General features: G+C 57.6%; 53 protein-coding genes (2 of these 53 running past the window's edge). 21 read left to right on the top strand and 32 right to left on the bottom strand.

All coding sequences use genetic code 11. The annotated features are described in order from the left end of the window. The 6 genes from ACR0J2_RS12835 to acnA all read right to left on the bottom strand — a co-directional run. Positions 1–260, bottom strand: the 5' end (the start) of a protein-coding gene (locus tag ACR0J2_RS12835; protein WP_170679147.1) for a tripartite tricarboxylate transporter permease. It extends 1,261 nt beyond the left edge of the window; the window shows 260 of its 1,521 coding nt (coding positions 1–260); it begins with the start codon at positions 258–260; the stop codon falls past the left edge of the window. Between the two features lies 1 nt (position 261). Then, entirely contained in the window at positions 262–765 is a 504-nt protein-coding gene (locus ACR0J2_RS12830; protein WP_170611623.1) for a tripartite tricarboxylate transporter TctB family protein, read from the bottom strand. A 79-nt stretch (positions 766–844) separates the two neighbouring features. After that, positions 845–1,831: a tripartite tricarboxylate transporter substrate binding protein gene (locus ACR0J2_RS12825; protein ID WP_480812799.1), complete on the bottom strand. Its 987-nt coding sequence runs from the start codon at positions 1,829–1,831 to the stop codon at positions 845–847. Between the two features lie 36 nt (positions 1,832–1,867). Next, entirely contained in the window at positions 1,868–2,362 is a 495-nt protein-coding gene (rraA, locus tag ACR0J2_RS12820; RefSeq protein ID WP_480812798.1) for a ribonuclease E activity regulator RraA, read from the bottom strand. After that, a complete protein-coding gene (locus ACR0J2_RS12815; RefSeq protein ID WP_480812797.1) occupies positions 2,359–3,513 on the bottom strand; it encodes a PrpF domain-containing protein in 1,155 nt (384 codons plus the stop codon). The genes rraA and ACR0J2_RS12815 overlap by 4 nt, the downstream gene beginning before the upstream one ends. Next, positions 3,513–6,101 carry an aconitate hydratase AcnA gene (gene acnA, locus ACR0J2_RS12810; RefSeq protein WP_480812796.1) on the bottom strand — a complete coding sequence of 863 codons (2,589 nt, stop codon included), beginning with the start codon at positions 6,099–6,101 and terminating at the stop codon, positions 3,513–3,515. The genes ACR0J2_RS12815 and acnA overlap by 1 nt, the downstream gene beginning before the upstream one ends. An 87-nt stretch (positions 6,102–6,188) precedes the next feature. Between acnA and ACR0J2_RS12805 the strand changes: the two genes are divergently transcribed. Next, positions 6,189–6,860, top strand: coding sequence for an IclR family transcriptional regulator (locus ACR0J2_RS12805; protein ID WP_480812795.1), 672 nt, complete (start codon positions 6,189–6,191; stop codon positions 6,858–6,860). 101 nt (positions 6,861–6,961) lie between these two features. Further along, the gene (locus ACR0J2_RS12800; RefSeq protein ID WP_480812794.1) at positions 6,962–7,834 is read left to right on the top strand and encodes an isocitrate lyase/PEP mutase family protein; all 873 of its coding nucleotides are present in this window, start codon (positions 6,962–6,964) and stop codon (positions 7,832–7,834) included. Between the two features lie 113 nt (positions 7,835–7,947). Here ACR0J2_RS12800 and ACR0J2_RS12795 read toward each other — a convergent pair whose 3' ends face one another. Together ACR0J2_RS12795 and ACR0J2_RS12790 are read right to left on the bottom strand one after the other, a co-directional pair. Beyond that, positions 7,948–9,111, bottom strand: a complete 1,164-nt coding sequence (locus ACR0J2_RS12795; protein WP_480812793.1) for an aminotransferase — start codon at positions 9,109–9,111, stop codon at positions 7,948–7,950. An 11-nt stretch (positions 9,112–9,122) separates the two neighbouring features. Continuing rightward, positions 9,123–10,070, bottom strand: a complete 948-nt coding sequence (locus ACR0J2_RS12790) for an ornithine cyclodeaminase family protein (RefSeq protein WP_480812792.1) — start codon at positions 10,068–10,070, stop codon at positions 9,123–9,125. A gap of 91 nt (positions 10,071–10,161) precedes the next feature. Between ACR0J2_RS12790 and ACR0J2_RS12785 the strand changes: the two genes are divergently transcribed. Then, complete coding sequence (locus tag ACR0J2_RS12785; RefSeq protein ID WP_480812791.1) at positions 10,162–10,950, top strand: helix-turn-helix transcriptional regulator; 789 nt, start codon at positions 10,162–10,164, stop codon at positions 10,948–10,950. A gap of 610 nt (positions 10,951–11,560) precedes the next feature. Here ACR0J2_RS12785 and ACR0J2_RS12780 read toward each other — a convergent pair. Then, positions 11,561–11,905 carry a RidA family protein gene (locus ACR0J2_RS12780; RefSeq protein ID WP_480812790.1) on the bottom strand — a complete coding sequence of 115 codons (345 nt, stop codon included), beginning with the start codon at positions 11,903–11,905 and terminating at the stop codon, positions 11,561–11,563. Positions 11,906–12,257: 352 nt separating this feature from the next. Next, positions 12,258–13,088, bottom strand: a complete 831-nt coding sequence (locus ACR0J2_RS12775; protein ID WP_480812789.1) for a DeoR/GlpR family DNA-binding transcription regulator — start codon at positions 13,086–13,088, stop codon at positions 12,258–12,260. A gap of 148 nt (positions 13,089–13,236) precedes the next feature. Here ACR0J2_RS12775 and ACR0J2_RS12770 point away from each other — a divergent pair, with 148 nt between their 5' ends. Continuing rightward, positions 13,237–13,488, top strand: coding sequence for a hypothetical protein (locus tag ACR0J2_RS12770; protein ID WP_480525783.1), 252 nt, complete (start codon positions 13,237–13,239; stop codon positions 13,486–13,488). A 32-nt stretch (positions 13,489–13,520) separates the two neighbouring features. On the opposite strand, the gene ACR0J2_RS12765 is transcribed toward ACR0J2_RS12770, so the two are convergent. The 7 genes from ACR0J2_RS12765 to ACR0J2_RS12735 form a co-directional block, all read right to left on the bottom strand. Further along, complete coding sequence (locus ACR0J2_RS12765; RefSeq protein WP_170806787.1) at positions 13,521–15,221, bottom strand: Na/Pi cotransporter family protein; 1,701 nt, start codon at positions 15,219–15,221, stop codon at positions 13,521–13,523. Between the two features lie 4 nt (positions 15,222–15,225). After that, positions 15,226–16,023 (bottom strand): inositol monophosphatase family protein, encoded by a 798-nt coding sequence (locus ACR0J2_RS12760; RefSeq protein WP_480812788.1) that lies wholly within the window; start codon positions 16,021–16,023, stop codon positions 15,226–15,228. Between the two features lie 760 nt (positions 16,024–16,783). After that, entirely contained in the window at positions 16,784–18,295 is a 1,512-nt protein-coding gene (locus tag ACR0J2_RS12755) for a class I adenylate-forming enzyme family protein (RefSeq protein WP_480713720.1), read from the bottom strand. Continuing rightward, on the bottom strand, positions 18,292–19,713 hold the full coding sequence (sauS, locus tag ACR0J2_RS12750; RefSeq protein WP_480812787.1) for an acylating sulfoacetaldehyde dehydrogenase: 1,422 nt from the start codon (positions 19,711–19,713) through the stop codon (positions 18,292–18,294). The genes ACR0J2_RS12755 and sauS overlap by 4 nt, the downstream gene beginning before the upstream one ends. 60 nt (positions 19,714–19,773) lie before the next feature. Continuing rightward, positions 19,774–20,733 carry a Bug family tripartite tricarboxylate transporter substrate binding protein gene (locus ACR0J2_RS12745; RefSeq protein ID WP_480812786.1) on the bottom strand — a complete coding sequence of 320 codons (960 nt, stop codon included), beginning with the start codon at positions 20,731–20,733 and terminating at the stop codon, positions 19,774–19,776. A gap of 43 nt (positions 20,734–20,776) precedes the next feature. Then, entirely contained in the window at positions 20,777–21,232 is a 456-nt protein-coding gene (locus tag ACR0J2_RS12740) for a tripartite tricarboxylate transporter TctB family protein (protein ID WP_170679178.1), read from the bottom strand. Continuing rightward, positions 21,229–22,740, bottom strand: coding sequence for a tripartite tricarboxylate transporter permease (locus tag ACR0J2_RS12735; RefSeq protein ID WP_152459976.1), 1,512 nt, complete (start codon positions 22,738–22,740; stop codon positions 21,229–21,231). The genes ACR0J2_RS12740 and ACR0J2_RS12735 overlap by 4 nt, the downstream gene beginning before the upstream one ends. A 113-nt stretch (positions 22,741–22,853) precedes the next feature. Between ACR0J2_RS12735 and ACR0J2_RS12730 the strand changes: the two genes are divergently transcribed. After that, positions 22,854–23,894: a LacI family DNA-binding transcriptional regulator gene (locus ACR0J2_RS12730; RefSeq protein WP_480812785.1), complete on the top strand. Its 1,041-nt coding sequence runs from the start codon at positions 22,854–22,856 to the stop codon at positions 23,892–23,894. A gap of 53 nt (positions 23,895–23,947) precedes the next feature. On the opposite strand, the gene ACR0J2_RS12725 is transcribed toward ACR0J2_RS12730, so the two are convergent. The 6 genes from ACR0J2_RS12725 to ACR0J2_RS12700 all read right to left on the bottom strand — a co-directional run bounded on the left by ACR0J2_RS12725 (position 23,948) and on the right by ACR0J2_RS12700 (position 30,142). Then, complete coding sequence (locus ACR0J2_RS12725) at positions 23,948–24,241, bottom strand: hypothetical protein (RefSeq protein ID WP_480812784.1); 294 nt, start codon at positions 24,239–24,241, stop codon at positions 23,948–23,950. Then, positions 24,231–25,283 carry a hypothetical protein gene (locus ACR0J2_RS12720; RefSeq protein ID WP_480812783.1) on the bottom strand — a complete coding sequence of 351 codons (1,053 nt, stop codon included), beginning with the start codon at positions 25,281–25,283 and terminating at the stop codon, positions 24,231–24,233. Before ACR0J2_RS12720 ends, ACR0J2_RS12725 begins: the two co-directional genes overlap by 11 nt. Continuing rightward, positions 25,280–25,690: a DUF4383 domain-containing protein gene (locus ACR0J2_RS12715; RefSeq protein WP_480812782.1), complete on the bottom strand. Its 411-nt coding sequence runs from the start codon at positions 25,688–25,690 to the stop codon at positions 25,280–25,282. The genes ACR0J2_RS12720 and ACR0J2_RS12715 overlap by 4 nt, the downstream gene beginning before the upstream one ends. Then, on the bottom strand, positions 25,687–27,171 hold the full coding sequence (locus ACR0J2_RS12710) for an FAD-binding oxidoreductase (protein ID WP_480812781.1): 1,485 nt from the start codon (positions 27,169–27,171) through the stop codon (positions 25,687–25,689). Before ACR0J2_RS12710 ends, ACR0J2_RS12715 begins: the two co-directional genes overlap by 4 nt. Before the next feature lie 343 nt (positions 27,172–27,514). Further along, positions 27,515–27,877 carry a nuclear transport factor 2 family protein gene (locus tag ACR0J2_RS12705; protein WP_170679190.1) on the bottom strand — a complete coding sequence of 121 codons (363 nt, stop codon included), beginning with the start codon at positions 27,875–27,877 and terminating at the stop codon, positions 27,515–27,517. A gap of 195 nt (positions 27,878–28,072) precedes the next feature. Continuing rightward, a complete protein-coding gene (locus tag ACR0J2_RS12700) occupies positions 28,073–30,142 on the bottom strand; it encodes an oxidoreductase (protein ID WP_480812780.1) in 2,070 nt (689 codons plus the stop codon). A 167-nt stretch (positions 30,143–30,309) separates the two neighbouring features. Between ACR0J2_RS12700 and ACR0J2_RS12695 the strand changes: the two genes are divergently transcribed. Next, entirely contained in the window at positions 30,310–31,113 is an 804-nt protein-coding gene (locus ACR0J2_RS12695; protein WP_480812779.1) for a helix-turn-helix transcriptional regulator, read from the top strand. 79 nt (positions 31,114–31,192) lie between these two features. Here ACR0J2_RS12695 and ACR0J2_RS12690 read toward each other — a convergent pair whose 3' ends face one another. Beyond that, positions 31,193–31,360, bottom strand: coding sequence for a hypothetical protein (locus ACR0J2_RS12690; protein WP_480441473.1), 168 nt, complete (start codon positions 31,358–31,360; stop codon positions 31,193–31,195). 54 nt (positions 31,361–31,414) lie between these two features. Here ACR0J2_RS12690 and ACR0J2_RS12685 point away from each other — a divergent pair, with 54 nt between their 5' ends. From ACR0J2_RS12685 to ACR0J2_RS12655, 7 genes are all read left to right on the top strand, one after another. After that, positions 31,415–32,692 carry a flavin-containing monooxygenase gene (locus tag ACR0J2_RS12685; protein WP_480812778.1) on the top strand — a complete coding sequence of 426 codons (1,278 nt, stop codon included), beginning with the start codon at positions 31,415–31,417 and terminating at the stop codon, positions 32,690–32,692. Positions 32,693–32,709: 17 nt separating this feature from the next. Then, positions 32,710–33,126, top strand: coding sequence for a RidA family protein (locus tag ACR0J2_RS12680; protein ID WP_170611570.1), 417 nt, complete (start codon positions 32,710–32,712; stop codon positions 33,124–33,126). Positions 33,127–33,210: 84 nt separating this feature from the next. Continuing rightward, on the top strand, positions 33,211–33,885 hold the full coding sequence (locus tag ACR0J2_RS12675; protein WP_480812777.1) for a DUF1028 domain-containing protein: 675 nt from the start codon (positions 33,211–33,213) through the stop codon (positions 33,883–33,885). Between the two features lie 15 nt (positions 33,886–33,900). Beyond that, positions 33,901–35,397 (top strand): aldehyde dehydrogenase, encoded by a 1,497-nt coding sequence (locus ACR0J2_RS12670; RefSeq protein ID WP_480812776.1) that lies wholly within the window; start codon positions 33,901–33,903, stop codon positions 35,395–35,397. A 25-nt stretch (positions 35,398–35,422) separates the two neighbouring features. After that, a complete protein-coding gene (locus tag ACR0J2_RS12665; protein WP_170611565.1) occupies positions 35,423–36,361 on the top strand; it encodes a LysR substrate-binding domain-containing protein in 939 nt (312 codons plus the stop codon). A gap of 117 nt (positions 36,362–36,478) precedes the next feature. Beyond that, entirely contained in the window at positions 36,479–37,627 is a 1,149-nt protein-coding gene (gene argE, locus ACR0J2_RS12660) for an acetylornithine deacetylase (RefSeq protein WP_480812775.1), read from the top strand. 8 nt (positions 37,628–37,635) lie between these two features. Beyond that, positions 37,636–37,896 (top strand): CBU_0592 family membrane protein, encoded by a 261-nt coding sequence (locus ACR0J2_RS12655; RefSeq protein WP_480812774.1) that lies wholly within the window; start codon positions 37,636–37,638, stop codon positions 37,894–37,896. 17 nt (positions 37,897–37,913) lie between these two features. On the opposite strand, the gene ACR0J2_RS12650 is transcribed toward ACR0J2_RS12655, so the two are convergent. The 6 genes from ACR0J2_RS12650 to ACR0J2_RS12625 form a co-directional block, all read right to left on the bottom strand. Continuing rightward, a complete protein-coding gene (locus tag ACR0J2_RS12650) occupies positions 37,914–38,276 on the bottom strand; it encodes a cupin domain-containing protein (RefSeq protein ID WP_170817115.1) in 363 nt (120 codons plus the stop codon). 437 nt (positions 38,277–38,713) lie between these two features. Beyond that, positions 38,714–39,751, bottom strand: a complete 1,038-nt coding sequence (locus ACR0J2_RS12645) for an extracellular solute-binding protein (protein ID WP_170806806.1) — start codon at positions 39,749–39,751, stop codon at positions 38,714–38,716. Between the two features lie 19 nt (positions 39,752–39,770). Beyond that, on the bottom strand, positions 39,771–40,580 hold the full coding sequence (locus ACR0J2_RS12640; RefSeq protein WP_170611552.1) for an ABC transporter permease: 810 nt from the start codon (positions 40,578–40,580) through the stop codon (positions 39,771–39,773). Positions 40,581–40,583: 3 nt separating this feature from the next. Beyond that, positions 40,584–41,513 (bottom strand): ABC transporter permease, encoded by a 930-nt coding sequence (locus ACR0J2_RS12635; RefSeq protein WP_170611550.1) that lies wholly within the window; start codon positions 41,511–41,513, stop codon positions 40,584–40,586. Then, positions 41,513–42,604, bottom strand: coding sequence for an ABC transporter ATP-binding protein (locus ACR0J2_RS12630; protein WP_170611548.1), 1,092 nt, complete (start codon positions 42,602–42,604; stop codon positions 41,513–41,515). Before ACR0J2_RS12630 ends, ACR0J2_RS12635 begins: the two co-directional genes overlap by 1 nt. 714 nt (positions 42,605–43,318) lie before the next feature. Then, complete coding sequence (locus ACR0J2_RS12625; protein ID WP_480812773.1) at positions 43,319–44,002, bottom strand: DnaA N-terminal domain-containing protein; 684 nt, start codon at positions 44,000–44,002, stop codon at positions 43,319–43,321. A 462-nt stretch (positions 44,003–44,464) separates the two neighbouring features. Between ACR0J2_RS12625 and ACR0J2_RS12620 the strand changes: the two genes are divergently transcribed. Together ACR0J2_RS12620 and ACR0J2_RS12615 are read left to right on the top strand one after the other, a co-directional pair. Further along, positions 44,465–45,772, top strand: coding sequence for an AAA family ATPase (locus ACR0J2_RS12620; RefSeq protein ID WP_170611545.1), 1,308 nt, complete (start codon positions 44,465–44,467; stop codon positions 45,770–45,772). After that, entirely contained in the window at positions 45,769–46,875 is a 1,107-nt protein-coding gene (locus ACR0J2_RS12615) for a ParB/RepB/Spo0J family partition protein (RefSeq protein ID WP_480812772.1), read from the top strand. Before ACR0J2_RS12620 ends, ACR0J2_RS12615 begins: the two co-directional genes overlap by 4 nt. A 66-nt stretch (positions 46,876–46,941) precedes the next feature. On the opposite strand, the gene ACR0J2_RS12610 is transcribed toward ACR0J2_RS12615, so the two are convergent. Then, on the bottom strand, positions 46,942–47,997 hold the full coding sequence (locus tag ACR0J2_RS12610) for a tyrosine-type recombinase/integrase (protein ID WP_480812771.1): 1,056 nt from the start codon (positions 47,995–47,997) through the stop codon (positions 46,942–46,944). A 479-nt stretch (positions 47,998–48,476) separates the two neighbouring features. On the opposite strand from ACR0J2_RS12610, the gene ACR0J2_RS12605 reads away from it, so the two are divergent. From ACR0J2_RS12605 to ACR0J2_RS12590, 4 genes are read left to right on the top strand one after another with little or no spacing between them, the layout of a single operon-like run. Next, a complete protein-coding gene (locus tag ACR0J2_RS12605) occupies positions 48,477–49,445 on the top strand; it encodes a carbon-nitrogen hydrolase family protein (RefSeq protein ID WP_170682689.1) in 969 nt (322 codons plus the stop codon). 50 nt (positions 49,446–49,495) lie between these two features. Then, complete coding sequence (locus ACR0J2_RS12600; protein WP_480812770.1) at positions 49,496–52,240, top strand: aminotransferase class I/II-fold pyridoxal phosphate-dependent enzyme; 2,745 nt, start codon at positions 49,496–49,498, stop codon at positions 52,238–52,240. Between the two features lie 18 nt (positions 52,241–52,258). Then, positions 52,259–53,710 carry a biotin carboxylase gene (locus tag ACR0J2_RS12595; protein ID WP_170611537.1) on the top strand — a complete coding sequence of 484 codons (1,452 nt, stop codon included), beginning with the start codon at positions 52,259–52,261 and terminating at the stop codon, positions 53,708–53,710. Positions 53,711–53,715: 5 nt separating this feature from the next. Then, on the top strand, positions 53,716–54,696 hold the full coding sequence (locus tag ACR0J2_RS12590) for a C45 family autoproteolytic acyltransferase/hydolase (protein ID WP_480812769.1): 981 nt from the start codon (positions 53,716–53,718) through the stop codon (positions 54,694–54,696). 57 nt (positions 54,697–54,753) lie between these two features. Here ACR0J2_RS12590 and ACR0J2_RS12585 read toward each other — a convergent pair whose 3' ends face one another. Beyond that, the gene (locus ACR0J2_RS12585) at positions 54,754–56,505 is read right to left on the bottom strand and encodes an adenylate/guanylate cyclase domain-containing protein (protein ID WP_480812768.1); all 1,752 of its coding nucleotides are present in this window, start codon (positions 56,503–56,505) and stop codon (positions 54,754–54,756) included. Between the two features lie 238 nt (positions 56,506–56,743). Here ACR0J2_RS12585 and ACR0J2_RS12580 point away from each other — a divergent pair, with 238 nt between their 5' ends. Further along, positions 56,744–57,652, top strand: coding sequence for a sterol desaturase family protein (locus ACR0J2_RS12580; protein ID WP_480812767.1), 909 nt, complete (start codon positions 56,744–56,746; stop codon positions 57,650–57,652). Between the two features lie 4 nt (positions 57,653–57,656). Next, positions 57,657–57,671: the 5' end (the start) of a DUF2141 domain-containing protein gene (locus ACR0J2_RS12575; RefSeq protein WP_480812766.1), read on the top strand. 507 nt of this gene lie beyond the right edge of the window; 15 of the gene's 522 nt are visible here — the first part of the coding sequence; it begins with the start codon at positions 57,657–57,659; the stop codon falls past the right edge of the window.

Raw genomic sequence — 57,671 nt, 5'->3', positions numbered from 1 at the left:
GCCACCCCTGGCGCGTTGATCAGGATCGATGATGTCGATCCTCCGAAGACAGCACCGTAGTAGACGCCAGCCAGCAGGATCAATGCGGCCGACGGGTCGCCGATGGTAATCGCGATCGGGATCATGATCGCAATGATCGACATCGGTCCTAGACCCGGCAACATGCCAATGAACGTACCGATCAGGCAGCCGCCGATCACCATCAGAATGTTTGTGAACGTAAAGGCCGTCGCGAGGCCCATCATGAGTCCTTCAAGCATGTCAGCCTCCGTTTGCCATCGCGTTCAGAAATCCGGGAAACGGGCTGAGGAAAATGCCAAGTATCACTTCCACCAGATACCAGACCACCCCGGCGGCAATGGCACTGACAATGACCATCAGCACGTACCGGCGCTCGCCGAGAATGAAGCTTCCCACCGTGAGAAAGAGGAAGGTCGAGACCAGAAATCCAAGCGGACGCAGCAGCAGCGCATAACCGACCATCAAGGCCACCAGCAGCAACGCCTGACCCAACTTGTATTCATGCAGCTTCGCCAGATTGATGTCCGCCGCATCTTGTTTCTCAGGTGTTTTTTCCAACCCCAGAATAATGGACACCGACATCAGAATAGCACCTATGGCCAACACCTTGGGAAAGCTCGACGGCCAGATCGGGCTGCGCCGCATGATTGGCGGCAACAGGTCGTCCATGGTGAAATAGGCGGTATAGCCATAGGCCAGACAGATCAGAAGAATGACAAGTGCAATCCAGCGATCCAGTGCCATTTCCATCCCCTCCCCTTTTTTTGTTTGAGGTGTCCGGCACACAGCCGGGCACCCGTTTTTCAGGATATCGCAGACCGCGTCAGAGGAAGCCCAGCTTCTTCATCAGGTCGCCGATTTCCTGTTCCTGCTGCTCCAGGAACGTACGGAAATCATCACCGTTGTTGTGGATATCGACCCAACCGTTGCGATCGCGGACTTCCACCCATTCCGGCGTGTCGTACATTTTGGTCAACGCATCCTGATACATCGCCAGCTTGTCTTCCGGCAGTCCGGGTGCGGCAAAGAACCCGCGCCAGTTGACGAACGTGGTGTCATTGCCCTGCTCTTTCATGGTCGGAGCATCGGGATAAGCGTCCACACGCTCGTCCGAGGTCACGCCGATTATGCGCACCTCACCGGCCTTGGCCAACTCCACCGCTTCCGAGAAGCCCGTCGATACGGCCTGTACCTCACCCGACAGCAAACCGGCCATGGTCGCACCGCCGCCGTCATAGGGGACGTATTTCATGGCCACAGGGTCAGCACCAGCTGCCTGAAAAACCATGGCGGCGACCAGATGATCCATACCGCCAGGTACCGAACCACCACCCACGGCAACGCCGTTCGGGTCGGCGTTGAAGGCTTCGATCAACCCGTTCAGGTCCTGAATCGGGCCATCGGCCGCGACCACAAGCGCCGCGTAATCCCCGATGGTCCCGGCCACGAGGGTCAGATCGCGGAAGTTCTGCGGGAAGATGCCCGTCAACGACCGAATCACGATTGGGGTCGAGTTGACCATAAGCGTGCCGTGGTTGCTGTCGGCGTTTTCGATCAGATAACCGATGGCCTTGCCACCGCCGCCGCCAGACATGTTCTCGTAGCTGGCCGATCCGACCAGCCCCGATTCCGTCAGTGCCTCGCCAGTACCACGCGCGGTACCATCCCAGCCGCCGCCGGCACCGCCGGGGATCAGAAAGTGGATACTTTCAACGACTTGTTCCGCGTGCGTCAGTGTCGGCGCGCCAAGTGAAACCGCCGCCACGGCGGCAGCCGCAAATGTCCTGCGGGTTAGATTGATTTTTGCCATGATTTCCTCCCATTGGCTGGCATTTCCTTGTTTTGTTTAAAGTGGCTCCTCCGCAATCAGGATACCGTCTTCATCGCAGTAGATGTAACTTCCGGGCTCGAAGAGCACGCTGCCAAAGGCAACCGGAACGTCTATTGCGCCGATCCCTGTCTTGGCGGACCGAACCGGAGTTGCGCCCAGCGCTTTGATGCCAAGGTCGAGCTGCGCCAGACGCTTGCTGTCGCGGACAGCACCATTGATGACGATCCCGGCCCACCCGTTGGCGATCAACCTCTCCGCCATCATGTCCCCCAACATAGCTGTTCGGAGTGACCCACCGCCATCAACTACGATGACACCGCCATTTCCCTGTAAAGTAAAGAGTTTCTCTTGAATCAGACGGGTATCTTCCGCTGTCACAGCAGTATGAATACGCCCCGAAAAGCTGCGTTTTGCACCGTAATCGTTGAACCGTTGCAGTACAGGGCGCACCTTGTCCGGATGGGCATCACTCAGATCCGTCGTAGGTCGGCTGGTTTGGAAACTGGTCAATGCGCTTCCTCCATCAATTCGGATGGGTAAAGGACGGCCCCTTCCATAATTCGCCTCTGTGTGCGGAAAGTACCGGCCGATATTGCCTCGGGTCCCGACGGACCTGGCCGGACATCCGCGATGGTTGGCAAGTCACCCGATGGGTTTCCAATGCGTAATTCCTGACCCTCAGGTTGCGCGATCCTTTGCACCAGACTGCCCCGTATCTGGGCTGCAACGGCGGTGCACATGGCCCCCGTCAGAGTAATCGCGCGATGAAAGTTGCCCATCGACACGAGCCGCACATTGATGTCATGGCTGTCCTTTTTGTGAAGGCTGCCATCCAGCGCCGTGAACTCAGCGGGCGCACCGAGCATCGCCACTTTCGGGCTGGAGCGTTTTACGTCCTTGCGCGACGGAGCCATTCCCATTGCAACAGCACCAGCAACGCGAATTTCTTCGACCAGAGCCATAAAGTCCGGATCACCATCCAGATCCTGGGGGCGTTCGGTGGCGGTTTTGTGCAGATCAGCAGCGCGGAAAAACACCACCGGATTGGCCGCGTCGATCAGTGAGACCTCCAGCGCTCCGAACCCTTCGATCTGAAGCGTATCCAGCGCATTGCCCGTCGGCAGCAGCTTGCCGGTTCCGGCCCCACCGGGTGCAAGGAAATCTATCGTCACTTTCGCCCCGGTTCCCGCCACACCGGGAATTTCAAGCGTGCCCTGTTCGACGGGCTGACCGTCCCGCACCGGAAAGCGCGCGTGATAAACGCCATTGGTATTGGTGCTGAATATGCGGACCAGCGCCTCACTTTGATCCGCTGCAACCTGCACCATGCCTTCCTCAACCGCGAAAGGGCCGACGCAGGAGGACATGTTTCCGCAGGCCGAGCCGTAATCGGCGACCGGTTCGTCCACGGCGATCTGCACGAAGGTATAATCCACGTCCGCATCGTCACGATCCGAAGGCTCGACGATGACCACCTTGGACAAGGACGACAACCCGCCGCCCATCCCGTTCAGCTGGCGCCCGTTGGGGTCGGGGCTTCCCAGGACATGCAGGAAAATGCGATCGCGCGCGGCCCGGTCCCTGGGCAGATCTGCACCGTTGAACACTACAGCCTTGGATGTACCGCCGCGATAAAACGCGGCCCGTAAACGTTCCGCCATCACGCCGCCCCCGCCAGAAATCCGCGGAACGCACGCGGCAGCAGACCGCCCTCGGCAAAGGTCGCACGCTCACCGTCATTGTACAGACGCAAATCCAGCGGCGTGGTATCCGTGCGACCATCCTTTCTGTGGATGGTCAGCTTGGCCTCGGTCAGATCATCGCTGAAGTCGATGTCAAAAGTCTCGGACCCGTCAAGTTGCAGCGTCCTGCGGTTCACGCCCTCCGGGAAACACAGCGGCGCAATCCCCATGTTTACAAGATTCGAGCGGTGGATCCGCTCAAAGCTCTCACAGATCACGGCGCGTATTCCGGCAAGCCAGGGGGCCTTTGCCGCCGTGTCCCGGGAAGAACCGCAGCCATATTCTTTGCCGCCGATCACCACCAGTTTCTGATCCCGGTCCAGATAGGTCTCAATCGCCTTGAAGACCGATGTAACCTCACCTTCAGGCTCGATCCGGGTCCACGAGCCTTCTTTGTCCGGGGTCATCTCGTTGCGCAGACGGTAATTTGCAAAGGTCGAACGAATAACCACATCCGAACATCCCCGGCGGGTCCCGAACGAGTTGAAGTCGCGTTGGGTGACACCCTTTGCCTGAAGGAACTGCCCGGCCTCGGAGTCGGTGGTGATGATACCAGACGGCGATATATGGTCGGTCGTGACACTGTCGCCCAGAATGGCCAGCGGACGCAGGCCGCGCAGCGGTTCGATCCCGGCGTTCTCGGGGCGAATGCCTTTCACAAAGGGTGGAAATGAGACATAGGTCGAAGGCACCCATTCATATGTTCCGGTGCCAACCTCCATCGCGTTCCACTGGTAATTCACATCTCCGATTGCAGCGTAGTTGTCGCGAAACTCGTCAGGTGTGACATAAGTCTCGACAATCCGCGCCACCTCATCCGCCGAGGGCCACAGATCATTCAGCATCACCGGCTTGCCGTTCCGATCCAAGCCCAAAGGCTCGGTCGTAATGTCTTTATGGATCGTACCCATCAGCGCATAGGCCACGACCAGCGGTGGCGAGGCAATCATGTTGCGCGAAGCCAGCGGGTGAATGCGCCCGGCAAAGTTCCGGTTCCCGGAAAGGACCGCGATCCCTTTGACATCATTGTCCTTGATCGCCTTTTCGTGATCTGGATGCAGCGGTCCCGACATGCCGTTGCAGGTCGAACAGGAAAATGCCGCAACTTCGAACCCGAGGGCGTCCAAGGGCGCCTGCAGGCCGCTTTCCGCCAGGTATTTAGCCACGACCCGCGAACCCGGAGCCAGCGAAGTTTTGACATGTGGCTTGACAGTCAGGCCGCGCGCCACGGCGTTTCGGGCCACCAGCCCGGCTAGAACCATGTTGCGCGGGTTGGCGGTGTTGGTGCAGCTGGTGATCGCAGCGATGATCACATCGCCGTCACCGATGTCGTGATCGGCATTCGGGACCGGAACCCGACGGTCCGTTTCGCCCTCAAAAGTCAGACGCTCAGCAGCGGCGGACAGGTCAATCCGCTGTTCCGGCCGGGACGGGCCCGAAACGGACCGGCCAACCTTATCGAGGTTCAATTCAATCACCTGCTCGTATTCAATGGCCGCATCCGTACCATCGACCCACAGGTTTTGCGCCTTGCAGTAGCTCTCGGCCAGTGTGGCACTATCACTGCGGCCGGTCTGGCGCAGATACCCGATGGTGCGCTCGTCAACCGGGCAGAACACCATAGTGGAACCATATTCCGGCGCCATGTTTGCAATGGTGGCGCGGTCGGCGACGCTCAGCGCGGAATAACCGGTGCCAAACAGCTCAACAAAGGTGTCGACCACGCCGATGGCGCGCAGTTTCTCGGCGATGACCAGCGCAATGTCAGTGGCGGTGACATCGTCGGACGGGTTGCCCGTTACCTCAAGCCCGATGACGCGGGGCACATTGACCGGGGTGGTCTCACCGAACAGCAGCGCTTCGGCCTCAAGCCCACCAATCCCCCAGCCCATGATCCCCAACGCGTTGATCATCGGCGTGTGGCTGTCAGTGCCAAGGCTGGAGTCCGGGATCAGAACATCGGGGGTCTCATTGGATGGCAAAACAGTCTGACCGAGATATTCCAGATTGACCTGATGGCAAATCCCACCCCCCGGCGGAATGACCCGCAGCCGTGGGAACCGTGCTTCACAGGCTTTAAGAAAAGCGAAACGCTCGCGGTTGACCTCAAACTCTCGGTCCATGTTCTTGGCCAGCGCAAACTTGTCCGCCCAATGGTTGATCGACATGGAATGGTCGATCACCAGGTCGACCGGCAGGCTCATATCAACTACGTCCGGATTTCCGCCCACCTCCTCCAGCCGGTTGCGCATGGCCATGATGTCGATCAGCGCCGGAATTCCCAGCATGTCGTGCAACAACAGCCGTGCAGGACGGAACGGTACAGCCTCGCCAGAGCGTCGGAGCACATCCAGCGCCGCCGCGCCTCCTTCGGAATGACGCGCAGCATTTTCCGCCAGAACCCTTAGAGAGTATGGAAGCTTTCGAAATTCGGGGCCCAATAGGGCGCAATAGTCCACGGCCCGCAAAGATGTGTTGGCGATCGGTTTGTAGGTTGCGATTGTCACGGTTGCCTCCTGATTTGCTGACAAGCTAGACACCGGCGCCGGATATCAGCAAGATCGAACCGACTCCATTTCACCTGACAGAATGCTATGCCCGCGAACAGAACCGAATCCGTCGAACGTGCCATGTCCATCCTCAGCGCCTTTTCGACACAGCGCCCAATCATGTCTCTGGCAGAGTTGGCCGAAGAGACCGGCCTGCACAAAAGCACGATCCTGCGGCTGACTAACTCGATGATGATCTATGGCTTCATCCAGCGCGATAGTGACGGCATGTTCAGTGTCGGCCCCAGCGTCTGGCGGCTGGGGTTGATATTCCGGCGCGATTTCACCAAGCGCGAACACGTCGCGCCATCTCTAAAAATCCTGGCTGACGCAACTGGGGAAACCGCCTCGTTCTATGTCCGCTCAGGCAATGAACGTATCTGTTTATACAGGGAAAATTCCCCCAACCTGCTGCGATTTCATGTTGAGGAAGGTATGCGCCTGCAATTGTCCACCGGGGCTTCCGGGCTGGTCTTGAGGCATTTCTCGGGCGAGGATGTCGGTGACCTGGCCAAGTTCAACAAGAACGGCACGGTCAGTTCAGTCGGTCAGACAAATCCCAACATCTCCTCTGTCGCGACCCCTGTTTTTGATGCAAACGGCGATCTCATCGGCGCCCTGACAGTGTCCGGTCTGGCCAACAGGTTCGATGCCGAGGCACGGGCAAATACGGTCCCGCTGCTGGAAAGTCTTGCGCGCAGTCTGACCACACGCTGACGGCACTGTTTCATCTGACAGAACGCAATTCACAGCAACTTGCCTCGTACCGCAGGCTTCGCTAGGCAGGCAGGCAGACCATTGAACCGGAGAGCGCGCCGATGATGAACCATGAGATCAACAAAGCATTCCGTGAACGCCTGAACACGGGTAAAGCCGTTCTGATACCCGGCGCAGCCAATGCTCTTGCGGCACGCGTGATCGACCAGTTGGGGTTTGAGGCCGTCTATATCTCGGGCGCGGGGCTGACCAACACCTATCTGGGCATGCCCGATCTGGGCTTCATCTCGCTGCCCGAGATCGCCCAGCACACATCGGCCATCCGCAACAGCACCGAACTGCCCATTGTGGTTGATGCGGACACCGGCTTCGGCAATGCCCTGAACGTCCACCATACCGTGCGCACGCTGGAACGCGCCGGCGCCAGCGCCATTCAACTTGAGGATCAGGTCAATCCCAAACGCTGCGGTCACTTCTCCGGCAAGGATGTGGTCGATCTGACAGAGGCGCGCAGCCGTATCAAGGCCGCAACAGACGCCCGCCGCGACCCAAACTTCCTTATTGTCGCGCGCACCGATGCCTGTGCGACCCAAGGGTTCGACGCCGCCATTGAACGCGCGGAAGCCTTTATCGAAGACGGGGCGGACATCACCTTTATCGAGGCACCGCGCAGCCTTGACGATATTCGCAGCATTCCCAAGCGGCTTGCAGGCACGCCACAGCTGATCAATCTGGTTGTTGGCGGCAAAACTCCAATCATCGAATTCTCTGATCTGGACGAAATGGGTTTTGGCCTGGTCCTATATGCCAATGTCGCGCTGCAGGGCGCACTGAAGGGCATGAACGACGCGCTGTCGATGCTTCAGGCCAACGGCCGCATGGACGAAAGCGGACCCGTCGCCAGTTTCGAAATCCGTCAGAACGCAGTTCAGAAAGCACATTACGACGAGATGGAGAGGCGCTACTCGGAATAAACCGCAAAAGCGGCGTGCCGTTTCTGATCGGCGTTTTGCCCCGGTGCGTTGCCAATCGTGCGAAAGGCTGCATCCGGACAAAAATAGTCAAACCAGCACCACCAAGCCCGGCCTTATTCTTCCGAAACGTCTGCGACGAAACCACCATCGGCGCGACCAAAGCGGGCTATCAGAAACCCTGACAGTTTTTCCAAACCCTCCCGCAGCACATCGGGGTCATTGGCAAAACCGATACGGACATAACCTTCCATGTCAAAGGCGTCGCCCGGGGTCAGCATCACTCCGGTTGTTTGCACCAAGTCGACACAGAATTCGCGTGAGCTGATCGGTATGTCGAGTTTCAACATCGCGGTTGTCCCGGCGCGGGGTTTGATCCAGTCAACGCGCGGCTGCGTGGCAATCCATGCGTCCAGCACAGCAAGATTCCCCCGCGTGATCCGATGACTGCGCGCCAGAACCTTATGCTGGCTCTCCAATGCGATGGCAGCAAAGTGATCGTTGATCATACCGACCGAGATTGTATCGAAATCACGGTGGATCAGGATCTGCTCGGTCACCTCTTTCGGGGCCACCACCCAACCGACGCGCAACCCGGCCAGCGAAAACGCTTTCGATGTACTCGCCGTACTGATCCCCTTTTCGTAGATGTCCACAATTGAAGGCGACATGCCGTCGCCCTCCTGCCCGGTGCCGCGATAGACTTCGTCACACAGGACATATGCGCCGACAGAACGTGCAATCTCGGCAATGTCCAGCAACATTGGCCGTTCGATCAGCGCACCCGTCGGATTGTTGGGGTTTGTCAGGGCAATCAGTCTGGTTTCCGGTGTCACCAGTTCACGTAACCGGTCCAGATCAGGCAGGAATGCGTCTTCCGCGCGCAGTGGCAGAATCTGAACATCGGCTCCGATACTGGCGGGGATCGAATAGTGTTGCTGATAGGTCGGCACAATCGAAACCACCCGGTCCCCGCGCGAAACCACTGCCTTATGCACCAGCATATTGGCCGCAATCGTGCCGTGGGTAATGGTGATATCTTCGACGTTCCGATCGTCATAGAGATTTGAAATGGCCTGACGCAGGCGGATTGACCCTTCGATCGCACCGTAGGTCATTTTCATTGGCAGCAGTTCGGACAAGTCGTTTTGATTAAGTCCGGACAGTTGCAACAGCTGATCGATCGTGATGCTGGCCACGCAGGTTTCGGCAAGATTGTGGGTACAGCGGGTTTCCCACTCATTCATCCAGATTTCGACTTTGAACGGTTCGATGAACATGTGCGCTCTCCTCAGGCTGAAGTCTGGTCAAAAACGGCTTTTGCCACGGCGATGTCCTCCAGCCCCAACCCGACAGAGCGGAAGAAGACCGCAGCCCCTGCTTTTGGCCGCGGGCACCTGCCCGTACAGAGTTCCGCAAGATCGCCAAGGATCGCGGTCTTGCTCCAGTTGTGTCGTTCCACCGCAATCAGCATCTCGCCGGCCGTATCAGGGGTTGTTTCCCGGTAGTCGCAATAGACCTGCGCGGATGCCAGAAAGGTCGGATCAACTTCATGCGCACGGGCAACATTGGTGCTGATCGATGTCACCAGCGCATCGACCGCTATATCTTCCGTGGAAATGACCGGACTACCCGATGACGTGCACAGCATGACAACATCGGCCTGTGCAATAGCCTGCCTGGAACTCGTGGCCAGCTTGGCGTCAGGGCACAGCATTTTCCATGTCGCCTGAATATCCGCGTTTTCACCCAAACCCGGCGAGTATATGCGCACCTCTGCCCAGTCGCGCAGACCGGCCAAATGGCGCATATGCGCCTGTGCGACCTGACCTGTTCCGATGATGGCCAGCGTCAGCGGGCGGCCGGTCGGAGCCAGCTCATCCACCGCCAATGCGGTCGTGGCGGCCGTGCGCTCGGTGGTCAGCACGCCTGCGTCGATCAACGCCAATGGCCGACCATCTTCGATGGACATCAGAACAGTCCAGGCGGTGATGATGGGTCCATTGGCGCGCGGCAGGTAAGGCGACAACTTCGCCCCGAACACACCGGCCCCCTCAAGCGCACCGAGATAGGTTATGAAATCGCCGCCCCCCGGAAACTCGGTCACGGTCTGCGGTGGTTGTACCGCACGGGCTTCACCAAGATCGGTGAACAGCGTGCGCATCGCCTGGACCACATCCAGCTTGCCCAGGTGTTCTGAAACCGTTGTATTATCAAGGACAATCGGCGGGTTCGGCATATTGATACTCCTTTGCGGAGTTCGGTATCAGCAACATTATGGTAAAACCATCGTCCCAAGGGATGAGACAACGGTAGGAAGAAGGCCGGATTTGCAGTTAAAGGAGTTCAGCCAATCCATTTCTGAAGTGATCGACGGGCAGGCAAAAAGCGATGCCCTGATCCGGGCCGTCGAATACCTATTTCCGTGCGAGGCGGCATTTGCGGTGCTCAACCGACCCTCAGGGCCTCCGGTTTACCTAGCGGATAGCTACCCAAATCCAGCGTCCAAGGCCGCGGTTCAGCTGTATGTCTCCAGAACCTACCTGCTCAACCCGGTGCACAATGCGATCCGGGCAGGTATCGCCGCAGGGGTATACCGGATGGCCGATCTCGCACCGGATAACTGGGTCGCAACAACGCCGGATGTCATCGCGGATGAGAGCGAAGAGATCAAATTCAGGACGCCCGGCTGGCCCTTCGGTCTGCAGGAAGTTTCAGTCCTAGTCGACATGCCCCAGGGGATCATGGGTGAGGTAAGCCTGGCCCGCAAAGCCACGCCTGACGGTATCCCTCAGCAGGATTTGGAAGTTTTGCGATCCGTCCTGCCATTGATCCGGCTGGCGTTTCTACGGCTGTCCAGAGAGCAGACGCAAGCGTCGGGTCGTCCATCACCTTCACCGGAGTCTTTTGGCCGTGACGTTCTGACCGCGCGAGAGGCTGAAGTTGTCCAGATGATCCTGAAAGGCCATTCAAGTCTTTCGATCAGCAAGACACTGAACATAGCGATGCCGACCGTGAAATCACATCGTCGAAATGCGTATGCAAAGCTTGGGATCAGCACTCAATCTCAGCTATTTCACGCCTTCGTCGATGGCTTGAACCTCGGGTTCAACGAATGAAGGCCATTGGCATTCAAGTGCCATCACAGCGTCAGTTATTGCACCGAAAGTTCCGGGTTTGACGCGGACCGTGGTACTGCATTTTTTTCGAGACTGATCAAAGGATGATCGACGACTTGAGACACGGTGCAGCCGCTTCCCTTGGCATTCTAAACTTGAACGTGAGGTTCGAATGCTTGCCTTTTGTCACTCAGATTTTGGAACCAGGCCATTTGTGAATAAATTCTCAAAACGAACTTCGACCTGAATGATCTCAGGGTACCCTATTCGGATGGCGCGTCGCGTTTCAGTCACGCCGGACTGGTCAATCAGAGTAATTTAGCCGACACACAAGAAAATACACTGCAGAGTGGTTCAGTTTTCCAACATTCTTTGAAAGGTTGGCTGCATAAGACCACGATCTGTTTTTGCCCGCATTTGGCGAAATACAGGCTTCAGAGAACCGAGTCGAATTGATCTTTAATTAAACAGCCACTCACCCACCGGCACCTATTCCGTTGACGGCCAACGCATTTCACCAGAACCAAGGCGGTGAACTTTTTCGAAGAACGACAAACGCAACCGACCGCTTCATGCCTTATGGTCTGGGCAAGGCGGTTTGATTGATAAATCAGTCGCAGGCAGCGGTGACGATCATCTCGACCTTCAGAACATCGCGTGCCAGTTTGGCTTCACCGCACGCGCGGGCCGGAGCGTGGCCCGCCGGCACCCAGGCATCCCAGACTTCGTTCATCTCTGCAAAATCTGCCATGTCCGCGAGCCAGATCGTGCATTGAAGCATTTGTGTCTTGTCACTGCCCGCTTTGGCCAACAGATCCTCGACCTTGGCCAGGATATCGCGGGTCTGATCCGCCACAGTGGCCGCATCCGAAGTCTGCCCACACAGATAGGCAACTCCATTGTGCTTGACGATCTTGCTCATGCGTTGGCCGGTTTCGATACGGGTGATTGTCATGTCGGATCTCTCCATCAAGGGACCTTGCGGTCATATCGATCAATGCGGAAGGGCATTAGATTGAAACGACTTGATCCGCCAGTCACCAAATCCGCCAGAACCTGCCCTACGACAGGAGCCATCTGAAATCTGTGCACTAAAAATCCGAAAGCGTGGAGAATGCGCGGCGTATCCGCGGCCGATCCGATGACCGGCAGGTTGTCAGGCATGCAGGTCTCCAACCCGGCTCACCTTCGTTGCCTGCCAAATCTCTGTCGACGCTTTCGTCAACGGCCACACCTGACATCAGAAGTATCTGTTATTGTCTCCCATGGGCAAGCGCGCTTTTGTTTTCCTTTGATCGCGAAACAGGTCAGGTGATCACGCCACCGCTACCCTTCTTTTTCTTCTTGCCACCCCGGCGAGATGTGATGTGAACTTTGACCCCTGCATCCTTCAAAGCCGCGGCAAAAGGTTCGGGCGGTGCAGCATCGGTCACCAGATCGGTGACCTGGTCAAACCGACAGGCCACATTGGCCGCTCTCTCTCCGAACTTCGTGTGATCCACCGCAACGATCATGCGCCGGGTGTTGTTATGCAACGCGCGCGTCAATTCAGCCTCCAGCGGGTTTAGCGCAAGAACCCCTCCGGAAAGCGACAGGGCATCCGCGCCACATATTACCGCGTCATAGCTGTACTGGCAGGCAAGCTGCTCGGCGGCACGGCCAAAACTGCCGCGTTCGGATCGAATGACCTCTCCCCCTGCCAGAATCGCACGCGTTCCGTTGTGATCAGCCAGCGATGCGACAACCGACAGCGAATTGCTGACCACGGTCAAATTTTTCCGGTCGCGCAATTGCTCGGCGACATGCGTCATGGTTGACCCCACCGTAAGGAACAGCACCATGCCGTCCTCGACAATCTGACTTACTTTTTTTGCGATAAGCGTCTTTTCTTCCGCGTTGAGTTCCAGCGCCCCGGAAAACATCGGTGTATCCTGCGCACGCGAAAGAAATGTTCCGCCATGCACCCTTTCAACCATGTTCTTCTTTGCCAGGCCCTTGACCAGTCGACGAACAGTTTCTTCCGATACGTCCATGACCTGCGCAATCTGTGTATTGCGCGCCGAACCTCCCAGTCGCGCTAGCACATCAAGCAACTCTCGGCCGCGATGGGGGATGTTTTCGCTGTCGTCAGCCATCATCAAATTTCACCATAGTTTCGCCTAAAGTTCCACGTCGCAGGCAATTGTTCTGTGACAGTTTCCGCCTTTTGGGTCGGGCACCCTCATTTACCAACAAATTTGTTCACTGGGCCGGGCTTTGTTCTTTAGCTACAAGTCGAGTGTCAGCATGACCGACCTTTGGTTCGGCTCTGTTTCGCTGTTACGCGCCTATGAATCCGAAACAAAGTGCGGGGTCCGTTTCAGATCACAACGCGGTGTTGAAGAGGTTTGCGAGGTTCTCTTACGTGTGTTCGATGGCGTTTCCGCTGCAGTGGGGGTCGATGAGGGCGCCCTGGCCGAGGTCGGGGATTGCTACTTCGGTGATACCCAGCTCGGAGAGCTTGCGCCGGATGCCGAGGCTGCTGTTGAGATCCTGTAAAAAGGCGCGGAAGCCGCCATCGACCGGTGCCGTCATCCATCGGCCTCTGTGTCCGCATCCTTTTCCATCCGCGGCATTTCTTCGATCAGGCGCGTTTCAAGCAATTGCCCGTTCCGATACAGGATCGGATAAGCCACGGCCGCGATGTGACTGTTGAACTCCCGGAACGCGCGCAATGTCTCCAGATGGATGTCGCTGGTCTCAAAGCTTTCCGTGCTGCCATGCTGCAAACGTCTGAGGTGGCGTTTGCGGCTGTCACGCTCAGCCCGCTTGATCTCGGTTTTTTCAAGGCTCAACAGGCGGGCGCTTTCCAGGTCGTCCGAGATCAACACATTTGAGGCCAATTTCAGATTGGCCAGGATGCCTTCGTGCATTTCGACCAGTTCCGACCATCCCTCTTTCGAGAATGAGGCCCCCTTTTTGCGCATGTCGGCGGCCAGAACAGTCAACCGCTTGGCAACCACATCGCCGGCGGTTTCCAGACGGATTGCGTATTCCATCAGATCCCGGGCCACCTTGGCGTTTTGCCTGCCGAACTCTTCGGCTGAAATGGCGGCCACGTATTTCCGGATACCCGACAGGCAGTCGTTCACGTCTTCATCCACCAGCCGAACAGCACGTATCTGCTCCTTGTCACCGCTGCGGTACAACTCCAGCGACGGCCTGAACATCGACTCGACCAGATCGCTCATCCGCAACAGCTCGCGCTTGAGACTGGAAAGCGCCTGACTGGGGCTGCCGCTATTGCGCATATCCAGCGCGCTGGTCGGACGGCCCGGCTGGACCATTGCCTCGGCTGATTTCGGTTCCGGAAAAAGCCGCTCGAACGGAGCACGCAAACGTCCGCAGAACGGCAAAGCCAACACCAGCAACGAGGCGTTGAACGCCAGATGCGCATTGACCAGCATCTGCCCGCCTTGCAGATCCCCCAAAACACCCGCACGCAAAGCCGCAGTAGCTGCAAACAGGGTGACCACGGCCCAACTGCCACGCAACGCGAGATTGGCGAACGGAATGCGCCTAGCTGGCAATTCCATCCCTCGCGTCAGCCAAACCGGTATGAAGGCCGAGCCGAAATTGGCCCCCAACACCAGCGACAGTCCGGCGGCAAACGGAATTGCGCCAATCTGAACCAGTGTCACACACATCAGGATCGCCGCGACCGATGAATGCATGACAAAGGCCAGCGCTCCGCCGACCAAGAATGCGGTTATGTAATCTCGGGCCAGATATTCTGCGACGGCGGGCAGAAAAGCACTGTCCCGGATCGGATCCATCGCCTCGCGCAGAAAGCGCAATGAGATCAGAATGAACGCAACACCCATCAGGATGCGACCCAGTTGCCGGGGCTTTTTGGACTCGGTCTTGACGAAGAGATACCCGCCAATCGCCAGCAGCAGCGGCACCAGCCAGTCCAACTTGAAGGACAGGACCTGGATAATGAGCGCAGACCCAAGATCGGCCCCCAGAACAATCGCGAGACCGGTTGGAAAAACCAGAAAACCACCAGCGGCAAAACCGGATGTCAGCAATGCGACCGCGGCCGAACTTTGCAGGACCACCGCCATTGCGAGACCGACCATTGATGCCTGCACATAGCTGCGCTGGCCTGTCATGACCCGCTGGAAAGAGGCTCCGTAGCTGCGCTCGATCCCGGTGCGCACCATTCGCACCGCGTAAAGCAGCAACATCGTGGCTCCGGCCAGACTGATGAGGAAGCTTACAATCGCCATGATCCTATCCGTTCACCATTTCCAGCATTTCAGCATGCAGCTCGGGCGTCGCCGCCGAAATCACACAACCATCCGAATTCAGGTCGAGTGGTTTACCATCCCAGTCCGTCATCACCCCACCTGCGGCCTCGATCACGGCCAGCACCGGCAGAAAATCATAAGGTTGCAGATCATAGTCTATCACTGCATCCACATGCCCCGCCGCAAGAAGCGCGTGCGGATAGCAGTCATAGGCAAACCGTCTGGTCTGACCGGACTGCATCAGCTTGGCGAATAACGCCGGATGATCACGATAGATCTTATCCCCTTCATTCACAAACAGGATGGACTGATCCAACCGCGTCTGGTTCGAAGTCACGATCTCCTTGCCGTTCATTGTCGCGCCCTGACCGGATACACCAATGAAAACTTCATCTATCGCAGGCATGCCGATCACTCCGATATCCGGCTTACCATCGATCAGATGCCCAAGCAGAAAGCCAAAAAGCGGATGCCCCGAAAGGAAAGACCGGGTGCCGTCGATCGGATCAATTATCCAGACTTCGCGGCGGTTCTGCCCTTCAAACCCATGTTCTTCTCCAAAGATGCCGTGATCCGGAAAGTGTTGTTCCAGGTAGGCCCGAACCTGCGCCTCGACACCCTTGTCGGCCTGCGTCACCGGGCTCTCGTCGGACTTGAACTCAACACCAAGTCTGCCGCGAAAGTACCCCCGTGCCGCCTTGTTGGCCAATTCGGCAATCTTCACCGCGTGTGACACCAATTCGGCCGTTTCGAACGTTTGAGAGTTCTTTGGATTCAGCATCCGTTTCTGTCCTGTTTACTTTTGGAGTCTTGGCTCATTGAAACAACAACAGCGAAAGAACCCGCCGAAGGTCCGATCCCACGCTACTTGGAACGCTTTTCACAATCGGACCCGCAATCTTTGCCCGCTTGTTGATGGGGTCCTGTTGTTCGGCGCACCATCTTGTGCCACGCACAACGCCAGACCCTTCGAAGAAATCACGGCTTTGCAGTGACCCGGGCAAGCTAACCCTCCGTTCCTGAAGGTTATGACTATAGCTTATTTGCGGCATCAAAATCCCACATTTCGCGATCAATCCCCACAATAAACCCACAAATTCTCTCCAATACAAGCGAATAGTACTGATTTTGTTTGTTTACCCGATAACTGTGTGGGTTTTTGGGGATTGCAAAGGCCTCTTTCCAACCGGCTGAAACGGATTGCGTAGAAAATGGGGTGAAAACAACGCCCGCACCGTCGGCCACACCGACACGTCGCAAGCTCCACGCTTCTTTGACGCGTAAGATCCGGCGCTCTTTTTACCCGAAGCCGATCCCCATATTGGCCGGGTCGGACAACTCATTACCGAAAGCGAACGGTATAACAACGCTTCACAGGCCGTGACCGCGCAGATTACGTCGAAAGTGGGCCTACGAGCTGGCGCTAGTTTTACTTTTCAGAGCTCGAATTTTCCGATCTGCTGGCACCCACGCGCCGGCAGCACGATCTGGGAACAGAGTTAGCCGATAGCGGCATGAAACTCGATCACCCGACCTGCATGTCAAACAGACCTTTTGCTGGTCTCTTCATTGATCATTTCGAGGATCTTGTTTCGCTGGATTTTTCCGGATGGCCCCTTTGGCAGGTCCTGCAAAACATGAACTTCATCGGGCGACTTGAAATGGCCCAACTGAGCATTGCAAAGCCTGGACAATTCCAGTGGCGTCAAAGCGGAACCTTCGCGAATTTTCACCGCCGCCTCGACAGTCTCACCATAGCTGGCACAAGGTCGGGCGAAGGCGGCGGCTTCGACAACATCGGGATGAGAATAAAGCACCTCGTCAATCTCGCGCGGCGCAATGTTTTCGCCCCCTTTGATGATAAGTTCCTTCAGCCTGCCGGTGACATAGACGTAGCCATCCTCATCCATACGGGCGAGGTCTCCGGTCCGCAGCCAGCCATCGGGTGTAAATGTGCCTGCGGTTGCGTCAGGGTTCTGGAGATATTCCAGCATGACATTCGGACCGCGTATGACCAGTTCGCCCTCTGCTCCGCGTGGTACGGGCCGGAGGTTCTTGTCAAAAATATCCGCCTCATTTCCAAAAGGGATACCCGGTGATCCGATTTTGCGAATGCCGGGCGGCAACGGATTGGACAGTATCTGCGCGGCGGTTTCCGTAAGCCCCATGGTCTCGACAATCGGGATTTCGAAACGGTTTTCAAACGCACGCTGCACGTCCGGCGCCAAAGCGGAAGATGCAGAACGGCCAAAACGCACACGATGGCGGGTCGGCGCATCCGGTTTTGTATCGGAATGCAGCAGGTGGGAAATGATGGTCGGAACCACCGAAAACCATGTCGCCTCGGCCTTCCCAAGGTTTTCCCAGAACCGGCTGGCGGAAAATCGTTCACACATGGCCAATGATCCGCCAGAGACAAGCGTTCCCATAACCGTCACGCACAGGCCGTTGATGTGGTAGATTGGCAGAACGCAAAACCCGCGATCAGCTTCGGACAGCTCATGTGCAACCACCGTGGTCCAGCCGCCCGCCAACAGGCTGGAATGGGTGTGAACGACGCCTTTTGGGCGCCCTGTTGTTCCGGACGTGTACATCAGAAGCGCGTGATCGCCCGGCGAAAGGTCGTGCAGATCGCCATCGGCATCTTTCGCATCTGAAGTTCTCAACGCGGTTATTTTCGCTGGGTCGGCAGTACGTTCAAACAAATCCACCTGTTCGGGGTGCACAAAACCATAGCGCGCACCGCTGTGGTCCAGCGCATAGGCCACCGCGCTGTCCCCCGCGACGAGGTTTATCATCGTCGCCCGGAACCCGCCGTAAAGGACGCCGAAAAGGACCTCCAGCGCTTCGCGGCAATTGGGATAAAGGATGGCGACGCTCTCTCCTTTTTCGACACCTAACCCGGTCAACATGACCGCAATTCTTTGCGCTGTTTCGCGCAGCTCGGGCCAGCTCAGGTCGCTCGCGCCATCCGGAAAAACGAAACCGGTTCCGCCCTCGGCTGCCCGCTTGTCCAGCCAGTCACGGAGGGTTCCTTTGGGCGGGTCGATCATTGCCCGGCCTCCGACCAGTACTTTCCGAAAATCTCCTCCAATCCGGGCTCGCGCGGCGGTGTTTCACGCACGACTTTGGTGGTCTGGATGAAATGCCGCCAATGCAGGTTTGTGTCGATGGAGTTTCCCCCCCAGCTGCCACAGCCCATCGACAGGGAAAAAGGCATCCCGTTGGTAAAGCTACCGCCGGTGGCAAAGGTATGCGCCTGGTTTACGATAACACGACAGGTCGGCAGATCCCGGCCCAACCCGATCGCGCGCGCGTCGTCCTTTGTATGAATGCCAACCGAATGCCCTGCCCCCTGATGTGCCAGAATGCGGGCGGTGATTGTCCGGGCCTCTTCGAAATCTGCCGCGCGATAGAGCGCGAGTACCCGGCTAAGCTTTTCTCCGGAAAGGGGATGATCCGGGCCGATCCCGGCAGTCTCAACTGCCAAATATCGGGTTCCCTCGGGCACCTTGCCCGCCATGCCCAGCGCTTCAAGCATCTTGTCCGCGTCCTGCGCGATGACGGAACGGCTGAGATGACCATCGGGCCAGAGCCGGGCGATGATATCACCTGCTTCCGAGGAACGGACCAGGGCACCACCCTCGGCGGCCATCGCCGCAACGAAAGCGTCGTAGACTGCATCCACCACGACCACCGCATTCTCGGAGGAACAGGAGGTCGCGTTGTCGAAACACTTTGAGGCGGTAATTTTTGCCGCTGCGGCCTGCAGATCGGCAGTCTCGTCGACAATCACCGTGACATTGCCAGCCCCAACGGCCACCGCAGGCGTACCGCAGGATTGTGCGCGATGAACGTTGTTTTGGCTTCCGGTGCAGATCACCCGGTCAACAGCCTCCATCAACCGTTGTGTCTTGGCCTTTGACCCGGGCGCAGGCAGCATCTGCACCAGATCGCGATTAAGCCCAAGCTTGTCGAATTCGGCATGTATGTAGCCAAGCAGCAATTCACAGGACGCAACACCTTTGGGGGACGGCGCCACCACGATGGCATTGCCGCCCTTGAGTGCGTTGATGATGTTGTTGGCCGGCGTCGCGGCAGGGTTGGTCGACGGCACAACCGCACCAATCACGCCGATGGCGCGCGCGATCTCGGTGATACCTGTTGCCGGATCATCGCTGATAATCCCGTGCGTATTGGCGTCGGCTATATCGCGCAGCAACCCGAGCGTCTTGCGGTGGTTCTTGGTGATCTTGTCGGGCACGTTGCCCAGGCCGGTGGTTTCCACGGCCAGTTCGGCAAGGGCCCGGTTGCGTTCCGGTTCCATGATGGCCCATCCCGCTGCAAGTGCCGCTTTGTCATATAGCGCCTGACTACCACTGGCTTCGAAAGCAGACTGAGCGGCACGCGCCCGTTCGACGATCCGGTCCACTTCGGCAATTTCGGGGGCAATCCCGTCCTGAGCGTTCATCTTGGTCCTCGATAGATTGACCGGGGCGGACCTGTTCCGCCCCGTTTTAGAATGTCCGGGTCAGAGACCGGCCAGCAGTTCGTTCAGTGTTTGTTGACGCTGGCCCCACATCTCGATCACCTCGTCGCGGGTCATGATGTGCATGGGCGACCCGCCGGCCTCCATCTTCTTGGCGACACGCGAATTGGCAAACATCTCAGGTACTGTCGCGGCCAGCTTTTCAATCACTTCGGGCGGTGTTCCTTTTGGCACCATAACACCCCGGAAATTGACCGACGAGTTGTCCACGTCCAGCCCCTGTTCCATCATCGTTGGAACATCCGGCAGAAACGCGTTGCGCTCAAGATCGGCGACACCCAGAATTTTGACATTGCCCGCTTCCTGCGCGCGGAATGCGTCGGACAGGTTGTTGATGCCGCCCATGACCTCACCGGCAATCACGGCCTTCATGGCCGCCGCACCGCCACCCTTGGTCGGGATATAGGCCATCTTGGTTCCGGCTGCCTTGTCGATTTGCAGCGCCGCGATGTGGTGGCCCACAAACAATCCGGCACCGGATACCGTCAGCTTGCCCGGGTTTTCCTTGGCATAGGCAATGACATCCTGCATCGAGTTGAACGGGCTGTCGGCGCCCACGACAAATACCGCCGGATCCGCACCCCAGTTCGCGATAGGTTCGAAACTGTCGGTCGAATATTCCACGCCACCCTTGATCGACTGGGCGATGAAATGCGGAACATTGTAGGCCGCCAGCGTATAGCCGTCTGCATCCGCCTGCGTGGCGAACCAGTTCCAGCCCACGCGGCCACCCGCGCCGGGCTTGTTGATGATGGCGATGGGCATTCCCAGCGCGTCCTCGTTTCCGGCGGTCATGGTCACGATCCGCGCCTGAAAGTCCGTCGCGCCGCCTGCCCCGTAGCTGATCATCATCATGATCGGCCGTTCGGGATAGTCCTCGGCCGCCGCCGCACCCGTCAGGCTCATGAGGGCCAAAGCCGCCCCGGCAATCAATCGTTTCATTTTGCGTTTCCTCCCTGATTTGGTTCTTCCGCTGTTTGCGCGGTCAGAACAGAATTTCCCTTGGCGTGTAGACGTTCAGAAGCATGGAAAAGAGGCCGTACATCACCGCCACGAAGACGCCCGTGATGATCCCGCGCCGGATCCAGCTTTTGACGTCCGAATGCGGCGCCGGGTCATAGATCGACAGCAGGATGAAGAAGGCGATTGTCGTCGCGGTGTAAAAGCCCAGCGACTTGGCCGCCCAGAACACGTAGATCAGCGTCACGATCAAACCCGGCAGCATGTTGACAAACATGGTGCGCGTGACACCGTTGCCAACCTTGGACAATCCCATGACTGCCTTGCCAAACGTCCATCCGGCCAGAACCACAAAAACGGTTGCGATCAGACGCGGGAACAGGAACGCCTCGGCCGGTTGCTGGGTGTAGCTGACCCAGGTCACCCAAAGGCCGACCGCAAAGACAAGACCTGATCCGAATACATGCTGCGAACGGTTCATGCCTGTGCCTCCTCTTTGGTGGTGTAGCGACGGTGGCGCAGCTCCATCCAAACCGAATAAGCGACCGAGGCCAGCACAATGGCGATCAGGAACAGGTTCAACCCGCCACTCAGGAAGTATGCGGCCTTGCCCACGGTGGCGTCAGCAATCATTCCGCCCTGAATGAAGTTGGCTTCGGCGATGGGTCCCAGGATCAGGCCCAAAACCAGTGGCGCCGCGGAGAAGCCGAACCGTTCCAGAAAGAACATGCCGATCCCCAGGCAGGCCATGACATAGACGTCACCCATCGAACCCTGAACCGAGTATGCTCCGAAAACGGACAGCGCCAGGACGATTGCAGCCATCACCGATTGCGGCACCTGCGCGACACGGGCTGCAAGACCGGCAACGTAAAGGCCAAAGATGCACATCAGCACCTGCCCGATCAGCATCGAGTTGATGAAGGTCCATGCCACGTCCGGGTGGTTGTCGAACAGGTCCGACCCCGGGAAGATGCCGTGGATCAGCAATCCGCCCAGCAGAACCGCAGCGGTGGGGCTTCCGGGGATCGAAAGGGTCAGCAGCGGCACCAGAGACGGGCCGACCATGGCATTGTTGGCGGATTCCGCGGCAATGACGCCCTCGGAATGACCGGTGCCGAACTTGTCTTTTTCGGATGAGAACTTCTTGGTCTGGTCATAGGCCACAAGGCCCGCGATCTGCCCACCGACACCCGGGATCAGGCCGATGATCGAACCTGTCAGGGTTCCGATGCTTAGGGCCCGCGTGCGGCTGAACAGCTCCCGGAAGGCGGCCATTATCGAGTGGCGCTGCACCTCGATGACCTCGGCTCCGGCATTGTGGCGCCCTTTGGCGAACATCGTCAGAACCTGCGGGATTGCGAAAAGTCCGATCAGGGCGGCAATGATGTTGATGCCGCCACCCAAGGCGGGATGAAAAATGAACCTCTGCGCGCCCATGATGTCGTCGAAGCCGATGGTCGCAAGCCACAGCCCGATGCAACCCGACAGCAACCCTTTGACAACCGACGCGGAATCCAGCGTTCCGATCACCGTGACACCCAGAATGGCCAGCCAGAACAGGTGCGACGGACCAAAGGCCAGCGCCCATTTCGCCAGAACCGGTGTCAGGAAGATCAGAAGCAAAACGCCAAATATCCCGCCCACGGCCGAGGCGAGAAAGGACAATTGCAGCGCCCGCGCACCCTGTCCCTGTTTCGCCATGGTGTGCCCGTCCAGCGTCGTGGCGATATTGGCAGGCGCTCCGGGGATTTTCAGCAAAATGGCGCTGACCGCGCCGCCCGCAACAGTCGAGGTATAGGCAGCGCCCAGCAGGATCAGGCCCTGCGCGGCCTCAAGCTGGAAGGTGAACGGGATCAGCAATGCAACCGCCATCGTGGGTGACAGGCCCGGCGTCGCCCCAAGGATCAACCCGCCTATCGTGCCACCCAAAAGCAACAGGAACGAGAGCGGCGTGAACACATCTCCGAAGTAGTAAATGAATTCCATTCAGGGCCTCCCAACCCGTCGGTTCACACTTTTACTTTTGTTGACAAATCAGGTTAGGCGATGAAAATAGTATTGCAAATGTTTTCATAAAATCGACTTTGCGAGAGAGTTTTATGGCCAAATTTCAAAAAGATAAGGTGGATATCGTGGCCGTTGCAAAGGCTGCAAAAGTTTCACCCTCGACCGTTTCCCGCACCTTCAACCACCCCAATCTGGTCAACCCTGCGACTCGGAAAAAGATCAACCGGGCCGTTCAGCGATTGGGCTACATCCGCAACCGCGCGGCTCAGACGATGCATGGAAAACGGTCGGGCACGATCGGCCTGGTGGTGCCAACAATCAATCACGCCATTTTTGCCGAAGTCATTCAGGCTTTTTCGGATTCAATCGACAAGGCCGGCTTCAGTCTCTTGCTGGCGTCGCACGGGTATGACCTGGATCGGGAATACGCCATGGTTCGCAAGCTGCTGGAACATCGCGTCGACGGCGTGGCACTGGTTGGGTTGGAACATTCCGATGCCACCGCCCGACTGATCGAACAGCAGAAAATCCCGGCGCTTGCGATCTGGAACTATTCCGAGGATTCCGCCCTTCCCTGTGTTGGGGCAGACAATCGACTGGCAGGACGTCTTGCGACCGAGCATCTGCTGGCCTTGGGGCACCGGGACATTGGATTGATCTTCCCCAAAACGACCGGCAATGACCGTGCGCAAAACCGGCTGTCCGCCGTGCATGACGCACTTGAGGAAATGGGTGTATCCATCCCGAGCGAGCATGAGTCGGAAGCTCCGTACAGTGTGTCTCAGGCCAAACAGGCCGCCCTGACCCTTTTGACGGAACATTCTCGTCCAACGGCCCTGCTTTGCGGAAATGACGTCATCGCGCAGGGCGCGTTGTTTGCGGCCCAGAGCCTGGGTTTGAAGGTTCCTGATGACCTCTCGATCATCGGTATCGGGGATTTCAAGGGATCCGCAGATGTCGAACCGGGGCTCACCACCATTCGCATCCCCGCCGAAACCATCGGCAAGCTCGCCGGTGAAAGGTTCACCGACTACATAACCTCGGACGAACCAGAGCCTTTCAGACTCTGCTGTGAACTGGAGTGCATTGTCAGGGGAACAACTGCCAGCACTCGTTTTTCCCGAACTGTTTGAATGGTTCTTGCCCAGTAAGACAAGACGACCTCGTGATCCCAGGCGGGCCTTTCTTAATCTGCCTTCGGCATGGGCAAGCAGCCTGTCAATCCCGCAGGCAGCACCATCCAGGCCCCCGACCGATACAATAGTGGCACGAAACCATCCTGCTCGGACGTCAGAGTGACGCTGAAAACTGACGCCGAAATCATCGACGTTTCGCTCGGAAGGGACTTCAGAAACCCGTCTGTCGGGAACAAGACGACATAGGCCGGGGCCTCATCTGTCAACAGGGCCGTCACCAGCATGATGACCAGCCAGCCGATCAGCATTGAAGGGATTGCAATCAGGACAGACCTAGTAGTCATGGATATGCTCCAGCTTCTGCTCTCCTATATCTAATGCACGGATCCGATTGGCCAATTCGGAAACTTTCACCACCATCAGATGCCGGTAATCGCCAGACCCTTGCCGTGACCGACTGTAGATCGCGCCGTCCATGTCCGGATCACCGGACAGAACTGTGAACAGGATGTCGTCATTCCCTGCGATCTCCATAAAATCCACTCCCTCACGCGCCCAGCGTTGCAGCAGAAGGGTCAACGCGCGGTATCGGGGAGTTTCCACTTCGATCCCCTGCGGATGCTCCGCCAGAACATGAACACCCTCCTCTGCGTCCAGCAGGGAACGGTCCGCATTTTCAACAATCATCCGCAGGGTCGGTTCATCCTGGCCCACCTGCGCCACCGCATCGGCGATCACATCCGCATAGGCGGCCTTGACCCCGTATTCGATCCCCAGGGCGATCCGCCGCTCACGGTCCCGCAAATTGTACGTGGCCTGTTCGTTCAAATCAGCCCGATCCTCGCGAAACCGCCATTTGTACCACGGAACCTGCTGCAAAAACCTGGCATAGCCGGCGGCTTGGCTGGCCGAGAGATCATCCAAAGGCGCCCGTGTCTGTCCGCGCAGCGCCGCGAAAACCCGGCCAAAGGTTTCCTCATAGGCGGCTTTGAGCAGCAATTCGGCGGTAAAACTGACCCCGATCACATAGACCATTTGCTTGGTCGCGCCATCAACCGCGCCATGGGAACTTGCAGCAGCACTCAGCGCGCAAAGCGAAGACCAGAATCCTCCGACAGCGCGAAAATATCCGTACTCATGCGGATCACCGGATTGGATGACCGTGGCGTAATCCTCGTAAGCATGAACGATGTGCCATTCCGGATAGGTCATCAGGGTCCGGGTTTCGGGTCGTTGAAAGGCGGGATCGATCAGCGCCTCATAGGCGGCAGGCTGGCCCGACCCCCGGCACATGATTTCCACATAGGCAATCGGCGACAGCAATCCCGCAACGCAGATCACCACCACCAGCAACAGCCATTTGCAGTATCGCCACAGCCGTCTCACCCGTGCTCGGCTCCGCCGCGAAACCCGGCCCAGACGCCGATTCCGCCCAATGCCAGATGCGGCAGGTTCGCAAGGAACCGCGGCAGCGACCAATCGGTGCCCAGCGATGCGTTGGTGAATATTCCAAGATCAAGGAACCCGTAGCCGGTGAAGATGCCGAATATCCCATCCCCAAGATAGGCCAGCCCGAACAGGATCAGGAATGTCCGCGCCGCCCGATGTGAAAGTAGCCCCGCGATCAGCGCCCACAGGGCCGAAGCCACATGCAGTGCATCGTCGTAGATATCCAGCGCAAAGATGCCAAAAACCAGCCCATCTTCATCCGTCAGGCCCGGGACATAGTTCAGCGACGCCGCGATCATGAGCGCCACGAAATACCCCAAACACAGTTTTTGCAGATTGCTCATAGTTGCCCCAGATACTGATCCCAAAGATTGTTGCGCAGCACCAGATCGGGGTCCAGTTCCCGCTTTGCTTTCGCAAATTCCTCTGCCCGTGGGTAGGCACCGGTCAACTGTCCGATTGTGGCGTGCGGGCGGTAAGGCAGGTAATAGGCCCCACCGATCTCGACGATCCGGTCAATCAGCGCGCGGGTCATGCGCGCCATATCCGCCTCGCCGCGTTGGGTCAGCTCCTGACTGAAAGACATGACGGCAGCAATCCGCGGTACACGGGCAAAAGACAGCACAGACTGATCGTCCTGCGCCACATACCGAAGGGTCACATTCAGGAACTCCTGATACGAGGCCGGGATCACCTCGCGGCAGGCCTCGACAAAGCTGTCGAAAGCGTCAAACCCGACGAAATGCTCGTGCAAAATGTCCGTCCGGTCGGGGTTGCGATCATCCAGTGTCACCACCGGTTCATTAATCAGCGAGTTGCGCGTCACCTCCCCCGACCCCAGAGCCGGGCCAACTCTGGTTTCATTCCACCAGCGGAAGGATTTGAATGTCTCATTGCCAAGCTGGGCGCGATAAATCCGGCTGGCCGCATGGGCCATCCATCCGGAACCGGAGGCCGCCGGCAGATCGTCTTGATCTTCTGTCTCGCGATATGTGATCAGCAGCGCCTTTTGAAAGAACGACTCGCGTTCCACATTCAGCCGCCCGTAGGCCATCGTCACTGTCGGATCCATGATTGCCGCCTTGAAACGGTCGGCAAAATCGCCGGTTTCCATCACATCAAATGTGGGAGACAGCCGGGTATTTCTGACCATCTCGATCTCCATGTCCACAATGACCCCGATAAGGCCGTATCCCCCCATCGCAAGGTTGAACAGGTCGGTGTTTTCGGTTGGTGAACAGGTCACCAGATCGCCGGACGGCAACACCATCCGCAGGGACCGCACAGTGGATCCCATCGGTCCGAACGGCACCGGCCAACCATGCGCATTGACCGAATAGGTCGCAGCGAGGCCGAAGTCATTGTTGGATTGCATCACTTTGGGCGACCATCCCTGGGGGTCGAGCGCCGCAATGACATCCGACCACCGCGCGCCCGCATGGGCCCGATAGCTTTGATTGGCCGTGTCCAGTTCGACACGCGCATTGTCAAAAGTCATGGCCGTGCCGTCACGCGGGATCGCTTGCCCTCCCATGGAATGACGCGCCGCGCCGACGTTCAGGGGCCGTCCTTCCGCACGCGCCTGTGACATTTCTCGCCGGATCACCGCAACCAGTTCCTGATCGCCCTCTGAAATCCGCAGATGCTTGTGGATCGGCGTCGCCGACAGACCGCTTGCATCGTTCAGGTAGTTCTCCCCGGTCGGCGCAACGATGCGGTTTGCACCAGCATAGGTGGGCAACTCCGCCCGAAACAGGCCTGCCAATCCCCATCCCGCCAAACCACCGGCACCGACCAGCGCGGCGCGGCGTGTAAAATTTTTCATTATGTCTTCCTCCCACAGTCGGTGCGGAAACCCAAAACAATACTGAAATCAGCTGAGCTAATACCGTGTTTTGGAGGAGTTATCTCACAAAGTCATGGCCGCAGGGAAGGCACCGCAGAGAAATGAAACCAAGTGACAATTTCCGTGTGCGAAATGCCTGGACGGAAACGCGCCATTCCGCCCGATGACATGAAACTCTGCATCGGTCTCTCACGTTTTCGAACCCGCCGGTGGCGGCTTTCTGCGCGGATATTCAGACCGCCTTGGAACCAGTGATCAAAGCCGACCGACGAACATCACGACAGCTTCATGCAAGTGACGAACAATACCCGCTCTGCTTGGTTCAGGCGTCGAAGTTCCAGATGTCGCGCTGGACCTTCCAGCCGTCGTTGCCTTTCTGGAAGTAGAGAATGTACTTCCCTGAGAGGTCTTGCCCTCCCATCGAGCCCGTCAACGTTCCCATGGTGACGGCAAAATCTCCGCTGACATGCGCGCCGGTCGGGTTGGCCACTACGTTGCTTAGACCTCCGTCAATTGCGGCCTGCCAGTACTCGCGGATCGCGGTGTGACCTGACATAGTCGGTGCGCCCGGCGGCATGATCGCGCCGTCTTCGGCATAGGGTGCGGTTGCCTTGCCGGCATCCTTTGCGTTGATCCCTTCAATGATTGCCGCATCGAGCGCTTTAACGGTGTCCAGAACTGACATCTTCTCCTCCCGAGTTTTCCCGCAGATGATCACAGACTACCACAGTTGCCCGAGTCGCTTCACATCTGCGATGCCAGGACTAGGTAAGCCCCGGGAAAAGCGGAAGGCGAAGAAGGCCAATCGGCTCAGCTTAGGTTGCTATGCCTCTGGTCCTCCATCGCCCGATTGGCGGCGGCAAACAAGCCCACGCCAATCTCAATCCGCTGCCAGTTCCGTGATCTCGCGGCGGAATGGCAAGGCGTCCCCGATATCCGGCCCGTCCAGCTCGCGGGCGTATCGATGCCCGGCATAGGTCGCCCATGCAATCGGCCCCGGCGCGTTGGCGTCTCCGATCAGCTTGACGGACTTGATGCCTGCCTCGGCCCAATCGGTCTCTTTCGCCTTCAGGGCGTTGTAGACGCCATTGTTCTCAAGCCGGGATGCGACCATTACGACGGCATCGGCTTCGATCTTCCAGGTGCGGTCCGTATACACACAGTTCGATACCACATGATCGGCGTGGATTTCCGCCACACCCTGATTGAGCACGATTTCGACCCCCGCTTCGACCAGTCGCGGGTGGATAGCGATCTGTTCCAGCGTGTTGTTCGTCCAGTCGCTGACATAGGCTGACGGCGTGACGAGCGTCACCTGCGCTCCGTTTCTGGCCAGCAACTCGGCCAGCACGCCACCCATGTAGTAGTGGTCGTCGTCATACACCACCACGCGACCCGAAGGGATCGTACCATCCATCAGGTCGTCAGGCGTATAGACCTTGGCGCCATCTGCAATCGGCATTGGCACGACATGCTGACGGGCAACACCGTCGCGACGCCATGTGGATCCGGTCGCGATACAGACGTTCTCGAATCCGAACTCAAGAATGCTGTCGGCATCCAGTTCACTCTCGCGGTAGATTTCCACGTTCGGGCGCTGTTGCAACTGATATTCCCGGTAGTCCACGACACGCCCCCAGGCGCTGAGCCCCGGCAACGCGCGTTCGCGGGTGACACGTCCTCCGATCACGTCCCGCGCTTCGGCCACGGCCACATCGTAGCCGCGGCGGCACAGCGCCCAGGCCGCTTCAAGTCCCGCAGGACCAGAGCCGACAATCAGCACGTTCGAGCTGTCGCCCTTTTCGTTCATCTTCTCGGGGTGCCAGCCCTTGCGCCATTCCTCCATGAAGGTCGGGTTCTGGGTGCAGCGGCTGATCGACATGGTCATGTCGCCGGTGATGCAGATATTGCAGCCGATGCATTCGCGAATGTCGTCGATCCGGCCTTCCTCGATCTTCTTCGGCAGGAACGGGTCGGCAATGGATGGGCGGGCGCAGCCGATGAAATCCAGCGTTCCGGACTTGATCATCCTGGCCATCACATCAGGTGAAGTGAACCGCCCTACCCCGACAATGGGCTTGTCGGTGAGTTCATGAATGCCGCGCACAAGATGTTCCTGCGCCGCCTCTTCCTTGAACCGCGACGGGCCCGAGCAATCTTCCCATGTGCCCTGCGCCAGATCCCAGAGATCGGGTAGATCCTTGTTCATCTCGACATAGTCACGCACCTCGGCGTTCGAGAAGCCAAGTTCGCCGATGGTTTCGTCCAGCGACACCCGCAGCGTGATCGCCATCTTGTCGCCCACAGCGTCGCGCATGTCAGCGATGACTTCCTGACTGAACCGGGCCCGGTTTTCCAGAGAACCGCCATATTCATCGCTGCGCTGGTTGGTGGCCCGGCTCAGGAAGTGCTGAAAAATCCCGAACCCGTGTGCGCCATACAGGCAGATCAGGTCAAATCCGGCATCCTGCGACCGTTTGGCCGCATTCACGAACCAACGGCGCAGGTCCCGGATGTCCTGCTTGTCCAGTGCGCGCGCCTGAACCGGATCGTTGGTGAACGTCCGGATCGGCAATGCGGTCGGTGCCAGCGGTACCTCTTTCGTGTAAAGGTTCGGCCCGTTGATGCCCGAATAGGCCAATTGGATCCCGGCCAGCGCGCCATGTTCTTTCATTTTCTCGGACATCTTGCGCAGTTGCGGAATGTCCTTGTCTTCCCACAAACGCAATTCGATGAACGGCGTGATCTCCGAGGTATGGTGCATCTCGCACTGTTCGGTAAAGATCACGCCCCAGCCGCCCTCGGCCTTGATACCCCGCATCGCAGCAGCAGCCGAAGGATCACGATAGCCGCCGCCATTGCAGTGCGGCACCTGATAGAAGCGGTTCTTGGCGGTCAGCGGGCCAATCTTCATCGGTTCGAACAGAACATCATAGCGTGGATCGCGCATTGCTGGATCTCCCTTAGGCATCTGGCGGTATCGCCCTGTGGCGGGCCGAAATTCTGATGGTCAGAGCGTATTTCGCGCTGGATATACCCCCTTTTTTCGACAATCATGGTAGATCATGGATCACGAGGGGGTATATACCCCCAAAGAGGTATAGCGCCGTGGACCACATGCCCAAGCCAGAGCTTCTGGCAGACACAATCCTGTCCATAGGTACCACCGGATTTGCCCGGCGATTGCAAAACTGGCTCGGCGCCTGCCTGCGTATCGATAACATGACCATCGTCGCTTTCTTCAAAAGCCAACAACCAGAGGTCTTTCTGACCCAAGCCAGCGAGAAGTGCGTTTTTGAACGTATGAACAGCCACTATGTAACAGGCGCCTACCTGCTGGACCCGTTCTATTCCCTGCACGCGGCAGACGCGGCAGATGGGATGTATCGGCTAAGCGACATTGCCCCGGACCAGTTTCATCGCAACGAGTACTACAAATCCTATTATCAACGCACCACGCTCGCCGATGAGATCGCCTTCTTTTCGTCTCCGACGCAGGGCGTGTCGATAACCGTCTGTCTGGGGCGGGATGCGACCACCGCATCACGGTTTTCATCCCGTGATCTTGAACAGGCAAGGCAGTTGGCCCCAGTTGTAAACGCTCTGGTCAGGCAGAACTGGTCGGACCTCAGACCGCAGGGCTCAGACACGCCGGAAGATGTCGTCGATCTTTTGCGTCACCGACTGTCCTCGGAACTCGAGATCAGTTTGAGCGCAAGGCAAGCTGAGATCGCACTTTTGATCCTGCAGGGGCATTCATCGGTTTCCATCGGCCTCACGCTTGGGATCAGCCCGCAAACCGTCAAAGTCATACGCAAGCAGCTTTACAGGAAATGCCAGATATCTTCGCAGGGAGAGCTGTTTTATCTGATCGCACCGTACCTGTCCGATCACAGCCAACTGCAATCAAAACAAGCGTAAATCCTGCCAGATTAGCCAAAACCTAACTAAGGGTAAGCTAGACAGTAATTTCGCCCAATTCCAACTTGTGGGACGTTCCTCACGAAACGCGCAAGGCGTGCTGGATCGGCACGGAAAGCTGTAATCGCGAAGTGACCGTCGCCCGAACAATGGTCACTTTGACGACTGCACGCCGTCCTCCGAAATCGGTGATTACAGGGGCCTCCATATTTGGAGCCGTCTGACAGACCCTATCCAGTTCAGCCATGAGTTTGCCCGGCCATTTGTGTCGGACCGAGATACAGTCAAAGGGAAACGAAACATGCCCATCGAGAAAACGGACACACTGGTTGTTGGTGGCGGTCAAGCCGGTATCGCGCTCAGCGAGCATTTGGGAAACAACAATGTTCCGCATATCATTCTGGAAAAGAACCGGACGGCCGAGGCATGGCGTACCGGTCGCTGGGATGCTCTGGTAGCCAACGGCCCGGCCTGGCACGATCGTTTCCCGAGCCTGCTGTTCAAGGGCGACGATCCGGATGCCTTTGTCTCGAAAGACCGGGTGGCCAACTATCTTGTCGAATATGCCGAAATGGTGAACGCGCCCATCCGCGAAGGCGTCGAGGCGCTCAGGGCCGAGCGTATGCCCGGCGAGGGCGGCTTCCGTGTCGAAACTTCGGCCGGTGAAATCCATGCCAAGCGCATTGTTGCCGCTACGGGCGCTTTCCAGCATCCGGTGATCCCGCCGATTGTGCCGGAAACGGAAGGTGTCGACCAGATTCACTCGTTTTTCTACAAGAACCCCGGCCAGTTGGCCGAAGGTGCCGTGATGGTCGTCGGTGCCGGATCATCCGGCGCACAGATCGCGGATGAGCTGAACCGGGCCGGCCGCAAGGTGTTTCTGTCGGTTGGACCGCATGACCGCCCGCCGCGCCGCTATCGAGGCCGGGATTTCGTCTGGTGGTTGGGCGTTCTGGGCCTGTGGGACGTGGCCGCGATGAAGCCGGGAACCGAACACGTGACCATCTCGGTCAGCGGTGCCTATGGCGGGCACACAATGGATTTCCGTCGTCTTGGCAACGAAGGCGTTACCCTGGTTGGCATGACAAAAAGCTTCGAGAACGGCGTTCTGAGCTTTGCCGACGATTTGCAGCGCAATGTGGCCGCTGGCGATGCCAATTATCACGAAATGCTGGATTTGGCGGACGCCTATGTGGACCGCACCGGCCTTGATCTTCCGGAAGAACCCGAGGCCCGCGAAGCCTTCGCCGATCCCGACAGCCTGACCAACCCGCTCGGTTCGGTCGATTTCACCAAGGAAGGCATTACCACGATCATCTGGGCCACGGGTTTCCGTCAGGATTTCAGCTGGATCAAGGCCAATGCCTTCGACGACAAAGGCGCGCCGATCCATCAGCGCGGGGTTTCGGTTGAACCGGACGTGTATTTCCTTGGCCTGCCCTGGCAGTCGCGCCGCGGCTCGACCTTCCTGTGGGGCGTCTGGCACGATGCGAAATACATTGCCGATCAGATCGCGATCCAGCGGGCCTATGCCGATTATGACGGCGAAGCAGCCATCATTGCCCCCGCAGCAGAGTAAGAAGACAGGACCCCGACATGGCGCATACACGTATCCGCAAATTCAACACCTCTGACACCTACCCCGAGCAAAACCTCGACAACGACCTTTGCCAGGCCGTTGTGACTCAAGGTGGCAAGACCGTCTACCTGCGTGGCCAGTGCCCGCAGAACCTGGACGATGCGGTCAACATCGAAAGTCACGACCCGGTCGAGCAGACCCACAAGGTGATGCAGAACATCAAGCAGTTGATCGAGGAATGCGGCGGCTCGATGGAGCATCTGGTCAAGGTCGTCGTCTACATCACCGATGTCCGCCACCGCGAGGCCGTCTATCGCACCATGGGCGAGTACATCAAAGGCGTTCATCCGGTCTCGACCGGTCTGGTGGTTCAGGCGCTGGCGCGTCCGGAATGGCTGGTCGAAATCGACGGCACCGCCGTCATCCCTGACTGATCGTTTCGATCAGTCGACAGACCGGACCGCGTCCCTTTCTTGCTCTCACGCGCGGTCCGGTTGCTGTGATTCAAGGAGACCTGAATGACTTTTTCATTGGTTGCCCGCTGCGCTGAAACCGGAATGTTCGGCTTAGCGATTTCCTCCTCGTCGCCCGCCGTGGCGGCCCGCTGTTCCTTTGCCCGCGCCGGAGTCGGGGCGGTCGCAACGCAGAACGTGACCGACCCCAGCCTTGGTCCGCTGACGCTGGATCTGATGGAACAGGGCAAGACCGCACCCGAGGCTATCGAGGCCATGAAGGCCGGCGCAAAATTCATCGAATACCGTCAGGTGCTGGCTGTGGACACGGCCGGGCGCACCGCAATTCACTCCGGCCCGAACAGCCTTGGCATCTGGACACAGGCGCAGGCCGAGAACGTCGCATCGGGCGGGAACCTGCTGGACAATGACGGCATTCCGCAGGCCATCGTCGACGGGTTCCTTTCCGCCTCGGGCCATATCGGCGACCGCCTGATTGCCGCGATGCGCGCGGGACTTGCTGCGGGTGGCGAGGCAGGTCCGGTGCATTCCGCAGGCCTGAAGATTGTCGACAAAGTTAGCTGGCCGGTGGCCGATCTGCGCTGCGACTGGACAGAAGATTGTCCCATCGAGGCCGTCGCAACCGCTTGGGACATCTACAAACCACAACTGGACGCCTACATCCAGCGCGCACTCGACCCGCGCGAGGCGCCGTCCTACGGCGTTCCCGGCGACCAGTAATCAGGGAGAGACAGAATGTTGGACTATTCACACGAAGACTGGAAAGCCCGTGCCGCCGGTCTGTCGTTCCGGGGGCAGGCCTTCATCAATGGCTCGTTCGTCGATGCGGCCTCAGGCAAGACCTTTGACAGCGTCAATCCGGCCACCGGCGCGGTTCTGACCAAAGTTGCGGAATGTGACGAAGAGGACGTCAACCGGGCCGTGGCCGCAGGACGCGCTGCGTTCGAAGATGGCCGTTGGTCACGTATGGCACCGGGGGACCGCAAGGCGGTGATGCTGAAACTGGCCGATCTGATCCGGGACAATCTGGAAGAGATGGCGCTGCTGGACAGCCTCGACATGGGCAAGCTGGTCACTGATGCCGCCACCATCGACGCGCCGGGGTCCGCGCATTTCTTCCAGTGGTATGCCGAGGCCATTGACAAGGTCTATGACGAGGTTGCCCCCACCGGTCCCGGCGATCTGGCACTGGTCCGTCGCGTCCCCCTTGGCGTCGTTGGCGCCGTTACCCCATGGAACTTCCCACTGGACATGGCCACGTGGAAAGCCGCCGCCGCGCTGGCCGCAGGAAACTCGGTTGTGTTGAAACCGGCCGAGCAATCGCCACTTTCGGCATTGCGCCTGGCCGAACTGGCCGCCGAGGCCGGTGTCCCGGACGGGGTCTTCAACGTCGTGCCGGGCTATGGCGCGACGGCCGGTCACGCGCTGGGTCTGCATATGGATGTGGATTGCCTGGCCTTCACAGGCTCGACCGCCATCGGCAAGATGTTCATGCAGTATTCGGGGCAGTCGAACCTGAAACAGGTCTGGCCGGAAACCGGCGGCAAAAGCCCCAATCTCGTCTTTGCAGATTGCGAGGATCTGGACACCGCCGCCGACATGGCCGCCTTTGGAATATTCTTCAATCAGGGCGAGGTCTGCTCGGCCAACTCGCGGCTTTATGTCGAACGCTCGATCAAGGATGCCTTCGTCGAAAAGCTGATCGCAAGGGCGCAGGCGACGCAGCCGGGCGACCCGCTGGACCCGGCCTCGAAAATGGGTGCCATCGTCGACGAAAAGCAGACGCAAGGCATTATCCGTTTCGTCGAAGAAGGAAAGAAATCGGCCAATCTGGTTACCGGAGGCGAGCGTGTCACTGTCGACGGCAAGGGCTGCTTTGTTCAGCCCACCATCTTTGACGAGGTGAGCCACGACAACCCGCTGGCCCGCGATGAAATCTTTGGCCCCGTCCTGTCGGTCATTCCCTTTGGCAGCGAGGATGAGGTCGTCGCCATGGCGAATGACTCGATCTACGGTCTGGCGGCCTCGGTCTGGACCGACAACCTCAGCCGTGCCTGCCGGGTATCGGACAAGTTGATGGTCGGCACCGTGTCGGTCAACACCGTTGACGCCCTGTCTGCCCAAACGCCGTTTGGCGGCATGAAACAATCGGGCTTCGGACGGGATTTGTCATTGCACTCGCTTGAAAAGTATACTGCTTTGAAGACCACGTGGATCAAGTACACGGCTTGATCCGCAACCACGCGGGGATGCGCCATTGCCTTTCAGATACACGCTGCGGCAGCTGGAATACTTTGTGGCCGTTGGAAAGGCAGGCAGCATCGCCGCTGCCAGCGACAAACTGAATGTCTCGTCTCCGTCGATCTCGGCGGCAATCACCCAGCTTGAGCTTGAGTTCGGCGTCAATCTGTTCGTGCGTGAACACGCAAGGGGCCTGTCACTGACCAAGGCCGGGCACAAGTTCATGGAACGCACCGAATTCGTTCTGCGCGAGGCCGAACTTCTGGCGACGCTGGCAGGTGAAATCACCGGCAAGGTTCAGGGCATCCTTTCTGTGGGTTGTCTAATGACCTTTGCGCAGATCGTCCTGCCCGGATTGCGGCGGGAATTCGAGATCACATACCCCGACGTGCGCATCGAGCAGCGCGAACTCAATCAGGCGGAAATCTTCAGCCAGTTGCGCCGGGCAGAACTGGATATCGCGCTGACCTATGATCTGGATATCCCTGCCGATCTGGAATTCCGGCCCCTTCACAAGCTGCCGCCATATGTTGTCCTGGGTGAAGGCCACCCGCTGGCCGACCGGACAGAGCTGACGATCCCCGATCTTCAGGACAGCCCAATGGTGCTATTGGACCTGCCGTTCAGTGGTGAGTATTTCCTGTCCTTCTTCCGGGATGCCAATATCAAACCGAATATCGGGGAACGAACTGCCGACATGTCCGTGATGCGGTCCCTCGTGGCCAATGGCTTCGGATTTTCGATCGCAAATATCCGCCCCCTGAATGTGCTGTCGCCCGATGGCAAAAAGCTGATCTTCGTTCCTTTGGCAGGGGATCTCAGACCGATGCATCTTGGGTTGCTCACAGCACGGGCCGAGAATGAGACCAACACGGTGAAGGCCTTTGTCGAGCATTGTGAACAAGCCGAGAAGTCCGGCACGCTCCCGGGTCTCTGCAATCAGAAAGCGGGCTGATATCAGCTTCGTTTTATCCTAACCTCTGGTTCGCCAATCCCGGATTTATGTTTTTTGCAGGTCGTATAGGCTGTGCACAACACGGGTATTTTCATCCAAATCACAGGCACAAAGGGTATGACGTCTTCGCTGGAAATTCTGGAAAAGCTGGTCGGCTTCGATACGGTCAGCAAGAACTCGAACCTTGAGCTGGCCAGCTATGTCGAAGCGTTTCTTGAGGCGCGCGGTTTTGCTGTTCACCGCATCACCGACCCCGGCGGCGAGAAAACCGGGCTTTATGCCGAAAAGGGACCGGACGGAGATGGCGTTTTGCTGTCCGCGCACACGGATGTCGTTCCGGTCGAAGGGCAAAGCTGGACCAGGGATCCCTTCCGGCTGACCCGCGAAGGTGACCGGCTTTATGGGCGAGGCACAACGGACATGAAGGGCTATGTGGCCTCGGTCATGGCTTTGGCCGACCGCGCGGGCACCTCGAACCTGCGCGAGCCGCTCAGGATTGCATTGTCTTATGACGAAGAAGTCGGCTGCGTTGGCATTCAGCACATGCTGGACCGGCTGGCGCCGATGCTGGGTCAGCCCCGTGCCTGCTTTGTGGGCGAGCCCACCGAGATGCAGGTCGCTGTCGGACACAAGGGCAAAGCCGCATTGCGGGCCGTGTGCCACGGGCAAAGTGGTCATTCGGCGTTGGCGCCGAAATTCGTCAACGCGCTGCACCTGGCGACTGATTTCGTGAATGAGTTGCGCGCCCTGCAAAAAACCTATGCCGCAAGTGGAAACATCGACCCGGAATATTCCATTCCCTACACAACCTTTCACGTCGGCATGATGTCCGGCGGCAAGGCTTTGAACATCGTGGCGGACCGCGCCGAGCTGACTTTTGAATACCGGCATCTGGCATCGGATCGCGGCAAAGATATCCTCGACCAGATACAGGATGCGGCCCACAGAGTTGGTGCGGCGTATCAGAACCTATGCCCCGAGGCGCGCGTCGAGGTCGAACAATATAACGCCTATCCCGGTCTGGACGTGCCCGAGACGGATGCCGTCATCGGCTATGCCCTGAAGCTGTCGCAAAGCAACGCGACCACCAAGGTCGCGTTTGGCACCGAGGCCGGGTTTTTCAGCGAGTTGGGCATTCCCACCGTCGTTTGCGGGCCGGGATCTATGGAAAGGCAAGGACACAAGCCGGACGAATATCTGGACCTCGGGCAACTCAGCGCCTGTGACGCGATGATGGACCGTATCCTGGCCGATATCAGCAACTGAGACCGGATATGGAATTGCTGCAGGACCTCACTCTTGTTGACGGAATCGGCCTGTTGGGGTCGGCAGTTATCGTGTGTGTCTACTATCTGGCGACATGCAATGTCCTTCCCGCAAACAAGATACCCTTCAATGCCTGGAACATTCTGGGCGGATCACTGGTCATGATTTCCCTGATCTATCGGCCAAATCCGGGCGCAATCGTGATCGAGGTCATGTTCATTTTCATCGCCGTTCTGGCGGTCTTGCGAAACTTGCGCGGCGCACGGTAACCCGCGCCGCGCGCCTGTCATTCCGCAATCATGTAAAACTTGCGCAATGTCTGCGTGATTTCCCACGTACAGGGCGTGCCTTTGGGTACAAAAAAGGTGTCTCCTGCCCCAAAAACCTGCGCCACCCCGTCCGATCCGGTCAGCGTGACCGAACCCGAGATCACGGTCATCATCTCATCCACCGGATAAGCCTCGATATCCTCGCGACAGGGCGCGCATTCCCATACCCCTACCGAAATCTTCTCATCCCGGCTTTCGAAAAAGCTGCTTATGGTCTCGGTCTTGTCCGAGGTGGTGAAATCACCGTCAGCCACTAGGGAAGACGGGACAAAGCCGGATTCGGGGTGGCCATCGGCCAGCAAGCGGATAGGTTTGGTCATGCTTTCCTCCTTTTTTAACGCAGTGGCATCGGCAGAATTTTCGGCACCGGCCTCTCGCTGCTATCCAGGTCCCGTGCCCAGCGGTGTCCGGCATGGACGGCTGCCGCAAAGACCGACGGGGCCTCGCAATCGCCGATCCGGCTGACGGATTTGACGCCTGCGCCTCCCACTCGTCCCCGCACACAATCAGGTTCTGATAGACGTGATCTTCGGGTTTTTTTGACGTCAGCACAACAGCCGTACCCAACGGCAGCGCCGAACCTGCACCACCATGGATGCAGCGTTGCGCAAACTCAAAAAGCGCCTATCGCAAGCTGGACATCATCACCGAGCGTGCGCTTTTCCTGCTGCTGCTCAAACTCGTCGCAGTACCGATAGAGTAAAAGACCGGGCGGCCTGGCCGCCCGGTAAATTGGTGCTTATTGCACGGGGAGAGTTTACTTCTTCAGATTTGTCCAGATCTGGTCATAGACGGCCTGAACTTCCTGCGAACAAACCTCGATAAAGACACCGGGGCCGACCTTGTCGTGCGGGTTCTTTTCCGGTTGCGTCGCAAGCGCGGGGTCCAGGAACTCTTCGACGCCTGCGACCCCCGCGTTATAGCGAGCAAAGTTGGTGACAGCGGCGATGTTTTCCGGCTCCAGCAGGAAATCCATGAATTTCAGCGCGTTGTCACGGTTGGGGGCATCTTTCAGCAGAACGACATTGTCCATCCAGGCGATATAGCCCTGTGTCGGGTAGGCATATTCGACATTTGCGCCTTCCTCGCGCGCCTTGGCCGAGAACCCGTCATAGATCTGGCCGACCGCCGCATCGCCCGAGACCAGAACCTCTTTGGCGGTGTCCGAGTTGAAGGATGACCAGTGCTGCTTGGCCTCTTGCAGCATGGCGTTCAGCGCCTTGAGCTGTTCGCGGTCGGTGGAACACTGCGGGATGCCCATATGCAGCGCCGCCATGGCCATGACCTCACCCTGGCTGTCCAGCATGTTGATCCGCCCCTGCAACTCGGCCGGCGGGTTGAACAGGATGTCGGTGGTCTGGATGTCGCCGGAATAGACGTCGCGGTTCACGGCAAAGCTGGTCGAGCCCCACTGATACGGGATCGAGTGTTTGCGGCCGGGGTCAAAGCTGGGATCGGCCCATTCGGGTTCGATATTGCCCTTGTTCTTAAGTTCGCCGTCTTCGATCGTGTCCAGCATGCCCTCGCCTGCCATGATCGACACCATGTAGTCGCCCGGCACCGAAACATCATAAGTTCCGATCCCGCCAGCCTTGAGCGAGGCGAGCATCGCCTCGTTTGAATCGTAGGTGTCCATGGTCACCTCGATACCGGTTTCGTCAGAGAATTTGTCGATCAGCTCCTGCGGGATGTATTCGAACCAGTGATAGACAACCAGTTCGCCCTCGGCTGCCGCTGCATTTGCGCCCAAAGTCAGGGCCAGCGCGGCGACGCCGCTTTTCATCATATGTTTCATTGTGTTCTCCCTCTGTTGGTTATTTCGTGTTGTCAGTTTTGCTGACGAAGTAGCTGATCGTGACCATGATGACGGACACGGCCAGCAGCATGGTCGAAATCGCCATGATATTGGGTTTGAGACCCTGTTTGACCGAACCGAAGATCGCCGTCGGCAGGGTTTCGACACCCGCGCCTTTGACAAAGTTGGTGATGATGAAGTCATCCAGGCTGACGATGAAGGCCAGCAGGAAGCCCGAGATGATACCGGGCATCATCAGCGGCAGCAGAATCTTGGTAAATGCCTGCCGCTTGGTGGCATAAAGGTCCTGCGCGGCCTGTTCATAGCTGTCCTCGATCCCCTGCATCCGGGCCGAGATCGGCAAATAGGCAAAGGGAATGCAGAACGCGATATGAGCCAGCAGGATGGTCATGATGCCGCGTTCAAATCCGATCGAATTGAAAAAGATCAGGGTTGCAACGGCCGTCACGATCTCGGGCACCATCAGTGGCAGGCTGATCAGGCCGAATGACAGGGTGCGCAGCTTGAACCTGCCGCCCCGGACCATTCCGGTCGCCGCCAGTGTCGCAATTGACGTCGACACTGTGGCTGCAACGATGGCGATGATAAAACTGTTCTTGGCGGCCTGCTTGAACTTGTCGCTTTCCGGTCCGGTGAACACGTCCGCATACCAGCGTAGCGACAGACCTTCCCAGTTGGTCAGCGATTGCGAGGCATTGAAGCTGTAGATCGTCACGACCAGCAGCGGCGCATACAAAACGATCAGACACAACAGGGTGATACCTTTGAAGCCGCGATAGGACTTGATGTCGAATTGCTTGCTTGCCATCGGTCAGCCCTCCGCTTTCTCGGCTTTGGCCTGTTGCCGTGCAAACAGCATCAGCAGGATCAGAACCATGGTCAGAAGGATCATCGACGCAGCCGCCCCGAACGGCCAGTTTCCGGCATTGCCCTTGAACTGTTCCTCGATCAGCGAGCCGATCATAAAGTTCTTGGCGCCGCCCAGCAGGTCGGGGGCAAGGAAGGAACCCATCGAAGGAACGAACACAAGGATGCATCCGGCGATCACGCCGGGCTTCACCGCCGGAAGGAGAATGCGCCGCAAAGTCGTCCACTTGGTTGCATACAGATCCGCTGCCGCCTCGCTCAGCGCGAAGTTGTAGCGTTCCACCGCCGCGTAGATCGGCAGCACCATGAAGGGCAGATAGGAATAGAACAGGCCCAGTTGCACCGCGAAGTTGGTATTGACGATATGCAGGGGGCTGTCGATCAAACCGATGCTGATCAAAAAATCATTCAGCGGACCCTGGTCGCGCAGCAGGAATTTCATCGACACGGTCCGGATCAGCAGGTTCACCCAGTACGGGATCGTAATCAGGAACACCCAGACGGGCCGCATGTTTTCGGGCCGGGTGGCAATGAAATAGGCCGTCGGAAAGCCGATCACCAGGCTAAGCACCGTCGCCGCGCCCGCCTGCCAGATCGAACGCCAGAAGATGGTGAGGTAGGTCCATTCGATCTTGGGCGGTTCATCCCCGAACAGACCACGGTCAAAGAAGAACTGATCATAAGCGGCCAGCGAAAACTCCCAGATCACGCCGCCGCGGAACTCTTTCGTCAGGAACGAGTAGACCAGCATCATGAACACCGGTGCCAGGACCAAAATGCTCAGCGTCACCCATGCAGGCAACAGCAGCCAAGTGCGGGCCTCCTTATAGGTGTCGGTCGTTGCGCTGCCGCCGCTTGCTGCACCGGCGGCCATCAGTCCACCAGGAGGCGCGCGGCCCCCAGCTCCATGTTGACGAACATCTCGGTGCCCGGCTCGAAGATGCGCTTGTTGCCGCGATCAGAGTTCGACGTGCGCACCACGAAATCGGGTCCGTCCTGCAGATCCACGATCGTGGTGATGTCGGTGCCGACAAATATGTTGTCCTTCACGCGCCCCTTGAGGCTTTCGCTTTCGACCGGTTTGTCGGACATGTACAGACGCTCGGGTCGGATCGACATGTGAACCTTTGACCCCACCCCGACACCTTCGACCTGATCACAGGTCAGTTCGTGCCCGCCGCCCAGATGACAGATCGCGCGACCGTCCCGGAGCCCGTCGACGGATACTTCCAGCAGGTTCGTCTCGCCGATGAAATCGGCAACAAACATGTTGCGCGGTCGCTCATAGATATCCGTCGGCGCGCCCAGTTGCTGCATTTCACCTGCTGACATCACCGCAATGCGATCGGACATGGTCAGCGCCTCTTCCTGATCGTGCGTCACGAAGATAAAGGTAATCCCGGTTTCCCGCTGCAGGTGCTTCAGTTCAAGCTGCATGGCCTTGCGCAGTTTAAGGTCCAGGGCGGATAGCGGCTCGTCCAGCAACAGCACTTTGGGCTGTGGCGCCAATGCACGCGCCAACGCGACCCGCTGTTGCTGGCCGCCCGAAAGCTGGCTTGGTTTGCGCGCCGAAAACTGGCTGAGCTGCACCAGTTCCAGCATTTCACCGGCTTTCGTGCGCGCCTGAGACTTCGACGCACCGCGCATCTCAAGCCCAAAAGCCACGTTGTCCAGAATGGTCATATGCGGAAACAGCGCATAGTTCTGGAACACCGTATTCACCGGGCGCTTGTTCGGTGGCAGGTTTTCAATCTCATCGCCATACAGGAAAATGGCGCCTTCGGTCACGTCCTCGAACCCGGCAATCATCCGCAGCAAAGTGGTCTTGCCGCAGCCCGACGGCCCCAGAAGCGTAAAGAACTCATTGTCCATGATCGACAGTGAGATCCTTTTCAGCGCCGTAAAGTCGCCGTAGCGCTTGACCGCATCCCGCACGTCAATCGCGACATTTCCACTGTCAGACACATCCGCCTCCCTAAGCACCGCGAAATTTGGCACAGGTATATACGGAGCGGCGAAACCTCTGAAGAATTGAGTTCCTCACCAAACATTAGGCTAAACCTAATCATTTATTGTTTCCTGATGCGACGCAGGCATTTACCAATAGAATGCCTGGTCGTTGCCCCGTGGTTCGCGTGGCCCCTCACCTGCCAGAAATGCACCTTGGATTGCCGCTTGGTTTGGTACAGCCCAGGGCGGAAGACCCTGATCGCGTGTGGGGAAGATGAATTGCGACACAGCGTTGCACAAGACACCAACTAAATGGCCAAGACCGTTTTTCTCACGAGTACAAGGAACCGTTGACCACCGGGCACACGGCCATCGCCTTGAAGACAACGCCCGACATTTTCTTCGCGTAGTATCGTGACGGAAGCCGGCCATTTGGATCAACTGTAAAAAGTAGAAAAGTCCGGCGTGATTTGGCCATCTTGGACCATGTTGGCTGAGACGGGCCACGTACTACGGAACTTCCAGGTCTTTCCGGAAACATGCGTTACAGCTTCAGTCAGATACTGATACGCAAAAATCAGGCATTTTGCGCACCACCCATATTTGATTACATTTCCTCAAATGCTCAGCATCGCAACCGCGATGTTCAGAAAACCTTCGTTTGGCGCAATCACAGGCGACGCCGGTGACCCATATGGTTATCAGCCGGTCTTGCCTGCCATCGCTGACTTACTCCGCAGCGTCGATCCGCAGGGTTCGGACAGAAGGGTCCACACGCGCATACGCTGCCAAAACGCGGGTTGTCCATTTTTGCGAAATGTAATCCGCCATGAAACGGCTGGGCGCAATCAGGGTGGCCACCCCCCCTGCCCTGCCAGCCTCGACCAGATGCTGGAACCAACTGGACCAAAGCTCGGGGTCGCGTTCATACAAAAACGCCTGGACCGACCGCCAGACGTCATCGTCACCTGATTCCGGAGCCGGAGGTTTGGATTTGAACGGTATGATGTTGGTTTCTTCGGCCGGGGTGTGCCCCATCCTGTCCTGAAAATCCCTGCCAATAGTGGGCCAAATCTCCTCGGTGTCGATCATGATCTGCTTCAGATCCAGTTCATAGACCGCAACCCGCCCCCGTGCTGCCGGTCGCTTGACTGAAATCCACCCCCTGCCGCGCAGCTTGGCCATCTCGCGTTTGACGGTCCGTTCATCCACGGACCACAGGCGCGCAATTTCCTCGCGCCCGATTGACAGTTCGTTGCTGCGCCAGTTGTAGCGGGTGGTGATCAGAACCATTATGCGAAGAATGCTGCGCTGGCGATGCTTGTCGCCAGACAGCGCGTGGACAGACAGCGCCGATAGAATGTCATATTTCAGGGCCGAGGCATTGCGCCCGACCGGTTTTGCAACCTGCATTTGTCCCTCACCGCTCTATCTGCCTCACGCGGTTGCTTACCGCCTCGCGCTTTTCCAACGCTTTTCGTGATGATGGCCCAATTAGCGTCCAGCTCATCGATTCTGTCAAGAGCTGTCTTGTTTTGGGCGGCTGCGGATCCAAATCCAGCATTCAAAAAAGAAAAGAAATTGGTGAAGTATTGGTGATAGGGGACACCCTGTCTGTCTCCTTATTTGGGCATTTTGTCCCCCTAAATGCTGTATATCCGAACTTAGTGACCCCCTAATTCTGGAGCGTTCGCCCTGGCGAGCGCCTTCCCTCGTCAGCGTCGCGAATCGAATCGGCCCACGTGCCGATGGCCCTTGTTTTCTTACCCGTGGGTAAGATTGTCATCCCATCATAATTTCTTTTGCCAAAGCTGCAAATCAAGCGTAAATATGAAAACCACAAAATTTAACGTCCTAAGAAACGAGACCCGAGGCATGTACACGCACGAAGACCTGAATGCATTGCGTAATCAGTCGCTCAAATTGCAGGGCTGGATTCGCCAGCAGACCTTTAGCCCTGAGATGGAGAAGACCCTCCGCCGGTTCTCAAGCTGGGAGGTGTCGGAACTGATCTTTAAGGTCAACCAATCCACTTTTCGGGGCAAGCTGGCCTCGGACCCGACCCTGCCCAGTGGTGAGGTGGAGCCAGATGGCCGGCAGAGATGGTTCAGCCTGGAAGAAGTCAACGAGCTGCGTCGACGGTTGAAGGTGAACCGCAAGACCCTGATGCCGCCCCGCCCGGCCGGCAAGCGTGCCATCCGTGCCGCTGTAGCCAACTTCAAAGGTGGCGCGGGCAAGTCTACGGTGGCGTTGCATCTGGCCCATGCCGCGGCACTGGATGGCTACCGGGTGTTGGTGGTGGATTTCGACCCGCAGGCGACACTGAGCCATTCGATGGGCCTGACGGATGTTGCCGAAGACTTTACGGTCTGGGGCATTATGGCGCGTGATCTTATCCGCGAGACCCAACGGATGAACAACCGCCCCGCCGCCGCCGAATCCGGGACCGCCCTGCCCCGCCGCGAGTTGCCGCCATCAATCACGGACATGGGGCTCGGCGATCTGCGGATCGGTGACTTTATCAAGCAGACGTCCTGGTCCAGCATCGACGCCATCCCGTCCTGCGCCAACGCCGCTTTTGTCGAGTTTGCCTCGGCTCAGTACCGGCACTTGAATCCTGAATGGTCGTTCTTTGCGGCAGTATCGCGTTATCTGGACCAGATCCCCGATGACTCTTACGACCTGATCCTGTTCGACTGCCCGCCTGCCATTGGCTACCAGTCGATGAACGCAGTGTTCGCGGCGGACATGCTGTACGTCCCATCCGGCCCGGGTTACTGGGAATATGACTCCACGACCTCGTTCATTGGCCAGCTTGCTGAAGCTCTGGAAGACCTCGCTTATGGGTTCGACAAAACATTACCCACGGGTAAGATCGGGCTTCCCAAGACCTTCTGTGAGTTGCGCTTTCTGCTGACGCGATATGAGCCCGGCAACGCCCTGCACCACGCCATGTTCGACGCATTTCGAAAAGTGTTCGGGGAACACGTGGCCGAGCACCCGGTCGAGATGACCCGCGCGGTCGAACAATCCGGTCGTTTCCTCAGTTCGGTCTACGAGATGGATTACCGAGAGATGACCCGGGAAACCTGGCGCCGCGCACGATCGACCTTTGACAACGTATATGAAGAGTTTCGGGGCGTCATGCTGTCGGCCTGGGATAAGCTGGAGGATGACGCATGACCCGCAAACGCAGAATGTTCGACATTGATATGCCCGCCATGGAAGACATACCCGTGGGTAAGGTTCCGGACCAAGTTCTGGAGAAGCGGCGGGGTCCGATGGCCGCAGCAATCTCGGAGAATGCTGGTGCTCTGCGCGATCAGCAATCGACCGAGGATGCCATTCGCGCAGAAAACGACAGGCTTGCGCATGAGCTGGTGAGCCTGCGGGCCGAAGGGCTGGTGACGGAACGTGTAAACCTGTCAGACGTCGTTACAGAAAAACTGACGCGCGATCGCAAACCCGGTCCGGATCCGGAATTGGAGGAGTTGAAAGCGTCGATCAGGGAAATCGGTCTTTCCAACCCGATCCGGCTGGAGCGTCGCGCGGACGGGCGATTTGACCTGATTCAGGGGATGCGCCGCCTTTCTGCTTATCGTTTGTTGCTAGAAGAAACCGGCGATTCCATCTACGCAAAAATTCCGGCAGGCATTTCGGACGCCGCTGATCTGGACAGCAGCTATCGGCGTATGGTGGATGAAAACCTGATCCGAAAGGACATCTCCTTTGCGGAAATGGGTGCGTTGGCCCGGGCCTACGCAGAGGATCCGGCCAATGACTGTGCGGATGTGGACAAGGCGGTTTCGATTCTTTTCAAATCAGCAAGCTACACAAAGCGAAGTTATATTCGGGCATTCGCGAGCCTGCTGACCAGGCTGGACAAGGTTCTGAACCACCCAAATGAAATCCCGCGAAATGTGGGGGTCGAACTGAAGCGCAAGCTTGATTCCGATCCGGGTTTGATCCGCGCAGTCAGCACTGCGTTGATGAGCGAACCCGACAGGGACAACGCACGAGAGGTGGCGATTCTCCGGTCTTTTTTGGGACAGGCCTCGGAAACTGTTGCCAGGCCGAAACCGGACAGTCCCGGAAAGCCGCGCCGGGCGAAAACGACGTTTCAGGTGTCTGGCCGCGCGGGGATTGCAAAGTGTTCGGCCTCGAGTGGACGGTTGGAGATCAGGCACGATCTGGACTTTACGCGTGTTGATCGTGCGAGGCTGGAGGCCGCCATTGCAACGATGATTGAATACCTGCGAGAGGAGGATGATCTTACCCACGGGTAAGAATCTCCAGAAATCATGTGAAGCATCCGTGGGGTGTTGGACTAAAATCCAACACCCTTTTTCGTGTTAGCCCAAAAGGTCCGTAGCGGGATTTTCTGCGATATCGACGTCGTCGTAGTACTTCTGCGCCTGCGCGACCGAGCGGTGCAGGGACAGTCGCATGGCTGCCTGAATCGGGGCGCCGTCCAATGCGGCCTGGGTCAGAAAGCCCGAACGAAGACCGTGGGCAGAGGCAAAGTCTTCGGGCAGACCGGCCAGCTTCAATCGATGTTTGACGATCTGCGCTACCGCGTCGGGGGAAAGGCGGCGGTTCAGCACCCGATCAGCTTTCGAGATCGGGCGGAAGAGGGGGCCGTCCTTGATCTGCCCAACTTCGATCCAATGCACTAAAGCCTGCGCTGCTCGGCCTTTCAGTACCAGTCTGGGGGTTTCTCCCTTCTGGGTGGTTTTGGTTTCCAACAGGGACAGCCAGATGACGCCGCTCTTGGCGAATTCCTTGAGGGATACATCCTCGCGCATCAACGCGGTGATTTCCGAGCGGCGGCGTCCGCCGCTGGCCCAGCCGAGCATCAGGATCGCCCGGTCGCGGCAATCGCGACGACTGCCACGGCAGGTCGCCAACAGTTGCTCGAGCACACCGCGGGTGATGGGGTGGGCGGATTTTGGGGCAGGGGGGCGGGCCGCGGCGCGGCGTGCCTTGGCCCGCGCTTGCTTCACCTGCGGCGCCTCAAACGGGCTGGGAAGATTCTTCATCCGGTGGAAGGCCAGCCAGGAGGCGATACGCCGGTCCAGCGTTGAGGGGGCCGGGCAGGCCAGTGACTTGCGCAACCCTTGTGCAATCAGCGCTTCTGCCGTCTGGCGGGCGACATCCGTTTTCGGCGCGTCGTTCAGATCCCGGGCATGATCGAGGATGAAGGCGAGGGCGGTTTCTTCATTCTCGGGCCAGTTGAGGATCGAGCCCATCCGAGCGGCCTTCCAGGCCGTGATGTAGGCCAGGTCACGCTCGTACGCTCGTAACGTGTTCTCCGGCGTGCCGCGGACATAGAGATCGGTCAGCGCGTCCTGATCTGCTGAGGACAGCGCAAGAGAAGAGGCTGGGAGATATGGGGCAGGGGTACTCATAGCGCGTATTCTGCGTCAATTCAGTTCGCTTTTCAATTGACTCGATAATAGAATCTTATCGGGTATAAGTAGCGACTTAGGTTCATACTCGTAGTAGTGTGCAAAACATAAGGATTCTGCACATATGGTGAGAAGATGGAAATAGGACCAAGAAGTATTCAAAAGCCGATGTATTGGAGCGAGACGACTATTTTCCCAATCGGGTGATGCGACATGAATGACCGGAAAATTGTCGATCATCGCGCTGCCATTCCGACCGGGGCAGGGCGGGCAGATTGGCGACAAGCCCCAGCATGGACGCTAGACACGAACAGACTGGCACCTTGCCAATTCCCTAAATCACTCATCGGCTAAGTTCACGAGTGCCAGCGATCAAACAGTTTGCGATAGAAATCTGGGGTGCTCAAAAAAACAGGCTGGTAACGGGGTTCACCTGAAAATAAGGTGATCAGACAGCTTACTCGGGAGAGATGCCCAATATGACTCCATTTGCGATCGCCGGCGTTCAGATGCACGTCGCAGCGCTTCATTCGAACGTCGAGGCGATGCGCCACCGTATTGAAATCCTGATGGCCCGGTTTCCATGGACTCAGATGGTTCTGTTTTCCGAACTTGCGCCCTATGGGCCACTGGACCGTTTCGCGCAGCCCTTCCCGAATGACGCTATATTGCAGTTTCAGGAGGATGCGCGCCGCTTCGGTATTTGGCTGATCCCCGGGTCGATGTTCGAAAAGACTGAAGATGGGCGTATTCTGAACACGTCTGTCGTTATCAATCCCGACGGCGAAATTGTCGCCAAGTATTCGAAGATGTTTCCCTTCCGCCCGTATGAGGCCGGGATTTCGGCCGGGACAGATTTCTGTGTTTTTGATGTCCCGAATGTCGGGCGCTTTGGCCTTTCCATCTGCTATGACATTTGGTTTCCGGAAACGACGCGGCAACTGACCAGTCAGGGCGTCGAAGTTCTTCTTCACCCGGTCCTGACCGGGACCACTGACCGCGAAGCGGAACTTGCCATTGCAAGGGCGACCGCGGCGCAGTTTCAGTGTTACGTCATTGACGTGAATGGCCTGGGGGCCGGTGGTGTCGGTCGTTCGCTGGTGGTCGACCCATCAGCAACGGTGTTGCACCAGTCCGCCGGACAGGAAGACATGTTCCCGATCGAAATCGATCTGGATCAGGTGCGGCGTCAACGGGAAACCGGTCTCAAGGGACTTGGGCAAGTTCTCAAGAGCTTCCGGGATCGCGACGCGGATTTCACGGTTTATGATCGCACTAGCGGTGCCGATGCTTACCTGAACACGCTCGGGCCGCTGGAAATTCCCCGGCAGGGCTCGGATCGCGGTTTGCTGGCATCCGACCCCAGAACTTCGATTGAAGAAGCGGAAAGAGATTTGCTGACGCCGCCTAACCTTTCTGTCTTACACGGAAAGACAGGTTCGGATTAATCGGATCAGGAGGCGGCACTGATCCGGACGCGACAGAAAGGAGGCAGGTATTGAACTTGCACTCGCAGAAGAAGAAGTTGCCGTCCCTACGAGATTATTACAGCGCCACGCAACTTCGCGCTGATCGATGGAGCGCCTTACGAGAGGCCGCTGAAGGCCTCGCCCTTCATGGCCGGGAAAAACGCCAGAGCCAGAAGCTGATGGCGACGGCGGAGCATCTGTTTGATGTTCTGGAACCGATCGAGCTTTACTGGGCGTTCCCCGGAATCCACGCGTTTGAGCATCTGCGGCGTCTTCTGCAAAATGGCAATGTTCAGGATCTGTCGATCTGCGTTCGTCGTATTGCGCGGGCGCTGACGTCGGGCGCTTACCGGCGGCGGTCGATTCCGCTGTCTTCCGATGAAATAGACAATGAAGATTATGAAGACGAAGCCTCGCTTGCGCCAGAAGCCCGTGCATTGGGGCGGCCTTATTTCGAGGTGCTGATCGTCGACGATGTCACTGAACATCAGGAAAGATTCCTGCGGCAAAACCTGCTGCGCATGCGTCGGCTGGAAGATTCCTTCATTTATGAACCGGTCATTGTTCCGTCGCTAGAGGACGCCCTGATCGGGGTTCTGTTCAACTACAACGTTCAGGCCGTGGTGATCCGGCCGGGCTTGTCGCTCAAGTCGAAGATCGATCTTCCGATCCTGAATCAGTACCTGACGCGTGTCAGCGAGGACGAGGATGTTGACGGCCTCGACCCGCATGAATACGGACCGGAAGCCTGTCGGCTTATCGAGAAGATCCGACCCGAACTGGACGCGTATCTTGTCACAGACCGTTCTGCCGAGGATATTGCCGGGCTGGACCTGGGCCGCTGCCGACGCGTCTTTTACAATCAGGAAGACTTTCAGGAACTGCACCTCAACATCCTTCGCGGCGTCGATCGCAGATTCAAAACGCCGTTTTTCTCGGCCCTGAAGGAATATTCGAAACAGCCAACGGGTGTTTTCCACGCCATGCCCATCAGTCGCGGCAAGTCGATCAGCCGTTCGCACTGGATTCAGGACATGGGGGCATTCTACGGGTCGAACATCTTTCTGGCTGAAACATCGGCGACCTCGGGCGGGTTGGACAGCCTGCTGGAACCGCGCGGCCCGATCAAGGAAGCGCAGGACATGGCCGCCCGCGCTTTTGGGGCGAAACACACGTTCTTTGCCACTAACGGCACTTCGACGTGCAACAAGATCGTTGTTCAGTCGGTCGTTCGACCCGGCGACATCGTTCTGGTCGACCGGGATTGCCACAAATCGCACCACTACGGCATGGTTCTCGCCGGGGCGAGCGTCGTTTATATGGACAGCTATCCGCTGCACGAGCATTCGATGTACGGTGCCGTGCCGCTGAAAGAGATCAAGCACACCCTGTTGAAGCTGAAAGATGCCGGAAAGCTGGATCGCGTCCGGATGGTGCTGTTGACCAACTGCACCTTCGACGGGGTTGTCTACAACGTTCAGCGTGTCATGGAAGAGTGTCTGGCCATCAAGAAGGACCTGATCTTTCTGTGGGACGAAGCCTGGTTCGGTTTTGCGCGGTTTGACCCGACCTACCGCCAGCGTACCGCCATGGGGGTGGCCAACGTTTTGCGGCAAACGCTGCGCACGCCGGAAGCGGCCAGCGCCTGGGCGGCCCAGCAGGAAAAGCTTGAGGGTGCGAGCCATGAAAAGCTGCTCGGAACCCGGCTGGTTCCGCCACCCGATGCCCGCGTCCGCGTCTATGCCACGCAATCGACCCACAAGACCCTGACGTCATTGCGGCAGGGGTCGATGATTCACGTCAACGATCAGGATTTCAAAGGCGAGGTGGAGCAGGCTTTCCACGAGGCCTACATGACCCACACCTCGACTTCACCGAACTACCAGATCATCGCTTCCCTGGACGTGGGGCGCCGACAGGTCGAACTGGAAGGGTTCGAATTTGTGCAAAAGCAGATCGAGACAGCTATGTCGATCCGGCGCGCCATCTCGGACCATCCGGTTTTGCAGAAGTATTTCAAGGTGGTGACTGCCGGAGAAATGATCCCGGAAGAATACCGGGAAAGCGGCGTACAGGCCTATTACGATCCCGATCACGGCTGGGTCGACAAATGGACCATGTGGAGCCAGGACGAATTTGTACTGGACCCGACGCGCATAACGCTGGCCGTGGGTGGAACAGGCTGGGACGGCGACACGTTCAAGACCAAGATCCTGATGGACAAATATGGCATCCAGATCAACAAGACGTCGCGGAACACCGTGCTGTTCATGACCAATATCGGGACAACCCGATCCTCGGTCGCTTACCTGATCGAAGTACTGGTCGAAATTGCCAATGACCTGGACGAGCTTCTGGACGATGCCTCGAAAATGGAACGCAGGTCATTTGAAAACCGGGTCCAGGCTTTGGTCGAAGACGTGCCGCCGTTGCCGGATTTCAGCCGGTTCCACGATGCCTTCAGGGATGGATCAGATACGCCCGAAGGAGATATCCGGACCGCGTTTTTCCTCGCTTATGACGAGGACAACTGCGACTATATTCCGACCGATGACAAGCTGATGGCGCGGCTTGAAGCGGGTGAAGAGCTTGTCTCGTCCAGTTTCATTATTCCCTATCCGCCAGGCTTCCCGATTCTGGTGCCCGGTCAGGTCATCAGTCCGGAAATCCTGTCATTCATGCGGGCGCTGGACGTCAGTGAAATTCATGGTTTCCGCGAAGACCTGGGTCTGCGCGTGTTTACCCAAGAGGCCTTGGAGTCCGTCAAAAAATAATATCAGGGGAGAGGTTAAATGCCCAAGAAGGTACTCAAGAACATTTCGGAAATCCGTCGTTACTTTCACACGAATTCGGACCCGATCTACTTTGTCTCGGCGACCAATTTCAACCTGCTCGGTCTGGATGAATGGGTCAAGAATTTCAAGTACATCTGCTACATGGATTGCTTTGACGGACGCCATCCCAACGTTCTGGTTCCTTCCGAACTTCCCCATGACGAGTTTCAGTCGATCGAAGACATCAACAACTATCTGCTTCAGCACAAGGAAGTTGTCGATTACGTCAAGGCGCGCGGCGGCAAGCCGAAATTCGTTTTCCTGATGTTCGACGAAAAGACGGAAAAACTGGTTAAGGAACTGGGCGGCGAGGTCTGGTTCCCCAAGGCGAAGCTGCGTACCAAGATGGACAACAAAATCGAAACTGTCCGGGTCGGCAACAAAGCGGGTGTCCCGTCGGTTCCCAACACGCTGTCCAAGGTCGACAGCTATGACCAGTTGAAAAAGGTCTGCAAAAAGGCGGGGCTCGGCGATGATCTTGTCCTGCAAAGTGCGTTTGGAGACTCGGGCCACACCACCTTTTTCATCAAGTCCGAGGCCGATTTCCGCAAACACGAACATGAGATCGTGGGCCAGGGCGAAATCAAAATCATGAAACGCATCGATTGCCGGGGTTCGGCGATCGAAGCCTGCGCCACGTCCGAAGGCACGATTGTCGGCCCCCTGATGACGGAACTCGTCGGGTTCAAGGAATTGACCCCCTATCGCGGAGGCTGGTGCGGAAACGAGATTTTCTCGACTGCGTTCCCGCCGAAGACGCGCGAGAAAGCGCGGGAACTGACGTTCAAATTTGGCGAACAACTTCGCAAGGAAGGATATCGCGGCTATTTCGAACTGGATTTCCTGATCGACAAAAAGACCGGCGACATCTGGTTGGGCGAGCTCAACCCCCGGATCACGGGCGCGTCCTCGATGACCAACCACGCGGCTTTCGCGCATGCTGATGCGCCGCTGTTCCTGTTTCACCTGCTGGAGTTCTCGAAAAAGCCGTTCAACCTGGGTGTCGAAGAGCTGAACGCGCGCTGGGCCGATCCCGACATGATCGATTCCTGGTCGCAAATGGTGATCAAGCACACCGAGGACACGGTCGATATCATCACCAATGCCCCGGAATCCGGGATCTACAAGATGTTGCCGGACGGGCGGGTGGTGTTCGACCGGTTCGACTATCACCGGCGCGCGGTGGAAAGCGAAGACGAAGCGTTCTTTTTGCGGATATCGAATGTTGGCGACTACCGGTACGAAGGGGCCGATCTGGGCATCCTGGTCACACGCGGCCGGTCGATGACCAAGGGTTTTCAGCTTACGGCAAAGTCGAAGCATTGGATCAATGGCATCAAGAACGCGTTCTCGGCACGTCCGCTGCCATCGGCTCAGGCATTTGAGGATCCGGCGTTTAAGATTATGTAGAGTGCATGAAACTAACCTTTCGCGCCGTAGAAGAAAAGAAACCCGGACAGAAACTGTCCGGGATTTTCTCCGAATATCGAAATGCCTACCTTAAATGGTGGGCAAGCGAAGGGTTGTCATCACGCCCGACATATTCCGAGTGCCGTCATGCGCTGAAAACATATATGCCGGAAATGCTCGAGCCGTATGACATGCTGTGCGCCGCCTTTGGCGCCGGCGATCTGGAGGCGCGGTTCCTGAGCTTCTTTTGCCCGCCGCGCTATCTGGCGGGGTGCAGCCAGGCGATTTGGCAGGGGCCAGAACCGTTGATGGTGCGGAACTACGACTACAACCCGTCGGCCTTTGATGGAATTTTCCTGAAGACCGGATGGAACGGGCGTCCGGTCATGGGCACCTCGGATGGCTTGTTTGGATTGCTGGATGGCATGAATGATGCAGGGCTAACCGTTTCCCTGACATTCGGTGGCCGCCGCGCGGTCGGCGAAGGCTTTGGGGTTCCCCTGATCCTGCGATACCTGTTGCAGACATGTTCGACGCTGGAAGAGGCGAAAGAGGTTCTGCTACGGGTCCCGTGCCACATGAGCTACAACGTTACGGTCCTGAACCGGGACCGGCAGTTCTTTACGGCGTTTCTTGCACCGGACCGGCCAACGCTTTTCACCCATGCTGCTGTTTCCACCAACCATCAGGAGCGCGTGGAATGGAAAAGCCATGCACGCCTTACCGCCACGGTCGAGCGTGAGCGTTTCCTGCTGCATCGCCTAACTTTGCACCCAGAGACGAAAGAGGTTTTTGTCGGGTCTTTTCTGAAGCCGCCGCTGTATTCGCTGGCTTTCGATCAGGGGTTCGGAACCCTTTACACCGCAGCCTACCATCCCCACGACCTAACAGCTGAACTGCTGTGGCCGGGCCGGAGATGGAAAAAGAGCATTGGTCAATTTCACACGGACAGCCTGCAGGTCATTTACCCACGGGATCCGGTCTGAAACTTGACAGATCGGACAGGGCGGGCAGTTCCAATACGGTACCACTGATCCCATCATCTATTCAGTTTTGACCCGGTAGACGGTCACCTGTTTCGACCGGCCTTTCACATGGAAATCGCCGACATGTTCCAGCTGGAACGACGCGCTGAGACGTCGCGCAGTTGCGTCGCTGACCAGGATGTTGGTTGGCTCTTCTGTGGCAAGATCACCGGCCAAAGTCTCAATCCTCGCGCAGGTGTTAACCGTATCTCCGATCACGGTGTAATTCATCCGCTCGACCGCTCCGATATTCCCGACGATGAGCGGACCGGTGTGAATCGCAATCTTCAGTCCATAGCCAACTTTCGCCTCAGCCAGGGCGTGCTTGATGGCCACCGCTGCACGGCAGGCCCGCTCGGCGTGGTCGACTTGTTCCTGAGGAGCGCCCCAAAACGCCATCACGGCGTCGCCGATATACTTGTCGAGCGTTCCACCCTCGGCCTGGATGCAACGGTTCAAAATCGCGAAATGGCTGTTCAACATGTCGGCCGTGGCCTGCGGTGTCATCGTTTCTGACGCAGCCGTAAAGCCCACAATATCGGCGAACATGACAGTCAGCTCGACCTCGCGAGGCCTGACAACATCAGGGTCTCCGGAATTCAACAATTGCCGCACCAGAGTGCGGGGCAGATAGGTTTCAAACCAGCGCAGCCCATCGAGCATCTTGTTGAATGCCACGGCCTGCAGGTTTACCTCCTCAACGCGAGAGGGGGGAAGATAGTCGATCTGATCCAGATTGAGTTCGCTGATCTTGATGGCTTCTTCGGTTGATTTTTTGATTGGGGCCGAAAGCTTTCTGGCCAGCACAATCGCCGCAATCATTGACGCTATTAGGAACCCAATGCTGACAAAGGCAGTGTAGCTGAGGCGCTTCCATTGACTGCTCCAATCGCTTAGCGGGGAGTACTGGCCAATGACCCATGGTTCCAAACCGTACTCATCCAAAGTACTGGTCAGAACCAAGTACTCACCGGTTGCGTTCTCCACTACGTAGCCGTCAAAAGAGCTGTCGCCCCCCTGAAACTCGGGGTCTTGTTTTAGCACTTGCGAGATCACCGCGTCATCGAGCGCAGCGATTGAATGCAAAGGCGTGTCCGGACTTAAGGAACTTCCGGACAGGTTCAGCAGCTTCGGATGTGCCAGGACGCGGTTGTCGCCATAGAGAATGAAACCGGTCGCGCCGAATTTGCTGCCCAACTCATCGATGATGTCCGAGAAATGATGCACGGTTGAAGACACAAATATGGCACCCAGGAACACATCGTCCCGATAGGCCGGTACGGTGGCCGAAATATGCGTCCTGCCTTCTTCAAAAAACGGTTCGTTCCAGAACAGGTTCTCATAATTTTTGATATCTTCAAGATACCGCAATCGCCCATCCACCGGGGGCTCTGTGATGGTGACAAAGGAAATTCCGTCGGAATCGGCGATCTGACTGGTCACAAAAAGGCTGCCGTCCGGGTAAACAACGGCAAGGTCCGTCAGATAGGGGGCGGAGGCTGCGACGCCCTTGAAATATGCCTTCAGAAAGTCAGTGTTGGACAATTCGACGTCGCCCGAACTTGCATCTTTCTGGAGAGAGTTCGCCAATTCCTCGATAGGGGTCGTCAGGCTAACGACCCTGTCCTCAATTGACTCGACGATCATCGACGCTGAGGTGTTCCACAATTCAGTCGTGTTTTGAACATTGGCGTAGGTTGATACCAGAAGCACCGTACTGACCGAAAGCGCCACCAACCCGCCTATGGCCAGCGCCAGAAGCGTTGACATTCCAATTCGGACTTTTGATTGCGGGCCAGCTTTGGGCATTTGCTAAACTTGTAATGGGTAGGTGTCTGTTTTGACGAACGGTTTCTTTCAGGAATTACCGATGTCGAGCATGATCGCAAGACAGCGCAATGGATAGGGCTGTGTCGGCATCAAGGTCGAGCGTTGGCGTGAGGGCCACTTGACACGGGGCTAAAACTCTTTAATTGTCAAAAAAGACAATTTAACAGGATCTACCTAAATGGACTTCCTCAACACGTATGTCAGCGACTTCCAGATCAGCTATTGGGAGACGATGATCGACGACTGGTTTTTCGTCTTTGCGATCGGTTTTCTGGTGTTTGAACTTGCGCGTTACGCGATTGGCAAAAAGCTGACCTTCGAGATGGTGGGCGATACCGTCACCAACTTCATCACGCTGGGCTTCTTCCTTACTATCAATTTTGTTTTGATGGCCGGCTTCTACGTCGGAGCCTATGTCTGGGCGTCTCAATATGCGTTCTTTGACATCCCCACCACATGGGCTTCGTTCCTGATTGTGCTGATCCTCGCGGATTTGGCCTATTATTGGGAGCATCGTATCCTGCATCGGATAAACATCTTGTGGGCCACACATTCGGTGCACCACAGCTCACCCTTCTTCAACATTTCGGTAGCCTACCGGCATGGTCCGCTGGATGGGTTTTGGCCCTTGTTCTTTCATATTCCCCTGGTGCTTTTGGGCTTCAATCCATTTGTTGTCCTGGTCGCGGAATTGCTGGTGCAACTCTACCAGACCGCTTTGCACACCGAAGTCATCGGCAAGCTTTGGAAACCCATTGAATACATAATGAACACGCCGTCGCATCACCGTGTGCATCACGGGTCCAACCGCAAGTATCTGGACAAGAATTACGCCGGAATCTTCATCATCTGGGACCGCATGTTCGGCACGTTCGAAGAAGAAAAAGAAGAAGTCACTTACGGTCTGGTTACGCCGATCAATTCGGTCAATCCGTTTGTAGCCTTTTTTCATGGCTTTGCCCGCGCCTTTGGCGACGCCTGGCGAATGCCGGGGTTCCGAAACAAGCTGGGGGTTCTGTTTGGTCCGCCGGGCTGGCGACCCCAAAAACAAGGCGCCAACGCTTCGGCCAACCATAAACGGGGTTAACGCCATGCCTTCAAATACA

The sequence above is a fragment of the Ruegeria sp. CG4 genome (assembly GCF_056537185.1).
The sequence above is the reverse complement of the archived record's forward strand: the minus strand, read 5'-3'. Positions and strand labels throughout refer to the sequence as shown.

Coding starts and splice junctions, on each gene's coding strand:
- ACR0J2_RS12830 (WP_170611623.1), bottom strand. CDS start 765: ATGGCACTGGATCGCTGGATTGCACTTGTCATTCTTCTGATCTGTCTG.
- ACR0J2_RS12825 (WP_480812799.1), bottom strand. CDS start 1,831: ATGGCAAAAATCAATCTAACCCGCAGGACATTTGCGGCTGCCGCCGTG.
- ACR0J2_RS12815 (WP_480812797.1), bottom strand. CDS start 3,513: ATGGCGGAACGTTTACGGGCCGCGTTTTATCGCGGCGGTACATCCAAG.
- ACR0J2_RS12805 (WP_480812795.1), top strand. CDS start 6,189: ATGCCCGCGAACAGAACCGAATCCGTCGAACGTGCCATGTCCATCCTC.
- ACR0J2_RS12800 (WP_480812794.1), top strand. CDS start 6,962: ATGATGAACCATGAGATCAACAAAGCATTCCGTGAACGCCTGAACACG.
- ACR0J2_RS12795 (WP_480812793.1), bottom strand. CDS start 9,111: ATGTTCATCGAACCGTTCAAAGTCGAAATCTGGATGAATGAGTGGGAA.
- ACR0J2_RS12790 (WP_480812792.1), bottom strand. CDS start 10,070: ATGCCGAACCCGCCGATTGTCCTTGATAATACAACGGTTTCAGAACAC.
- ACR0J2_RS12780 (WP_480812790.1), bottom strand. CDS start 11,905: ATGACAATCACCCGTATCGAAACCGGCCAACGCATGAGCAAGATCGTC.
- ACR0J2_RS12775 (WP_480812789.1), bottom strand. CDS start 13,088: ATGATGGCTGACGACAGCGAAAACATCCCCCATCGCGGCCGAGAGTTG.
- ACR0J2_RS12770 (WP_480525783.1), top strand. CDS start 13,237: ATGACCGACCTTTGGTTCGGCTCTGTTTCGCTGTTACGCGCCTATGAA.
- ACR0J2_RS12765 (WP_170806787.1), bottom strand. CDS start 15,221: ATGGCGATTGTAAGCTTCCTCATCAGTCTGGCCGGAGCCACGATGTTG.
- ACR0J2_RS12760 (WP_480812788.1), bottom strand. CDS start 16,023: ATGCTGAATCCAAAGAACTCTCAAACGTTCGAAACGGCCGAATTGGTG.
- ACR0J2_RS12755 (WP_480713720.1), bottom strand. CDS start 18,295: ATGATCGACCCGCCCAAAGGAACCCTCCGTGACTGGCTGGACAAGCGG.
- sauS (WP_480812787.1), bottom strand. CDS start 19,713: ATGAACGCTCAGGACGGGATTGCCCCCGAAATTGCCGAAGTGGACCGG.
- ACR0J2_RS12745 (WP_480812786.1), bottom strand. CDS start 20,733: ATGAAACGATTGATTGCCGGGGCGGCTTTGGCCCTCATGAGCCTGACG.
- ACR0J2_RS12740 (WP_170679178.1), bottom strand. CDS start 21,232: ATGAACCGTTCGCAGCATGTATTCGGATCAGGTCTTGTCTTTGCGGTC.
- ACR0J2_RS12735 (WP_152459976.1), bottom strand. CDS start 22,740: ATGGAATTCATTTACTACTTCGGAGATGTGTTCACGCCGCTCTCGTTC.
- ACR0J2_RS12730 (WP_480812785.1), top strand. CDS start 22,854: ATGGCCAAATTTCAAAAAGATAAGGTGGATATCGTGGCCGTTGCAAAG.
- ACR0J2_RS12725 (WP_480812784.1), bottom strand. CDS start 24,241: ATGACTACTAGGTCTGTCCTGATTGCAATCCCTTCAATGCTGATCGGC.
- ACR0J2_RS12715 (WP_480812782.1), bottom strand. CDS start 25,690: ATGAGCAATCTGCAAAAACTGTGTTTGGGGTATTTCGTGGCGCTCATG.
- ACR0J2_RS12710 (WP_480812781.1), bottom strand. CDS start 27,171: ATGAAAAATTTTACACGCCGCGCCGCGCTGGTCGGTGCCGGTGGTTTG.
- ACR0J2_RS12705 (WP_170679190.1), bottom strand. CDS start 27,877: ATGTCAGTTCTGGACACCGTTAAAGCGCTCGATGCGGCAATCATTGAA.
- ACR0J2_RS12700 (WP_480812780.1), bottom strand. CDS start 30,142: ATGCGCGATCCACGCTATGATGTTCTGTTCGAACCGATGAAGATTGGC.
- ACR0J2_RS12695 (WP_480812779.1), top strand. CDS start 30,310: ATGCCCAAGCCAGAGCTTCTGGCAGACACAATCCTGTCCATAGGTACC.
- ACR0J2_RS12690 (WP_480441473.1), bottom strand. CDS start 31,360: ATGGCTGAACTGGATAGGGTCTGTCAGACGGCTCCAAATATGGAGGCC.
- ACR0J2_RS12685 (WP_480812778.1), top strand. CDS start 31,415: ATGCCCATCGAGAAAACGGACACACTGGTTGTTGGTGGCGGTCAAGCC.
- ACR0J2_RS12680 (WP_170611570.1), top strand. CDS start 32,710: ATGGCGCATACACGTATCCGCAAATTCAACACCTCTGACACCTACCCC.
- ACR0J2_RS12675 (WP_480812777.1), top strand. CDS start 33,211: ATGACTTTTTCATTGGTTGCCCGCTGCGCTGAAACCGGAATGTTCGGC.
- ACR0J2_RS12670 (WP_480812776.1), top strand. CDS start 33,901: ATGTTGGACTATTCACACGAAGACTGGAAAGCCCGTGCCGCCGGTCTG.
- argE (WP_480812775.1), top strand. CDS start 36,479: ATGACGTCTTCGCTGGAAATTCTGGAAAAGCTGGTCGGCTTCGATACG.
- ACR0J2_RS12655 (WP_480812774.1), top strand. CDS start 37,636: ATGGAATTGCTGCAGGACCTCACTCTTGTTGACGGAATCGGCCTGTTG.
- ACR0J2_RS12650 (WP_170817115.1), bottom strand. CDS start 38,276: ATGACCAAACCTATCCGCTTGCTGGCCGATGGCCACCCCGAATCCGGC.
- ACR0J2_RS12645 (WP_170806806.1), bottom strand. CDS start 39,751: ATGAAACATATGATGAAAAGCGGCGTCGCCGCGCTGGCCCTGACTTTG.
- ACR0J2_RS12640 (WP_170611552.1), bottom strand. CDS start 40,580: ATGGCAAGCAAGCAATTCGACATCAAGTCCTATCGCGGCTTCAAAGGT.
- ACR0J2_RS12635 (WP_170611550.1), bottom strand. CDS start 41,513: ATGGCCGCCGGTGCAGCAAGCGGCGGCAGCGCAACGACCGACACCTAT.
- ACR0J2_RS12625 (WP_480812773.1), bottom strand. CDS start 44,002: ATGCAGGTTGCAAAACCGGTCGGGCGCAATGCCTCGGCCCTGAAATAT.
- ACR0J2_RS12620 (WP_170611545.1), top strand. CDS start 44,465: ATGTACACGCACGAAGACCTGAATGCATTGCGTAATCAGTCGCTCAAA.
- ACR0J2_RS12615 (WP_480812772.1), top strand. CDS start 45,769: ATGACCCGCAAACGCAGAATGTTCGACATTGATATGCCCGCCATGGAA.
- ACR0J2_RS12610 (WP_480812771.1), bottom strand. CDS start 47,997: ATGAGTACCCCTGCCCCATATCTCCCAGCCTCTTCTCTTGCGCTGTCC.
- ACR0J2_RS12605 (WP_170682689.1), top strand. CDS start 48,477: ATGACTCCATTTGCGATCGCCGGCGTTCAGATGCACGTCGCAGCGCTT.
- ACR0J2_RS12595 (WP_170611537.1), top strand. CDS start 52,259: ATGCCCAAGAAGGTACTCAAGAACATTTCGGAAATCCGTCGTTACTTT.
- ACR0J2_RS12590 (WP_480812769.1), top strand. CDS start 53,716: ATGAAACTAACCTTTCGCGCCGTAGAAGAAAAGAAACCCGGACAGAAA.
- ACR0J2_RS12585 (WP_480812768.1), bottom strand. CDS start 56,505: ATGTCAACGCTTCTGGCGCTGGCCATAGGCGGGTTGGTGGCGCTTTCG.
- ACR0J2_RS12580 (WP_480812767.1), top strand. CDS start 56,744: ATGGACTTCCTCAACACGTATGTCAGCGACTTCCAGATCAGCTATTGG.